This is a genomic window from Rhodococcus koreensis, assembly GCF_017068375.1.
Taxonomy (GTDB): Bacteria; Actinomycetota; Actinomycetes; order Mycobacteriales; family Mycobacteriaceae; genus Rhodococcus_F; species Rhodococcus_F koreensis.
Genome location: NZ_CP070609.1, coordinates 7,916,227 through 7,973,288, shown reverse-complemented (window position 1 = coordinate 7,973,288; position 57,062 = coordinate 7,916,227). Strand labels below are relative to the sequence as shown.

At 67.4% G+C, this 57,062-nt stretch carries 53 protein-coding genes, 7 pseudogenes and 1 other annotated feature (2 of these 61 only partly in view); of the genes and pseudogenes, 23 read left to right on the top strand and 37 right to left on the bottom strand.

Annotation, left to right across the window (positions count from 1 at the left end):
* Together JWS14_RS36205 and JWS14_RS36200 are read right to left on the bottom strand one after the other, a co-directional pair.
* Positions 1-177: the 5' portion of a hypothetical protein gene (locus tag JWS14_RS36205; protein ID WP_206015333.1), read on the bottom strand. Its footprint begins 30 nt before the window's first position; the window shows 177 of its 207 coding nt (coding positions 1-177); its start codon is at positions 175-177; the stop codon falls past the left edge of the window.
* 84 nt (positions 178-261) lie between these two features.
* Complete coding sequence (locus JWS14_RS36200; protein WP_206015332.1) at positions 262-2,475, bottom strand: serine/threonine-protein kinase; 2,214 nt, start codon at positions 2,473-2,475, stop codon at positions 262-264.
* A 265-nt stretch (positions 2,476-2,740) separates the two neighbouring features.
* On the opposite strand from JWS14_RS36200, the pseudogene JWS14_RS36195 reads away from it, so the two are divergent.
* Positions 2,741-3,696 (top strand): annotated as a pseudogene (locus JWS14_RS36195) (IS3 family transposase); the annotation flags it as partial.
* Positions 3,025-3,156 (top strand) — a sequence feature (AL1L pseudoknot). It overlaps the preceding pseudogene by 132 nt.
* 7 nt (positions 3,697-3,703) lie before the next feature.
* On the opposite strand, the gene JWS14_RS36190 reads toward JWS14_RS36195, so the two are convergent.
* Positions 3,704-5,098: an IS30 family transposase gene (locus JWS14_RS36190; protein WP_206015331.1), complete on the bottom strand. Its 1,395-nt coding sequence runs from the start codon at positions 5,096-5,098 to the stop codon at positions 3,704-3,706.
* A 48-nt stretch (positions 5,099-5,146) separates the two neighbouring features.
* Between JWS14_RS36190 and JWS14_RS36185 the strand changes: the two are divergent.
* A pseudogene (locus JWS14_RS36185) lies at positions 5,147-5,455 on the top strand (integrase core domain-containing protein); the annotation flags it as partial.
* 133 nt (positions 5,456-5,588) lie between these two features.
* Positions 5,589-5,864 carry a hypothetical protein gene (locus tag JWS14_RS36180; RefSeq protein WP_206015330.1) on the top strand — a complete coding sequence of 92 codons (276 nt, stop codon included), beginning with the start codon at positions 5,589-5,591 and terminating at the stop codon, positions 5,862-5,864.
* Here JWS14_RS36180 and JWS14_RS36175 read toward each other — a convergent pair.
* Positions 5,768-7,006: an RNA-guided endonuclease InsQ/TnpB family protein gene (locus tag JWS14_RS36175; protein ID WP_206015329.1), complete on the bottom strand. Its 1,239-nt coding sequence runs from the start codon at positions 7,004-7,006 to the stop codon at positions 5,768-5,770. The genes JWS14_RS36180 and JWS14_RS36175 overlap by 97 nt on opposite strands.
* Positions 7,007-7,028: 22 nt before the next feature.
* Between JWS14_RS36175 and tnpA the strand changes: the two are divergent.
* Together tnpA and JWS14_RS36165 are read left to right on the top strand one after the other, a co-directional pair.
* Positions 7,029-7,412, top strand: a pseudogene (gene tnpA, locus JWS14_RS36170) (IS200/IS605 family transposase); the annotation flags it as partial.
* A 9-nt stretch (positions 7,413-7,421) separates the two neighbouring features.
* A pseudogene (locus JWS14_RS36165) lies at positions 7,422-8,621 on the top strand (MCE family protein); the annotation flags it as partial.
* A gap of 43 nt (positions 8,622-8,664) precedes the next feature.
* On the opposite strand, the gene JWS14_RS36160 reads toward JWS14_RS36165, so the two are convergent.
* Positions 8,665-9,288 (bottom strand): maleylpyruvate isomerase family mycothiol-dependent enzyme, encoded by a 624-nt coding sequence (locus tag JWS14_RS36160; RefSeq protein WP_206015328.1) that lies wholly within the window; start codon positions 9,286-9,288, stop codon positions 8,665-8,667.
* A 419-nt stretch (positions 9,289-9,707) separates the two neighbouring features.
* Positions 9,708-10,988 carry an MFS transporter gene (locus tag JWS14_RS36155; protein WP_206015327.1) on the bottom strand — a complete coding sequence of 427 codons (1,281 nt, stop codon included), beginning with the start codon at positions 10,986-10,988 and terminating at the stop codon, positions 9,708-9,710.
* Positions 10,989-10,999: 11 nt separating this feature from the next.
* On the opposite strand from JWS14_RS36155, the gene JWS14_RS36150 reads away from it, so the two are divergent.
* Together JWS14_RS36150 and JWS14_RS36145 are read left to right on the top strand one after the other, a co-directional pair.
* Complete coding sequence (locus tag JWS14_RS36150; RefSeq protein ID WP_206015326.1) at positions 11,000-11,938, top strand: LysR family transcriptional regulator; 939 nt, start codon at positions 11,000-11,002, stop codon at positions 11,936-11,938.
* Complete coding sequence (locus tag JWS14_RS36145) at positions 11,935-12,699, top strand: 2-phosphosulfolactate phosphatase (RefSeq protein WP_206015325.1); 765 nt, start codon at positions 11,935-11,937, stop codon at positions 12,697-12,699. Before JWS14_RS36150 ends, JWS14_RS36145 begins: the two co-directional genes overlap by 4 nt.
* Before the next feature lie 203 nt (positions 12,700-12,902).
* On the opposite strand, the gene JWS14_RS36140 is transcribed toward JWS14_RS36145, so the two are convergent.
* Positions 12,903-13,868, bottom strand: coding sequence for an NAD(P)-dependent alcohol dehydrogenase (locus JWS14_RS36140; protein WP_206015324.1), 966 nt, complete (start codon positions 13,866-13,868; stop codon positions 12,903-12,905).
* A 105-nt stretch (positions 13,869-13,973) separates the two neighbouring features.
* On the opposite strand from JWS14_RS36140, the gene JWS14_RS36135 reads away from it, so the two are divergent.
* On the top strand, positions 13,974-14,414 hold the full coding sequence (locus JWS14_RS36135; RefSeq protein WP_206015323.1) for a nuclear transport factor 2 family protein: 441 nt from the start codon (positions 13,974-13,976) through the stop codon (positions 14,412-14,414).
* 117 nt (positions 14,415-14,531) lie between these two features.
* Here JWS14_RS36135 and JWS14_RS50330 read toward each other — a convergent pair.
* Together JWS14_RS50330 and JWS14_RS36125 are read right to left on the bottom strand one after the other, a co-directional pair.
* Positions 14,532-14,774: pseudogene (locus JWS14_RS50330) on the bottom strand (CPBP family intramembrane glutamic endopeptidase); the annotation flags it as partial.
* 253 nt (positions 14,775-15,027) lie between these two features.
* The gene (locus JWS14_RS36125; RefSeq protein WP_206015322.1) at positions 15,028-15,540 is read right to left on the bottom strand and encodes a DUF6328 family protein; all 513 of its coding nucleotides are present in this window, start codon (positions 15,538-15,540) and stop codon (positions 15,028-15,030) included.
* 180 nt (positions 15,541-15,720) lie between these two features.
* Here JWS14_RS36125 and JWS14_RS36120 point away from each other — a divergent pair, with 180 nt between their 5' ends.
* A complete protein-coding gene (locus tag JWS14_RS36120) occupies positions 15,721-16,044 on the top strand; it encodes an ANTAR domain-containing protein (RefSeq protein ID WP_241031558.1) in 324 nt (107 codons plus the stop codon).
* Positions 16,045-16,158: 114 nt separating this feature from the next.
* Positions 16,159-16,611 (top strand): SixA phosphatase family protein, encoded by a 453-nt coding sequence (locus JWS14_RS36115; protein WP_206015321.1) that lies wholly within the window; start codon positions 16,159-16,161, stop codon positions 16,609-16,611.
* Positions 16,612-16,633: 22 nt separating this feature from the next.
* On the opposite strand, the gene JWS14_RS36110 is transcribed toward JWS14_RS36115, so the two are convergent.
* The 3 genes from JWS14_RS36110 to JWS14_RS36100 form a co-directional block, all read right to left on the bottom strand.
* Positions 16,634-17,974, bottom strand: coding sequence for an alpha/beta fold hydrolase (locus tag JWS14_RS36110; protein ID WP_241031557.1), 1,341 nt, complete (start codon positions 17,972-17,974; stop codon positions 16,634-16,636).
* 378 nt (positions 17,975-18,352) lie between these two features.
* Positions 18,353-18,793 carry a hypothetical protein gene (locus JWS14_RS36105; protein WP_241031556.1) on the bottom strand — a complete coding sequence of 147 codons (441 nt, stop codon included), beginning with the start codon at positions 18,791-18,793 and terminating at the stop codon, positions 18,353-18,355.
* Positions 18,794-18,987: 194 nt separating this feature from the next.
* Positions 18,988-19,224, bottom strand: coding sequence for a hypothetical protein (locus JWS14_RS36100; protein ID WP_206015319.1), 237 nt, complete (start codon positions 19,222-19,224; stop codon positions 18,988-18,990).
* A 216-nt stretch (positions 19,225-19,440) separates the two neighbouring features.
* On the opposite strand from JWS14_RS36100, the gene JWS14_RS36095 reads away from it, so the two are divergent.
* Both JWS14_RS36095 and JWS14_RS36090 read left to right on the top strand, forming a co-directional pair.
* Positions 19,441-19,680, top strand: coding sequence for a three-helix bundle dimerization domain-containing protein (locus JWS14_RS36095; RefSeq protein ID WP_206015318.1), 240 nt, complete (start codon positions 19,441-19,443; stop codon positions 19,678-19,680).
* Between the two features lie 196 nt (positions 19,681-19,876).
* Positions 19,877-21,250 carry a wax ester/triacylglycerol synthase family O-acyltransferase gene (locus JWS14_RS36090; RefSeq protein WP_206016254.1) on the top strand — a complete coding sequence of 458 codons (1,374 nt, stop codon included), beginning with the start codon at positions 19,877-19,879 and terminating at the stop codon, positions 21,248-21,250.
* A 39-nt stretch (positions 21,251-21,289) separates the two neighbouring features.
* Here JWS14_RS36090 and JWS14_RS36085 read toward each other — a convergent pair.
* The 8 genes and pseudogenes from JWS14_RS36085 to JWS14_RS36055 all read right to left on the bottom strand — a co-directional run bounded on the left by JWS14_RS36085 (position 21,290) and on the right by JWS14_RS36055 (position 29,600).
* A pseudogene (locus JWS14_RS36085) lies at positions 21,290-24,435 on the bottom strand (Pls/PosA family non-ribosomal peptide synthetase).
* 43 nt (positions 24,436-24,478) lie between these two features.
* Entirely contained in the window at positions 24,479-24,943 is a 465-nt protein-coding gene (locus JWS14_RS36080; RefSeq protein WP_206015317.1) for a MarR family winged helix-turn-helix transcriptional regulator, read from the bottom strand.
* A 93-nt stretch (positions 24,944-25,036) separates the two neighbouring features.
* The gene (locus JWS14_RS36075; RefSeq protein ID WP_241031555.1) at positions 25,037-26,068 is read right to left on the bottom strand and encodes a glutamate ABC transporter substrate-binding protein; all 1,032 of its coding nucleotides are present in this window, start codon (positions 26,066-26,068) and stop codon (positions 25,037-25,039) included.
* Between the two features lie 20 nt (positions 26,069-26,088).
* Complete coding sequence (locus JWS14_RS36070) at positions 26,089-27,432, bottom strand: hypothetical protein (RefSeq protein WP_206015315.1); 1,344 nt, start codon at positions 27,430-27,432, stop codon at positions 26,089-26,091.
* Positions 27,433-27,459: 27 nt separating this feature from the next.
* Positions 27,460-27,768: a DUF3349 domain-containing protein gene (locus tag JWS14_RS50325; RefSeq protein WP_241031706.1), complete on the bottom strand. Its 309-nt coding sequence runs from the start codon at positions 27,766-27,768 to the stop codon at positions 27,460-27,462.
* Positions 27,769-27,816: 48 nt separating this feature from the next.
* A pseudogene (locus tag JWS14_RS50320) lies at positions 27,817-28,113 on the bottom strand (DUF3349 domain-containing protein); the annotation flags it as partial.
* Positions 28,114-28,133: 20 nt separating this feature from the next.
* Positions 28,134-28,397, bottom strand: coding sequence for a hypothetical protein (locus JWS14_RS36060; protein ID WP_095860727.1), 264 nt, complete (start codon positions 28,395-28,397; stop codon positions 28,134-28,136).
* Between the two features lie 24 nt (positions 28,398-28,421).
* Positions 28,422-29,600 carry an inorganic phosphate transporter gene (locus JWS14_RS36055; RefSeq protein WP_206015314.1) on the bottom strand — a complete coding sequence of 393 codons (1,179 nt, stop codon included), beginning with the start codon at positions 29,598-29,600 and terminating at the stop codon, positions 28,422-28,424.
* 560 nt (positions 29,601-30,160) lie between these two features.
* Between JWS14_RS36055 and JWS14_RS36050 the strand changes: the two genes are divergently transcribed.
* From JWS14_RS36050 to JWS14_RS36030, 5 genes are all read left to right on the top strand, one after another.
* Positions 30,161-31,267 carry an ABC transporter ATP-binding protein gene (locus tag JWS14_RS36050; RefSeq protein WP_206015313.1) on the top strand — a complete coding sequence of 369 codons (1,107 nt, stop codon included), beginning with the start codon at positions 30,161-30,163 and terminating at the stop codon, positions 31,265-31,267.
* Positions 31,268-31,342: 75 nt separating this feature from the next.
* Positions 31,343-32,719 (top strand): ABC transporter substrate-binding protein, encoded by a 1,377-nt coding sequence (locus JWS14_RS36045; RefSeq protein WP_206015312.1) that lies wholly within the window; start codon positions 31,343-31,345, stop codon positions 32,717-32,719.
* Positions 32,716-33,579, top strand: coding sequence for a metallophosphoesterase (locus tag JWS14_RS36040; RefSeq protein ID WP_206015311.1), 864 nt, complete (start codon positions 32,716-32,718; stop codon positions 33,577-33,579). Before JWS14_RS36045 ends, JWS14_RS36040 begins: the two co-directional genes overlap by 4 nt.
* Before the next feature lie 10 nt (positions 33,580-33,589).
* Positions 33,590-34,549, top strand: a complete 960-nt coding sequence (locus JWS14_RS36035) for a carbohydrate ABC transporter permease (protein WP_206015310.1) — start codon at positions 33,590-33,592, stop codon at positions 34,547-34,549.
* Entirely contained in the window at positions 34,539-35,372 is an 834-nt protein-coding gene (locus JWS14_RS36030; protein ID WP_072937887.1) for a carbohydrate ABC transporter permease, read from the top strand. Before JWS14_RS36035 ends, JWS14_RS36030 begins: the two co-directional genes overlap by 11 nt.
* Positions 35,373-35,415: 43 nt before the next feature.
* Here JWS14_RS36030 and JWS14_RS36025 read toward each other — a convergent pair whose 3' ends face one another.
* Positions 35,416-36,348, bottom strand: coding sequence for a LysR family transcriptional regulator (locus tag JWS14_RS36025; protein ID WP_206015309.1), 933 nt, complete (start codon positions 36,346-36,348; stop codon positions 35,416-35,418).
* Positions 36,349-36,525: 177 nt separating this feature from the next.
* Between JWS14_RS36025 and JWS14_RS36020 the strand changes: the two genes are divergently transcribed.
* On the top strand, positions 36,526-36,963 hold the full coding sequence (locus JWS14_RS36020; RefSeq protein WP_072937992.1) for a protein-tyrosine phosphatase family protein: 438 nt from the start codon (positions 36,526-36,528) through the stop codon (positions 36,961-36,963).
* Between the two features lie 82 nt (positions 36,964-37,045).
* Here the strand turns inward: JWS14_RS36020 and JWS14_RS36015 are convergent, their stop codons facing one another.
* From JWS14_RS36015 to JWS14_RS36005, 3 genes are all read right to left on the bottom strand, one after another.
* Positions 37,046-39,319, bottom strand: coding sequence for a polyribonucleotide nucleotidyltransferase (locus tag JWS14_RS36015; RefSeq protein WP_015890378.1), 2,274 nt, complete (start codon positions 39,317-39,319; stop codon positions 37,046-37,048).
* 313 nt (positions 39,320-39,632) lie between these two features.
* A complete protein-coding gene (gene rpsO / locus JWS14_RS36010; protein ID WP_206015308.1) occupies positions 39,633-39,902 on the bottom strand; it encodes a 30S ribosomal protein S15 in 270 nt (89 codons plus the stop codon).
* A gap of 110 nt (positions 39,903-40,012) precedes the next feature.
* Positions 40,013-40,987, bottom strand: coding sequence for a bifunctional riboflavin kinase/FAD synthetase (locus JWS14_RS36005; protein ID WP_025432373.1), 975 nt, complete (start codon positions 40,985-40,987; stop codon positions 40,013-40,015).
* A 176-nt stretch (positions 40,988-41,163) separates the two neighbouring features.
* Here JWS14_RS36005 and JWS14_RS36000 point away from each other — a divergent pair, with 176 nt between their 5' ends.
* Entirely contained in the window at positions 41,164-41,877 is a 714-nt protein-coding gene (locus JWS14_RS36000; protein WP_143051390.1) for a metal-dependent transcriptional regulator, read from the top strand.
* 4 nt (positions 41,878-41,881) lie between these two features.
* Here the strand turns inward: JWS14_RS36000 and truB are convergent, their stop codons facing one another.
* The 11 genes from truB to rimP all read right to left on the bottom strand — a co-directional run bounded on the left by truB (position 41,882) and on the right by rimP (position 52,906).
* On the bottom strand, positions 41,882-42,799 hold the full coding sequence (truB, locus tag JWS14_RS35995) for a tRNA pseudouridine(55) synthase TruB (RefSeq protein WP_095860733.1): 918 nt from the start codon (positions 42,797-42,799) through the stop codon (positions 41,882-41,884).
* A 62-nt stretch (positions 42,800-42,861) separates the two neighbouring features.
* Positions 42,862-43,545, bottom strand: a complete 684-nt coding sequence (npt, locus tag JWS14_RS35990) for a 4'-phosphopantetheinyl transferase Npt (protein ID WP_206015307.1) — start codon at positions 43,543-43,545, stop codon at positions 42,862-42,864.
* Positions 43,542-44,471 carry a metallophosphoesterase family protein gene (locus JWS14_RS35985; protein ID WP_072937882.1) on the bottom strand — a complete coding sequence of 310 codons (930 nt, stop codon included), beginning with the start codon at positions 44,469-44,471 and terminating at the stop codon, positions 43,542-43,544. Before JWS14_RS35985 ends, npt begins: the two co-directional genes overlap by 4 nt.
* 1 nt (position 44,472) lies before the next feature.
* Positions 44,473-45,861, bottom strand: coding sequence for an MATE family efflux transporter (locus JWS14_RS35980; RefSeq protein WP_072937881.1), 1,389 nt, complete (start codon positions 45,859-45,861; stop codon positions 44,473-44,475).
* Positions 45,862-45,873: 12 nt separating this feature from the next.
* On the bottom strand, positions 45,874-46,875 hold the full coding sequence (locus tag JWS14_RS35975; protein WP_072937880.1) for a DHH family phosphoesterase: 1,002 nt from the start codon (positions 46,873-46,875) through the stop codon (positions 45,874-45,876).
* A gap of 11 nt (positions 46,876-46,886) precedes the next feature.
* The gene (gene rbfA / locus JWS14_RS35970; RefSeq protein WP_015890370.1) at positions 46,887-47,375 is read right to left on the bottom strand and encodes a 30S ribosome-binding factor RbfA; all 489 of its coding nucleotides are present in this window, start codon (positions 47,373-47,375) and stop codon (positions 46,887-46,889) included.
* Between the two features lie 113 nt (positions 47,376-47,488).
* The gene (locus JWS14_RS35965) at positions 47,489-47,779 is read right to left on the bottom strand and encodes a DUF503 domain-containing protein (protein ID WP_015890369.1); all 291 of its coding nucleotides are present in this window, start codon (positions 47,777-47,779) and stop codon (positions 47,489-47,491) included.
* Positions 47,780-47,880: 101 nt separating this feature from the next.
* Entirely contained in the window at positions 47,881-50,805 is a 2,925-nt protein-coding gene (infB, locus tag JWS14_RS35960; protein ID WP_072937878.1) for a translation initiation factor IF-2, read from the bottom strand.
* 105 nt (positions 50,806-50,910) lie between these two features.
* The gene (locus JWS14_RS35955) at positions 50,911-51,264 is read right to left on the bottom strand and encodes a YlxR family protein (RefSeq protein ID WP_072937877.1); all 354 of its coding nucleotides are present in this window, start codon (positions 51,262-51,264) and stop codon (positions 50,911-50,913) included.
* Between the two features lie 44 nt (positions 51,265-51,308).
* A complete protein-coding gene (nusA, locus tag JWS14_RS35950; protein WP_206015306.1) occupies positions 51,309-52,340 on the bottom strand; it encodes a transcription termination factor NusA in 1,032 nt (343 codons plus the stop codon).
* A complete protein-coding gene (gene rimP, locus JWS14_RS35945; protein WP_206015305.1) occupies positions 52,337-52,906 on the bottom strand; it encodes a ribosome maturation factor RimP in 570 nt (189 codons plus the stop codon). The genes nusA and rimP overlap by 4 nt, the downstream gene beginning before the upstream one ends.
* Positions 52,907-53,103: 197 nt before the next feature.
* Between rimP and JWS14_RS35940 the strand changes: the two genes are divergently transcribed.
* The 4 genes from JWS14_RS35940 to JWS14_RS35925 all read left to right on the top strand — a co-directional run bounded on the left by JWS14_RS35940 (position 53,104) and on the right by JWS14_RS35925 (position 55,479).
* Complete coding sequence (locus JWS14_RS35940; protein WP_072937990.1) at positions 53,104-53,631, top strand: hypothetical protein; 528 nt, start codon at positions 53,104-53,106, stop codon at positions 53,629-53,631.
* Positions 53,628-54,071, top strand: coding sequence for a ferritin-like domain-containing protein (locus JWS14_RS35935; protein ID WP_095860738.1), 444 nt, complete (start codon positions 53,628-53,630; stop codon positions 54,069-54,071). Before JWS14_RS35940 ends, JWS14_RS35935 begins: the two co-directional genes overlap by 4 nt.
* A gap of 98 nt (positions 54,072-54,169) precedes the next feature.
* Positions 54,170-54,655: a nuclear transport factor 2 family protein gene (locus JWS14_RS35930; protein ID WP_095860739.1), complete on the top strand. Its 486-nt coding sequence runs from the start codon at positions 54,170-54,172 to the stop codon at positions 54,653-54,655.
* Positions 54,652-55,479: an SDR family NAD(P)-dependent oxidoreductase gene (locus tag JWS14_RS35925; RefSeq protein WP_095860740.1), complete on the top strand. Its 828-nt coding sequence runs from the start codon at positions 54,652-54,654 to the stop codon at positions 55,477-55,479. The genes JWS14_RS35930 and JWS14_RS35925 overlap by 4 nt, the downstream gene beginning before the upstream one ends.
* A gap of 10 nt (positions 55,480-55,489) precedes the next feature.
* Here JWS14_RS35925 and JWS14_RS35920 read toward each other — a convergent pair whose 3' ends face one another.
* Together JWS14_RS35920 and JWS14_RS35915 are read right to left on the bottom strand one after the other, a co-directional pair.
* Positions 55,490-56,338, bottom strand: coding sequence for an ABC transporter permease subunit (locus JWS14_RS35920; protein ID WP_206015304.1), 849 nt, complete (start codon positions 56,336-56,338; stop codon positions 55,490-55,492).
* A protein-coding gene (locus JWS14_RS35915; RefSeq protein ID WP_095861054.1) for an ABC transporter ATP-binding protein crosses the window boundary here: on the bottom strand, positions 56,335-57,062 show its 3' portion. 211 nt of this gene lie beyond the right edge of the window; 728 of the gene's 939 nt are visible here — the last part of the coding sequence; its start codon lies beyond the right edge, outside the window; the stop codon is at positions 56,335-56,337. The genes JWS14_RS35920 and JWS14_RS35915 overlap by 4 nt, the downstream gene beginning before the upstream one ends.

The following is a 57,062-nucleotide window of genomic DNA, read 5'->3' as shown; positions in this document are numbered from 1 at the left end:
GGTGAACAGGCGGCGGGCGAGCAGCATGACGGGCAGGCCAAGAGGAATCAGGAGGATCGTCACGCACAGTATCCCGCCGACGAGCCACACGACGGCCGCGACGATCCCCAGCACCGTGCCGACTACGGCCGTGACGATCCCCAGCACCACATCGAGCAGGCCCTTTAACAGACGCATGATGACCTCCTGGCTCCAGTCTGCGCGCATGCGGACCGGATCGCACCCGTCGAAAGTGGCCCGCTTCAGAGATGCTCGGTTGCGTCAGACCACCCGCTCGAGTGCGCGCACGTCTGCATCAAGCTTCCTGTACAACCAGTACACGGCGACGAACGCGAGCCCGGAGGCCGCGCACAATCCCAGGACCGAATCGCGCACCAGTGGCAGCTCCGCGGGTTCGAGGGTGCTGAATCCGGCCAATACACCGACGAGCGGCACAGACGCCGTCACCGCCAGATAGACCGTCGTTCTCCGACGCAGCCCGTCGAGAACGTCGGCGTCGTGCGCCGTCGTGAGGCCGTGTCGCAGATAGATGGGATAGACGCAGCGGACGACATAGAACGTCGACAGAAAGAATGTGTAGGCAACGGAGATGGTGCCTGCCACCAGGACAGTCGTCGCCGCATGAACCAGCAGCCGCGACGGAAGCTCGGTGAACCAGCGAAGAAACATCACCCCCGCCACGGATGCGCAGACGGCGAACACGAAAGTGTTCAGCGCACACAGATCGCCCCAGAACAGAGTTCGCGACCGCACCCGTGCGAGGACAGCCTCGCCGTACCGTCTGCCCCTACGCAGGCCGCGGGGAACCGCGAGCAGGTCGCGGGACATGTAGGCATAGATGAGGACGGCCAGCGGCCAGGCGATGAGGTTGAAGACGACGGTGCTCGTGTAGAGCTTCGAGTACGTGGCATCGGACAGCCGCTCGTTGAGCAGTTCCTGCAGATGCACCGCCAGGTAGATCGTCGCCAGGCCGATGCCGACCAGCGAAGACGACCACAGGATGGGGGTGGGCCATCGCGACAGTCGTGCGCGCCAACTGTTCGGGGGCGGATAGACCAGGTCCCGGGACCGCTTCTCGAGGCACAAGTCGAACTGCTGGGCCAATTCCGAACCGCTCGGGTAGCGGTCGTCGCGGTCGGGCGACAGGCATTTCAGAAGCACGCGGCGCAGGGCCATGGGGCAATCAGGCGGAAGCTCCGACAGAAACTGCGCGTCCACGGGCCTGCGCCGCAGTTCGAGCATGCGAGCCAGCGACGTCTCCGACTCACCGGCTGTCGTTTCGTCCGCGAACGGTCGGCGTCCGGTGAGCAACTCCCACAACATGACAGCGAGCGCGAACATGTCGCTTCTGGTGTCGAGGTCGGCGGCGGTGGCCGGTGAGCCCGGGTGGCAGGCTTCGAGCTGCTCGGGCGACATGTAGGCCAGCGAGCCGCCGAAGTACGCCAGCGGGCTGGTGCCCTTGATGCGTTGGCTGGAGCTGACGTTGAAGTCGGCCAGCTTCGGAATCCCCTCGGCACTCAGCAACACGTTCGCCGGTTTGATGTCCCGATGCAGCACCCCTCGCTCGGAGGCGTGCTGAAGCGCGTCCGCGAGGCGGCAGCCCAGCCAGGCGACGGTCTCCGGCCACGTCAAGGAGGCGATCCGTGTTCGAACAGCGGATTCGGTGGGCCGCACCTCACCCTTGGCGGCAAGGACGCCGTCGACGGCATCGAGCAGCAGTTGCCCACTCCGGTGTTCCGCGGGTGTCGAGCGCAGTAGATGCACCACGTCGAGCAGCGTTCCCCCCGGTAGATACTGCATGTAGAGCAACTTCAGCTCGCCGTCGGCGATCAGTCGCTGGTCGTAGATGCGCACGATGTAGTCGTGATCCAACTGCGCGAGGGTCTGCGGCTCGATGCCGTGGTTGTGGGAAATCTTGACCGCGACGAGCCGCTGCATCGATTGTTGCCGCGCAAGATACACCTGGGCGAAGGCGCCGGACCCGATCCTCATCAGCAGGTCGAAGTCGTCGACGCGGTCGCCGACGTCGATGTTGCCGAGAACAACCTGTGCCCGCGGTCGAGCGATCATCGTGCTGCAGTAGTCATCCGTGAACTCCTCGGACCCGCGGCCGCCCGCCATGGTGGCAGCCTCGACGGCCATCGTCGCCGCATCGGCTTCGGGCGTACTGCGGCGCCGGGCGTGAAATTCCTCGTAGATCAACTCGGCGGGAAACGGTCCGTCCTGCAGTTCCGGGAACTCCGCTCGGTACTCGGTCAGTCGTTTGGGGAAGTCGTAGCGAAGCCAGCGGTATTCGAGGTCGATCTTGATCAGTTCGATCAGTATCGAACGTCGTTCTGCCGGTTCGCGGGGTAGGAATCCGGACAGGTCAGGCGGGGACCCGGACCCCCACGCGTCCGAAAACCGTGCCACGACGGTGGCCAGCGCTGTGCGGGTTCGTTCTGCGGATTCGACCAGGTCGGTCGGCTCGTACATCGGTTACTCGGAGTGCAGCCCCGGGCGATCACACGGCGGCTACGCGCGGTGCGGCGACGGGTCGTTGTTGCCCCACATTGTGTCCTTCCGCCGAATCTCCTCGCTCCAGGGTATCGCTCCGATGCGAGCGCACGGGCGGCAAAGCGGCGGTGACCGCACAGTCGTGGCGGAGCCTGGCCGAGAATTTGTCGGCACCTGCGCCGATGCGGCACTGAACCGTCCTGGACGAGGTGGAGACTCCTGATCTAACAAGGAGAATGCTGGTATGCCTGCACCGAAGAAGTACGACGCCGAGACCCAGGATCGCGCCGTCCGGATGTATCGGGACCGGATCGACGAGCACGGAGGCTCGAAGGTCGCAGCCCGTCGACATGTCGGCGAGCTGCTCGACATCGCGCCGGCCACGCTGAGGAACTGGATCGAGCGGGAGGAGAGCCGCCAGGCCCCCGGCGCATCGTCTTCGGCACCTGACGTGTCGGCCGAGGTCGCCAGACTTCGCCGAGAAGTAGCCGAATTACGCAGAGCCAACGAGATTTTGAAGACCGCGAGCGCGTTTTTCGCGGCGGCGGAGGTCGACCGCCGACTGCGGTGATCGTCGACTACATCGACGCCTACCGTTCCCGTTTCGGGGTCGACCCGATCTGTGCAGTGCTCACCGAGCACGGCATCAGCATCGCCCCGTCCACCTACTACAAGGCCAAGCAGCGCGGACCCATCTCGGACAACGACCTGGGCGAGGCGTACGCCGCCAACGCCGTGCACACGGTGTACGTGGCCAACAAGCGCCTCTACGGTGCCCGCAAGATCTGGTGGGCGATGAAACACGCCGGCCACGACATCGGGCGCGATCAGGTGGCTCGCCTGATGAAGATCTGCGGGATCCGCGGGGTGGTACGCGGCAAACGCCGCACGACCACCACCGAGCGCGACGAGCGGGCGCCACGGCACCCGGATCTGATCAACAGGAAATGGGGCACCCCGCACCGTCCCGATCAGTGGTGGGTCGCGGACTTTACGTACGTCTGGACACTCACCGGATTCGTGTACACGGCGTTCTGTGTCGACGTGTTCTCCCGCCGGATCCTCGGGTGGCAGGTGATGACATCCAAGACCACCGTGTTGGTCACCGGAGTGCTCGAGCAGGCGTTGTTCACCCGCAGGAGAACCGACATCCGTTTCACATCAACGGGTTTGGTGCATCACAGCGATGCGGGGAGCCAGGGCGGATTCAACCGGTCGTCGCAACACCGTGCCGTGAGGACGAGTGTACCTGTTCGGCAAACACTTCCGCTGGAGTTCTCCAACCGTGCACTTTCCGGGGGCGGTTGTTGAGCGCATCGGCGACCGCCTGAAGTTCACGGAAGTTGTATCGGGCCAGATCAGTTCCCTTCGGAAAGTACTGCCGCAGCAGACCATTGGTGTTCTCGTTCGTTCCGCGCTGCCATGGACTGTACGGATCGCAAAAGTAGACTCGGATACCCGTTGATGCCGTGAGCTCGGCATGACGCGCGAGTTCCTTTCCGCGGTCCCATGTCACGGATCTGCGGAGGTGCTCGGGCAACGGTGTCAGCGTCGCGGCCAGAGCATCACGAACGGACTCGGAACCATATCCGGACAGCGCCGGCCCGTTCTTCACCCTCGCCGCAGCCCCATAACCCGGTCGGCGCGGCAGGTGCAGTAACATCGTGAATCTGCTGGTGCGCTCGACCAGTGTGCCGATCGCGGAGCGGGTCAGACCGATGATGAGGTCGCCCTCCCAATGCCCCGGCGTCTTCCGGCTCTCGACCTCCTCCGGACGGGCGTTGATGGTCACGTCCTCGGTGATGAATCCGGTGCGCTGCTTCCGTGCTCGGGCACGAGGCTTACGTAGCGCCCGACCGGTGCGCAAGCACGCGACGAGCTCCCGTTCCAAGCCACCACGCCCTTCGATGTAGAGCGATTGGTAGATCGCCTCAGGTGAAATGCGCATCGACGGGTCATCCGGATAGTCGATCGGCAGGCGATTGGAAATCTGCTCCGGACTCCATGCCGTCGCCCACCGACGATCACCGCGCCGAGGCTTGTTGCGGCCGATCCATGCCGCATCTGGGCCTGCCACCACGGTCCCATCGTCGTCACGAATCACACCGGACAGTTTGTCCTGCACATACTCTCGTAACCGGTCGTGTTCTGCGAGCTTCGCCGGTTTTGGGCGCCGGGCGGCGAGGTCAGCCTTCCACTGCGCGGTCGACGCCCGGTATGTGAGCTTCCCATTACGGGTGGCGGCGTTCCGCCGCAACTCTCGGGAGATCGTCGACGGGGACCGTCCGATGTGAACGGCGACGTCGCGCATACTCATACCCTTAGCCCGTAGCAGCGCGATATCCTCGCGCTCGGCGAACGACAGGTATCTCCCCGAGACCGGGGTCAACTCGATCGGTGGCATCCCACCAGCCTGGCGGAACCACCGTGTCCCTACCGGCCCCGACACGCCGCACGCGGTCGCTGCGTCGTCGCTCGTGAGGCCTTCGGCGATCCGCGCCCAGAATGCCCGCTCGAGATCTCGGCGCACCGGAGGCCGTCCCGGTGACCGCATCACCGCACGCCCCGTCAACGCTGCCGCCCACCCGGGTGGTCGTCCCATTCCCACACCTCCATGATCGAGGTGTTGCTTCCACCGGTTGAGCCTGGTCAGTATACGTCTCTGGCCTTCACCAAGGCATTGGTCGAATCCGGGATCGCCGGATCCATCGGAAGTGTCGGGGACGCCCTCGACAACGCGCTGATGGAATCAACGATCGGCCTCTACAAAACCGAGCTGATCGACCGTGACGCGTCGTGGAGCGGTCGGGCCGAGGTGGAGCGGGAAACCGCCGAGTGGGTTCGCTGGTTCAATGCGGACCGGTTGCACTCGGCGATCGACTATCTCTCGCCGACCTGGTACGAGACCCGCTATCGTGAACAGCGTCCCCCGGCTACCTCAACCCCCGAGGTGGCCTGAACGAAGTCTCCACTCGATCCAGGGCGATTCAGCACCAACCCCACCCGGCGCGAGGCAGGATGGACCGGGAGGTTGGTCGCATGCCGACGCGGTCTCGGCGGCTACCACCGACCGCGATCATGAGGGTGGTCGAATGAACGACACGGCGTCTGTCGTGGGCCGACGGGTACTGGGGCTGGCGTTCTTCCTCGTTCTCGCGCTGTTCCTGGCAGTCTCCTTCGCACTGTTCGACAAGTCGTTCACCACGGTCGTCGAGATCGACCTCGTCACCGACAGCACCGGAAGCGCATTGGCACCCGACGCGGACATCAACTACCCGGTCCTGAAGGACGCGGGTTTGCTGCTCACGTTCTCACTGGCTGTGAGAGGGGTGGCTGCTTTAGGCACGGTTGATTGGGCGGCCCGGTAGTTGGTGTGTCCGAGTGCGGCAATGTTGGCGGCGGCGTTATGGTCGGCGTGACCGGTCCATCCGCAGCCGCGGCACCGGAAGAGTGCTTGACTGTGCCTGTTCGCGGTGTCGCAGTGCCCGCAGAGGTGGCAAGTCTTGCTGGTATTGCGAGGGTTGATCACCTGCACCGGCACTCCTGCGGCGTGCGCCTTATAGGTGATCTGGTCGCGCAGTTGCGCGTATGCCCAGGAGTGCAATTGTTGCCGTTGTCTGCGTGCGAGCCGTACCCGGTCCCGGATTCCCGACAGGTCTTCTACCGCGATTCCTTGACCGGTGCGTTGTGCCTGGGCAACAATCGTTTTCGAGAGTTGGTGATTGATGTCGGTGGCGTACCGAGTCTCCTTCCTCCGCCGTTTCTTCAGTTTCCGTTTCGCGGACCTGGTCCCCACCTTCTGCAGCGCGGACCGGATGGTTCCGTTCTTTTTCCGGCGGGCGGTGACCGCACCACCGGACCACCGGACGTCGAGTTCGGCCGGGTCGTCTGCGGTGGTCACAGCCAGGTTCACGATCCCCAAGTCCACGCCCAGCCACCCGGTGGGGTCGTCGGCGGGGACCAGCTGCTGCGGTGCGTCGGTGTCGACGGTTGCGTGCAGGTAGAAACATCCGTCGCGGAAAATCAGATCCGACTCGCCTGTGCGGTCGGCGAGCATTGTCAGCTGCCACGGCGCGCACACGAATCCGACGTTGCGCATCCGGCCCGCGGTCGTCCAGATCGACACCGTCGATCGATCGATCTGCCACGACAAGCACCGATCGTCGAACGGTTGGCCCGCGTCCTGACGGAACACGATCGCCTTACCTGCAACCTTCGCATACCGTGTCGATCCTGGCGTGCCGTAATTCCCGTTGAGCAGGTTCGCTGTCCGGGTCGCGTACGCATCCGCGACTTTCTTGATGACCCGGATCGCCGGTTGCGCCGACAACCCGCACGCTTTGAGCTGGGCATAGACCTGCTTTTGCAGCGCGAACGGGCGTCGATCAGCGGCGGTGTGCGCGAGCTGCGCAACCATGTTCGCCCCCGCATTGCACAACTCGAGTGTCGATTTCAGCGCCACATACTGCTCCGGGGTGGGAGCCAGCTTGACGACGACGATCCGCTTCACACCCTGCGCCTTTCCGTTCACCGACCCGATGCTGACCCGATGCGGGTAGATCATGGCAGAGGTGTGTGACAAGTTCGGCGCAACGTTGACCGAGTTCACCGGAGAAACCGACCACGTCCACCTATTGATCCACTACCCACCTACCGTGCAACTCTCCACCCTGGTCAATAGCCTCAAGGGCGTCTCCGCTCGATACCTGCGCCAAGAGTTCCCCGACCACATTCAGAAATACCTGTGGGGCAATCACTTCTGGTCACCGTCCTACTTCGCCGCCTCCGCAGGCGGAGCCCCACTCGCCATCGTCGCCGAGTACATCACCAACCAAAAACGACCCGAACCCACCCCAAGAAAGCGACCCCGCTACGCGCGATCGCACAGTACAGAATCAGCTTCCTCCCGGCCCTGAAGGGCCAGGCTTCCTCTGATTTATCCGGTGAAGGTCCGTGGCCTCATCGTCGGCGAGGTGCGCTCGGCGACCTCTGAGGAGGGCGAGGTCACACTCGCTCTCGCGATCCAGCCGGACAAGGCACCGCTGATCCCGTCCAACGCGACGGCGCGTCTGCTGCCCAAGACGCTGTTCGGTGAACGCTATGTGTCGCTGATCGTTCCGGAGGGCGACACGGCTCCGCCGATCCAAGCCGGTGACACGCTGCGTCAGGACAAGAGCGGCAACGCCGTCGAGGTCGGCGAGGTTCTGGACGGCCTGCTGCCGCTCCTACAAGCGATTCCGCCGCAGGACCTGGCGAACACGCTCGGCGCGCTGTCCCAGGGACTGGGCGGCCGCGGCGCCGAACTCGGCCTGACGCTCGACCGGCTCGAGGAGATCTTCGGTGGGCTGAACACCGAACTTCCCGCCATCGAGGAGGATCTGCGCGGTCTGGCGGACTTCTCGCAGACGTATTCCGAGGCGGCGCCCGATCTGGTCAACGCCCTCGACAATCTGCGGACCCCCGGAAACACTCTGGTGGAGAAGCAAGGTGAGATCTCCACCCTGCTCGTGACACTCACCGGAACGAGTGCGTCCACCGCGGACCTCGTGCAGGCGAACGCCCGGAGCATCGTGACGATCGCCGCCGATTCGCGGGAAGCGCTGCAGCTCCTCGGCCGCTACTCACCGAGCTTCGGCTGCACCCTGGCGGCCTTCGTGAGGGCGGCGACGATCGCCCTCGAGTTGCTCGCGCTCGACGATCCGTATCCCGGCGGCCGAGGCACTGTGCAGTTCGTCAACCCGAAGGGCCGCTACGTGCCCAACCAGGACGAGCCGCGCCTGCTCGACAACCGCGGACCGGCTTGCTACGACAACGTCACCGCACCGGGTGCGAACTTCCCTCAATACCCCGGCGGATCGTTCAACGACGGCTCCTACCAGGTGCCGTCGCGGAACCCCGGACCGTCGACCATCGGGTACTTCCCCGCGCCCGCCGGCGTCCCCGACCAGGTCCCCGGGTACGGAGCTCAGGTCACGCCCGCGAGCTACGCGGGCTCGAAGATGGAACAGGACACCCTCGACGTCGTCTACGGCCAGGCCGGGGGCATGGCACCGGAGGACGTGCCGAGCTGGACGACACTCGTCGGCGCGCCGACCATGAGGGGAACCGAGGTGACCTTCGAATGACGACGTACCGGGGCCGCTGACGCCGCATCCCTGCAGGACGATCTCAGATCGCCATCGCCAGCGTGCCGACTCCCGGTCCGTCGAGGTCGTCCAGCGCCACCCTCCTGCCGGAGACGGCCAGAAGAAGGGACAGGGCGGTGCCGCTCACCTCCGGACCGTCGCCGATCGATACGTCGGCGTCCGTGGCCGTCAGCCGGACACGGGCAACCAGTTCCTTGGCGCCGCCGAACGACGCCGGGGTGCGCGTCTGCAGGCGGAGCGATCTGAGGACGGCGTCCGCCGGGTAGGAGCGGGTGAGGCCCAGCGGTCGACGGATGTCCTCACCGTGGACGACCTCCTCGACGAGCCGGCTGTCGAGGGGCGCCGGGGGCGTCGACGTGCGCGACGCCACCCGGCGAAGCCGCTCCAACGTCTCCTGCGGCGAGGCCCCGCGTTCGCGTTCCACGCCGCGAGCGTTCTGGCGGTCGAAGTCGAACCGCGCCCGGGCGAGCCCGATCACGAAACCGAGTCGCGTCGTCCGAGCGGTGTCGACCAGGTGAGCGACCACGTCGTGGACGGTCCACTCCCCGCAGAGCGACGGCTCGTCCCACCGCTCGTCGTCGAAGTTCCCGAGATCGTCGATCAGCGCGGCACGCTCCGCGTGCACCATCGACCAGACATCTTCCACGTTTCTCTCCTTCGGTCGGCCACATCGTCTGACGAGTAGGACTCCCGGATCCGCAGAAAATCATCGGTCCAGTCGCAAAGATCGCGACTGGACCGCCGATAGGTCGAATTCTCCGAACAGACGCGCTATCCACCTGCCGATCGACATACGAGAAATCGGTTGGCCGACCGACGTTCACGTGTCCGGTCAGGACCGGAAATCGTCACAGACTTCGGTACGGCCGTCGAATGTACGCGCGCACAGAGGGTTCGGTTCCGCTCCCCCGAACAGTGCGACCGCCAAACCCAAGAAACCGATGCCGCCGGACAGCACGGCACCGAGTAGGAATACGTCAGTCATCAAGCGCCCTCCCCCTTGTCTCTTGTCCCCCATTACAACAGGTCTGCCCGCGGACAGTAGCCCCGGCCCACCGCAGAGATTCACCGCGGCGGGTTCGTCTTCGGGAGAACGGCGAGTACGAGGGCCAGCATCGTCAGGACGAGGACCAGCACGGCCACGCCGGCCCAGTGTCCGCTCGCCCAGGCGATACCTCCGACCCAGCCGAACAGGCTGGATCCGGCGTAGTAGGAGACGTTGTACAGTGCCGTCGCCTGTGCACGGCCCGTTGTCGCGTGTGCGCCGACCATGCCGGACGCGACGGCGTGGCCGACGAACAGTCCGGCGGTCACCGCGGCCAGACCGACGAGGATCAGAGTCAGCGACGCGTCGAGGCTGAGCACCGTCCCACCTGCCATGAACGTGCAGGCCAGCACGAGCACGGTTCGGTGGCCGAGCCTGCCGACAAGCCAGCCCGCGGCGCGGGAGCCCGCAGTACCCGCCAGATATGCGAGAAAGATGAGCGACACCACCGTCGGCGCCAGATGGTAGGGGGCCGCCTCGAGGCGGAACGGAAGGTAGTTGAAGACCGCCACCATGCCGCCGACGAGCAGCGCACCGATGCCGAACAGTGCCAGCAGCCGGACATCCCGCAGGTGAACGGCGAGACTGCCACCGGACGGGACGGTGGAGCGCTGCCCCTGCCCGGCTGGTAACAGCACGATCAAGACGGCCATCAGAATGGCCAGGCCCACTCCGAGAATCACGAGCGCGGGACGCCACCCGAGGTGATCCGCCACCGGGACGACCAGAAGCCGGCCACCCAACCCACCCAAAGATGTTGCGGCAACGTAGGAACCGGCCAGCACGGCCGTCCGCGCCGGGGCCGCGACCTCGTGCAGCAGCGTCATCGCCAGTGCGGGTAGTCCTCCGAGTGCCACACCCTGGACGAATCGTCCCGCCACCAGGGCCTCGAACGTGGGTAGCCAGGGGACGGCCACGGCGAGCAGCCCGGCGATTGCCGCCGCATACCGCATCGCGGTGGGGCGTCCGACTCGATCCGAGAACCGGGTCCACGGCAGCACCGACAACGCCAGCCCGAGGGTGGCCGCCGAGACCAGGAGCGACGCCTGTGCGGCACTGACGGCCGCGTCGTGCCCGATTTGCGTGAGGAGTCCTTGCGGCGCATACATCAGCGCGAAGGTCGCAAGGCCCGCACACCACAGGGCCGCCGAGAGCCGGCGGTCCCGATTCGACTCCTTCGGTACATCTCCAGAGGCGGCCGGCTCGTCGGTGTCCTTCTCGGTGAAATGCGTGGCGGACATGCAGTCGACGGTATGGCGACACAACCGATGAATCCAATGCACTTTCGGCACGCGGCTCATACAGTTGAGTCATGAATAGCGAGGCGGTCAAGGCCCTGCTGCCGCACCTTCCCGTCCTCGTCGCCCTCGGCGAGGTCGAACACGTGACCGTTGCCGCCGCGATGCTCGGAATGCCCCAGCCCACGGTCAGCCGGATAGTCCGCCGGCTGGAGAAGCAACTCGGCACACCACTCCTGGAACCGGACGGGCGTGGCGTCCGGTTGACGGATGCAGGCCGGACACTGGTGCCGTACGCGCAACGCGCACTCGAGGCGGTGGTGGACGGCCTCGACGCCGTCCGGTCCCAGGACCGAAGGACGCGAGCAACCGTTCGCATCGCCTTTCAGACGTCGCTCGGCGAGCACCTCGTGCCCGAGTTGATTCGGATCGTCCGCGCGGAGGATCCGGCGATCCGGTTCGTCCTCAGCCAGGGCGCGCGGCGCACGTGCCTGAACACCCTCGTCAACGGGGAGGCCGATATCGCCCTCGCCTCTCGTCTCAACCCTCCGCCGGACGGACTGACGGTCACGCCGCTGTTCGAACAGCCACTCGTCGTCCTGGTGCCCGCCGAGCACCCGCAGGCCGCCTCGACATCGACGACGATCCGCGACCTCGCATCCGAACCGATCATCACGCTCAAGCCGGGCTACGGCCTCCGCGGATCCGTCGACGACCTGTTCGCGCGAGCCGGCGCCCTCCCCACGATCGCGTTCGAAGGCGAGGACCTGCGGACCGTGTCCGGCCTGGTGGCATCCGGCTTGGGCGTCGGCATCATGCCTGCCGCCGACACTCCCCCACCCGGCTGCGCGCAGATACTCCTCGACGATCCCCGGGCGACCCGAGACATCGGTGCAGCGCTGCTGCCCGGCGCCCCGCGAGCCGCGGTCACCACGGTGCTCACCGCCCTCGTCGCGCTCACCTCGACGGGGAACCGTCACGACGAGCAACCGAATCCGAGGGAGTCGCCGTGAATCGCGAACGTCTCCAACTGGAGTACGGACTGCGGTTCGACTGGGGCCTGCCCGGGGCGAAAGCCGTCGGGGCCGCCGCCGACGTCGCGGTCGTGGTGGACGTCCTCTCGTTCACCACCACTCTGACCGTGGCGGTCGATGCCGGCATCGACGTGCTGCCGTACCGATGGAACGACGATTCCGCCGAGCGCTACGCCAGTGAGTCGGACGCGGTTCTCGCCGTCAGGCGCAGCCGCGTGGCGCACGGTCAGATCAGCTTGTCGCCGAACACGATTCGACGCACCACCGCGCCGCGCCGCCTGGTCCTCCCCTCACCGAACGGATCGAGCATCTGCTTCGAACTCGGCGCCGGATCCGGGGTGTGCGTCGGAGCCTCGCTACGGAATGCGACCGCGGTCGCCGGCTGGATCGCCCGGCACTACACGCCGAGGTCGGTGGTGTCGGTGATCGCCGCCGGTGAGAAGTGGCCGGGCGGCGAACTCCGGCCGGCGATCGAAGACCTGTGGGGTGCCGGCGCCGTGATGTGCGCACTGACCGCGACGGGCTGGGACGCCGAGGTCTCGCCGGAAGCCCTGATGGCCATCACCGCCTGGCGCGCCGTCGCGGACACCCTCCCGCAGTCCCTCGCGGAGTCTGCGTCAGGACGAGAATTGCGCGCATCGGGATACCCTGAAGACGTCGCCATCGCCGCCGAAGTCGACCGGAGCACCGCCGTCCCCGTCCTCGAGAGCCGGGTCTTCCGAGGACGCGCAGTCGGTTGACCGCCGGAGCGACTGCCTCGTCTCGGCTGGGATCGAATCCGTCTCGGTAAACAGCGGTTGTATTAGTGATGACCAGACGGGAATGGGCAACATTCCGCGTTCCGCCGAAGAAAGAGTGACGAAGCGGTGCCGCCTCGATCGGGAGGCTGACGGCCGAGGTCGACCACTGGGGTACGACGAGACACTCGTCCTGACCGGACACGTCAACCGTTGACGGTGACCGTGACGTTGCCGACCTTGTGGCCCAGGTCGACGTATCGGTGCGCGTCGACGATCCGATCCAGCGGGAAATTGCGGTCGACGACTATGCGGAATCCGTCGGATTCGATCAGTTCCTTCACATAGGCAAGTGCTCCCTGCTTCTGAACGGACATCCCCGGCCGAACGGTGCGCCCGCCGCGCAGCGCAGTCCACGCACCGAGCGGCCAATTGATCAGGCCGGTCGTGGGGACGTAACAGCCGCGCGGGGTGAGCGCCCGTCGGCATCGCGCGAAGGAGGTCGCGGTGACGGTGTCGAATATGACGTCGTAGGTCTCGTAGTGGGCGGTGAAGTCTTCCGTGTGGTAGTCGATGACGTGGTCGGCGCCCAGGTCGGTGACCAGATCGGCATTACGGGAGCTGCACACCGCGGTGACCTCGGCGCCGAGGTGTTTGGCAAGTTGCACCGCGGCGGTACCGATGCTCCCGGAGGCGCCGTTGACCAAAACGTGTCTGCCGCTGCGGACGTGCGCCTTGTCGCGAAGGAAGTACAGCGCCGTCGAGGGTCCGTCGACTGCGGCGGCCGCCTCCTCGAAGCCGATACCGGCGGGCTTCCGTTCGAGCGACGCGGACTCGGGCAAGCAGACGTATTCGGCGCACGCACCCAGATGGAATCCGGCGAATCCGAAAACCTGGTCGCCGGCAGCGAATCGGCGCACGTCCGCGCCCGCCGCTTCGATCTCTCCGGCAAACTCGAGCCCGGGAATCCGCCGATTCCTCCGCGGCCGAGAGACGCCGAGGACGAGACGTCCCCAGCGGGGCGACCCCCTGCGCATGAGGGTCTCGGCCCTCGTCACCGTCGTCGCGTGCACTCGCACCAGCACCTCGTCCGGCTTCGGTGTGGGTCGCGCAACCTCACGGACACTGAGGACTTCCGGCGGCCCGAACTCGGAGTACGTGACTGCCTTCACCGGTAGCTCCTCCTCCCGCGTGCACTCCGAGATCGTCGCCGCGATTGATCCCATCATCGCTCAATCTGACGCCGAACGGACGGGATGTGGAAGTAGGGTGACATTGTGAAGGCGCCCATTGCCGACCTTGCGGACTTCGCCGCGCTCGAACCGTTCTTTCGAATCATCGAACAAGGTGTGGACGGACTGGTCGAGCCCGGTCACTTCTTCGACCTCCTCGCAGAAGACATCACCGTCGACTACGTGATCACCGTTCCCGGGTACCCCCGGCATGTCGAGGGCCGTTCCGCGGTCGCCGAGCTTTACCGCCCCTACGGCACCACCATCGTTCTCGACCGCTGCTTCGACCTGGCCGTCCACCACGACCAGACCACAGGAATTGTGGTGCTCGAGTACGCGTCCGAGGGCCACGTGGTGGGAACGGGACAGCGATACTCCAACCGGTACATCTCCGTGCTCACACTCCGTGACGGCGAGATCTCGCACTGGCGGGACTACCTCGACCCGATCGCCGTGTTCGACGCCGTGGGTTGGCCACCACGCTGACGGTCCACCCGCGAGCGGGGCGACCGATACGGCCGGGCAAAGCTGGGCGCCCGCCGCTCCGTGATAAAAGTATTGGCCGAGACCAACCGTGAAGACGAGCATGCCGTACAACGCGTGTTCGACAGAGACCGTGAACAGCGATCGAGTGCGACGATATCTCGAAGCGAAAATCCACCCGCCGACGATCGTCATCGCAACCGATATCCAGCTGCCGAACGCAATGTGTACAAAGCCGAATGCCACGGCACTCACAGCGACCATCCGAGCACCCTCGCCGAAAACCGTTGCGTACCTGCGGAACACGAACCCACGGAAGATCAGCTCCTGGGGATACACACTGAGCAAGGGGTACAACACCATCACGAGCGCCCAGATCAGCGGGTCCTCGCGAGGAAATGCGAACAGTAGACCAGGGCGCAGGAGCGCCACCGTGACGCTGAGGCACACCGCGGCGAGACACCAGAGCGCCGCGATCGATCGCGCCTGAGACCGAAGGGTTCCCGGACGCCACAGCGACGCCCGACCAAAGCCGGACGACCGAAGTAGATCTCGGTCCACGTCGTACTTGTGTTCCCGCTCGCGCTGTGTCGACACCATGAGTTCGGTCTGCACCTCACCGCTCGGCGTCGTCGATGGAGCGGCGGTGCGACAGCGCCGGCAGAATCCAGAATCCGAAGAACATCAACAGCGCCACCGCGGCCGCGATGATCCCGGCGGCCATGTCGACCACGAAGCTGAAGATCAGCAGAACCACGCCGACGAGGGCGACACCCAGGACGGCGATGCCGCCGATCGCAAGTCGTTGTCCGGTCGCCACGAGGGTGGGCAAGGCATGCTGACGGAACAGCAGTCGGTGAATGCCGACCGGCGCGACCAACATCATCGTCGCGGTGACCGAGAGGGCGACGGTCACGAGGTAGATCACCTCCTGCGCATCCGACACTTCCTCGAACCGCTGTTGGAACGGCAGGGTCAGCAAGAAGCCGGTCAAGAGTTGGACACCTGTCTGCACGACGCGCAGTTCCTGCAGCAGGTTGCTCCAATTGCGGTCGAGTCGCTGGACCTCGGTTTCGTCGCGGACCCGGCGGTTCCATGCGGCGTCGCGCCGACCCTCTGTGCTGTCCATGTCCAGTTGGTACCCGATTTCCGGGCCGATGGAACCCGCAGATAGGCATGGTCAATTCCGACATACGCAGGTTTACAGCCCCACCTGGGGCGGAAACGCCGGCATGCGCAGGCGGGCAAAGTCGAGTCGCAGGCCCGATCCGCGGTCGTACACTGAAGGCACATCGCGGAGATGATGCCCATGACGACTGTGCCCGAATCCAACTCGATCACCGAACGTGATGGGGTCGGCGTCGATCATGCGATGGATGGACGGCAAACGCTGTCGGTGGCGGAAGGCATCGTGATCGCACTACGCCGTTGCAGCCAAACCGATGCCTTCGAAGAATTGCTCCGCGTCGCGCACCGTCATCACCTCAGTGTGCTGACCGTCGCCCATGCTCTGGTAGATCTCGCGATGGACGCATGTCCCCCTCTGGGATCCCCCGAACGGCACGCTGACGCCACCGCATCACTGGCCGAGTGGGAGTCACGCCTCGCGTATCGGCCAGGGTCCTCTCGGTAATGCCGGACGCCCTCTCGCACCCCCGTTCCGTGCTGCGCGAATCTGCACGATCCGTTCGGCCCCGACGCCTATGCTGACCCGCACACGCACGCTCTCGTCGAGGGAGGCCCTGGGATGTTCGTCCTGCTTCGGCACGCCCATGCGATAGGAAAGCAGAACTGGGGCGGGCCCGACGCCGACCGGCCCCTCAGCGCCCTGGGACGTGACCAGGCCACCGGCCTCGTCGGCACACTCGCCGGAGTCGAGCTGCGCATCCTGTACTGCAGCCCGACGACCCGCTGCCTCGACACCCTCGCCCCCTTGGCCGCTGCCCACCGCCTGCCCATCCACGAACATCCGCTGCTCGCCCCGGATGCGGCTCCCGACGACCTGTGTGCCGCGCTGGACACCAGCGAACTCGCCGGCACCCTGTGGTGCACCCACGGCGAAGTCCTCACCGGGCTGGCCGCATGCACGCGCGATGACGGAACACGCATGTACCCCATCGGGCAGACTGCGAAGGGCGGAGCCTGGCTGCTGAATGCACATGCCCCACTGCGCTATATCGACCCCGTGCCACCGCAGTAGAGCCAGGTCGTGGTTTCGGAACTCAGGCGATGCGCCCAGTGTTCGAGCGGGTCGACTCACGTCGGCCACGGGCTCCGGCAGAGTGGGGGGATCGTCTCGCGCCGCGTCGTGCGCTCATCGGTTGTCGCTGCCTGACCGCACCCCGCTGGGCTGTGGTGGCGAGCTGCTCGCGGATCAGACGGAGCGTGATCTCGGGCCGCTCGAACTGGGGTACGTGCCCGCAGGCGTGCAGCGTCACCGACCGGGCGGTGGGAACGGCGCTCGTGACGTGCCGGGCGAATCGGGCCGGAACGAGTGTGTCGCGGTCGCCCCACAGGAATAGCGCGGGCACCTCGAGGCCCGCGATCCGGTCCCAGAGGCCTGTCTCCCCGAACGGCTCGTCGAGATACAGGCCGAGCAGCGCCGACCACAGCGCCCGGCGGCGGGAGGCATGCCGCAACGACAGCTCCCATTCGTCAGCTGCGGCCTCGTACCAGTGCCGCGGCACCACGCCCGGATCCGCCAGCAGGGCCCGCAGCCCGGCACGGGCCCCCGCGTGGAGGAGCCGCGGCGGCACGGCGAGGGGAAGCCGCGCCACATCCAGCGGAAGCAACCGGGCCAGTGAGGTCAGTCGGCGCCGGCGACGAAAGGCCATCGCCGGACACACCAGCACCAACCCGGTAACAGCATCCGGGTCGCGCAGCGCGAGTTCGAGAGCGACGCGGCCGCCGAGAGAATGTCCGATCAGCGCGGCGCCGCGGGCGTCGACCGCATCGAGGAAGGCCCGCAACCAGCGATGCAACTGTTCGGGGGTGTAACGCCAGGCCGGGGCCGCCGAGGATCCGAACCCAGGAAGATCGGGGCAGATCACCCGATGGTCCGATGCCAGGTCTGCCAGCACCGGCAGCATGGAGGAGTTGCTGGCGCCGAGACCGTGCAGCAGCACCACCGGCCGTTTGTCCGGGTCACCCGCTTCGAGGTATCCCGTGTGCACCCCGTAGGCGCTGGTCTCGCGGGCACGTGCCCGTGTCGGCAATTCGACGTCGGGCGCGAAGGTACCGCCGATCGCGAGGACCGTTGTCATGCTGCCGCGGATCTCGAGTGCTCCGGACAGGAAAGCGTCGGCCACGCTGATGCGGCCGGCGAGCAGGTCGCCGAGAGTGGCCGCGTCGGTGCGGACGGTGCTTGTCGGGTGCGCAACCCCGCCGCGTCGGTACGTGACGGTGCCTTCGTCGATGCGGACGGTCCATTTGCCGTGGTCGGTGATGTCGAGGTTCATCGTGACCCGCCGGTGGCCGAGCGCGCTGCGGGTGACATCGCGTGGCAGATGCTTGGCGAGACAGATTTCCGGATCACAGCACACGGGTGAGCGTGCCATGGTCATGACCACTCCTTACCGCTCCGATACCCACCGGTCCAGGTCGGATCGCTGAGGATGCACTCCCTCGTGAGGAGTGCATCGGTGCGTTGCTCCTCAGGAACGATGTTTGCCGTTCCGTCCTAGGTTCAACACCGGCGAGGCACCGACTAATCCGCCGAATCCCGTATTTCGGTTCCGGGGCCTGCCGGCTGCAGCACCCGCGACATGCGTCCGACCGCGAACACGATTGCCACGACCGCCAGATACGCGGCCCAGATCAGAAGGAACGGACGCAGCCATCCCTCGTCGACCGTTTCCCCCCGGTCCCCACCCACCACAATGCGGGCATCACCCTCCGTCGCCGCCGCGGTGCGGGCTCCACACCCAACTCCACCGGTCCGGTCACAGCCGCTGCACCCCGATCACCGTTCCCTCGGCATCGAACACGACCAGTGCCCGCGACCACGGTGACTCGACCACCACTGTCGGCCACAGCCCCTCGGTCCTGTTCACCGAAATGCCGGCTACTGCTCCCCCATCGAATCCAGTGTGCGCGAGGGCATCATCCACGAGCTCCTCGACACGACCCAGCGCGGGAACGTCGCCGAGCCGGAACGCCCGCGCATCGAGATCCTCCACAGCGGAGACCATCACCGGACTGGCGTCGCTCAACCACTCGGCGTCAAAGGTGTACCGGTCGAGCTGATCCGGCTTCGCAGGGTTCCGGACCGTCACATCCAGCGTCTCGACCGGCGCCACATCGACACTCGTCACCTCCACGTCTGTAACGCCGTACCGGGTGGCAAGCTCCGCCAACCCGTCACGGACGAGTGCGCCCGTCATACCCCCGCCACGTGTCCGCATCGCAGCATCGAAATCCGCTCGATCAACAGCGCCGACACAACTTGTGACACTCAACGCCACGCACAGCGCCGTCACCGGCAACACTGACGAACGCAACGGTGACGCCGCCGATTTCATCGCGTGAGACTATCCGACGCCACCTTCGCAGCGTCACGCCTGATGCGGGGCGGCGATCATCCTCGGGCGGGTCCAGGGCCGTCCAGCTCGGGGTACCGGGCGGTCAGACGGGCCAACAACTGACACGCCTCGCCGCGTTGCCCGCGCAGACTTGTGCCTTCGGAGTCTTCGGCACCGGTGTATCGCGGGGTGGACTCGATGCGGGCGGTGAGCGCCGCGATCTCCTCGTTCAGCAGGTCGCGAAACACCTGCGCCTGCGCGGCATCAGGGTCGACGTGCTCGGTCGGTGTCATCCGGTTCTCCTGCTCGGTGAGGCCGGATCCAAACCGGCGGTGCCGCGGTGCGTGACAAGACTGCGCCGCTGCAATCCACCGGCACATCGTTGTCGAGCCCGCCGACCGGCGTCAACCCGCCCCTCGTCCCGGACACGGCCGGCGACGTCTGTGCTCCCCAGGTGAACCTGGGGAAACCCCTTCCTCACAGCGGCCGACGGGACGACAATTTCTGGTATGGACGTCACCGAGCGGCAGCACATCGACGTGGTGCGCGCACACCTGATCCAGCGATATCAATACCTCGACCCCGGCCGGGTCGAGAATGCGGTCGAGACCGCCCATCATCGATTCGACAGCTGCCGGATCCGGGACTTCGTGCCCCTGCTCGTCGAACGCGCCGCGGTGAAGGCACTCGACAAATCCCTGACAATCGCGCCGTCCAGCGCGTACCCGAGAGTGCACGAGTCGCCCTAGTCGTCACGCTGCCCCGACGGCGAGAACCCGCGCGAATCCCACATTCCGCGGACCTGCGTGCCTGCGTGGAATCAGTGCCGTCCGGTGTCTGTGGTCTCGACGGAAACCACGATCCTCGTAGACGCGGTGTGCTCTGCTGGGACCACACAAGGCCGGGAGGTGGGACGTGCGAGCTGGGATCGGCGGGCTGGCGCCGATGAGCCCGACCGAGGCGATGTTCTTGCTGTTCGAATCCCCGTCGCACCCGATGCACGTGGCCACACTGACCCTGTTCGATCCCCCGAAAGACACCGCATCCGGTGCCCACGCCGCCGACATGGTCGCGCGCCTGCACGCGAACACCGAGGCCTCCGAGCTATTCCGCAAATGGCCCATCCGACCCCTGCACGGGTATCCGTGGTGGCGGTCGGAAAGAGTCGTCGATCTCGGCTACCACGTGCGGCACAGCGCCGTTCCCGGCGACGGCACCATGGCCGAGCTGCTGCGGCTGGTCTCGCAGATGCACTCGATCCCGCTCGATCCGCAGCACCCCATGTGGGAGATGCACGTCATCGAGGGCCTGACCGACGGGCGCACCGCCGTGTACACGAAATTTCACCTGTCCTTGACCGACGGCGCTTCCGGGATGCGGCTGCTGCACCGTACGCTCTCGGTCGATCCGGACAGCCGGGACTGCCCAGCGCCTTGGAGCCCGTCCGTCGCGGCCCCTGCTCCACATCAGTCACTGGACCCACGCGGAGTGCTGTGGTCCGGCCTGGTCATCACGCGGGAGATGGCCGCCGCCGTCCCTACTCTGGTCCGCGCCGGCTACCACGGCCTGACCGAGGAAACCCTCACGCTGCCCCTGCAGTCCCCGCTGACGACCTTCAACGCCCCAACCGGCCGCGCCCGTAAAGTCGCCGCCCGATCCTGGCCCCTGAAACGGCTGCGCCGGCTCGCCGCCCGCACCGGCGCACCGTTGGACGTAGTGGTGTTGACGATGTGCGCGGGAGCGCTGCGCACGTATCTCCTCGACCAATACGCCCTTCCCGACGCGCCTTTGACCGCGATGCTCCCCGTCCCGCTCGACCTCGGCGAGGGCCCCACCATCAGGCCGGGCGGCGACCGTGGGATCGGGGCAATGGTGGTGTCCCTGGCCACCGACGAAGGCGACCCACTCGCCCGCCTGAACCGGATCGCCGACTCCGTAGCGCACACCAGTGGAGTTGTCGCCGCCCTGAGCCGTACCCAATTTCAACTGATCAGCGCCCTGACATTGAGTCCGATCATGCTCGACCCGGTCCGCCGGGTCCTCGACGACATCCCGCCGCCGTTCAACGTGATGATCTCCTACACCCCGGGACCGACCCGACCGCGGTATTGGAACGGTGCCCATCTCGACGCCGTCTACCCGATCCCGACCCTCGCGCGGGGCCAGGCGCTGAGCATCACATTGACCAGTCGATCCGGGCAGTTGCACGTCGCGGTGGTCGGCGACCGCACCGCGGTCCCCCACCTGCATCGGATCATCGGCCACCTCGACGCCGCACTGACCGACCTCGACACCGCGGTCGGTGCGGCCTCCCCATGACGCCGACGGCGCGTCACGCGATTGGTCCCCCACGCACGGTCATCGGCGGTGTTCGGGCTCCGGTGCGATGGGGTTGCCCTGCCAGCGGGTCGAGTCGGGCACTCGATCCCCGCGCATCACGAGAGATGCCGGTCCGACGGTGGCGCCGCGACTGATGGTCGATGCAGGCAATGCCACACTGTGAGGGCCGAGCGTGGCGCCGGCGCCGAGGGTGACGGTGTCCATGCTCATGATCCGGTCGTGGAACAGGTGGGTCTGCACGACGCAGCCGCGGCTCACGGTCGCACCGTCACCGAGGGTGACCAGGTCCGCCTCGGGGAGCCAGTACGTCTCGCACCAGACGCCGCGCCCAATGGACGCGCCCATCGCCCGCAGCCACAGGTTGAGCACTGCGGTCCCGGACGCTGCGCGGGCGAACCACGGCGCGGCCACCGTCTCGACGAATGCGTCGGATACCTCGTTACGCCACACGAACGAACTCCACAGTGGGTGCTCGACGATGCCGATGCGGCCGACAACGACCCACTTGGCCGCGGCCGCTATGCCGCCGGCAACGGCGCCGGCGACGAGGAGCACGAGCCCGGACATCACTGCTGCCCACGTGAATCCGATGCTGCCTGCGAGCGCCTCGAGGGCGGCCAGCACACCGAGCCCGATCCCGAAGGTGATGATCATCGGGATCAGCCGGCAGGTTTCGAATATCGCCCGGGCGACCCGCAGACGGGTCGGCGGATCGAACGTGCGCGAGGCCGCGGCCTCGGTGGCCGAGCGGCGCAGCCGGACCGGCGGGCTTCCCAGCCAGGACGAACCGGTTTTGCCCTTCTTTTCCGGGGTTGCCGAGAGCACCGCGACCAGACCGTTCTTCGGCACGGTACGCCCGGGGCCGGTCATGCCGGAGTTGCCGAGAAATGCGCGCTTACCGATCTTGGCGGGCTCGATACGCAGCCAACCGCCGCCGAGTTCGTAGCCCCCGACCATGGTGTCGTCGGCGAGGAACGCGCCGTCCGCGACCGTGGTGAATCGCGGAAGAACCAGTGCCGTAGAGATTTCGGTGTTCTTACCGACCCTGGCGCCGAGCAGCCGCAACCAGAGCGGGGTCAACAGGCTGGCGTACAACGGGAACAGGAAGGTGCGGGCGGAGTCCATCAGCCGTTCGGTGGACCATGCCTGCCACCCGATCCGGCTGCGCACCGGGTGATAGCCCTCGCGGAGGCCGAGGCCGAGCAGGCGCACCGAGACAACCGTCATCCCCGCGAACAGGGGAAGGTGAGGATGGTCGCGACCGGCAGCATCGTCAGGGCCCTCGTCACGGCTACGCCGAGGTCGCCGGCGCCGCGGATCGACCACCCGAGCAGAACGAGACCGCCGGCGAGGGCGAGCAGGGGCATCGCCGCGACCGCGAGGGAGGTGAGTCCGTAGACGGGTACCCATTTGGAGGCACGTGGCGGCCGGTCCTCCGGCCAGGGGTGTACCGCCTTGCCGACCTTGACCGCGGGCGAGCCCGCCCACCGCTGACCCGCCGTGACTTTTCCGGTGACCGCGGACCCCGGCGCCACCTCCGAGTGCGCCCCGATGCGGGCTCCGGGAAACAGGGTCGAGCGGGCACCGACCGACGCCCCGGCTCCGATGACGATCGATCCGACATGGATGACGTCGCCGTCGATCCAGTACCCGGACAGATCCGTCTCGGGTTCGATCGAGCAGCCCTCGCCGAGTTCGATCATTCCGGTGACGGGCGGCAGGGTGTGCAGGTCCACCCGCCGCCCGATTTTCGCGCCGAGTGCGCGCGCGAAATACACCATCCAGGTGGCGCCGGACAGGTTCGCCGCCCCACTCGCCTCGACCAGCCGCTCGGCCACCCAGATACGGAGATGTACGGAACCGCCGCGCCGATAGGTTCCCGGTGCGATCTTCCGCAGAAGCAACCGGGAACCGGTCGCGGCGATCGCCATCCGGCCGACCGGGGTGATGAAGACGAGGAACATCACCAGTACGGACCACCACGACAGCGCGGGCGCCCACGGTGCGGGCGAAGCCCAGGCCAGAATATTGTTCGCGACCGCCAACCAGGTGATCCATTGCAGGCCGGTCAGGGTGGTCAGCGGGACGGTCGCCGCGATCTGCGCCCATTGGGTAGCCCGCGGCGTCGGGACGACGGTGCGGGGTTCGACGGCAGCGGTCGGTGCGAGATGCGCACCGGGCCGGTACCGGTCATGCTGTGCGGCGCAGGCGACCACGGTGGCCTCGGTGGGGCCGTAGGTGTTCCATACCTCGCGACCGTCGACCGCGAGCCGCCGGGCTAGCTCGGGCGGGCAGGCCTCGCCGCCGAAGATCAGTAGCCGGACGGAGTCGAGCGCCTCCGCAGGCCACAGCGCGGCCAGCGTCGGGACCGTGGAGACGACGGTGATCGATCGGGCGATCAGCCACGGTCCCAGATCCATACCGGTGCGCACCAGCGAGCGGGGCGCCGGGACCAGGCAGGCGCCGTGCCGCCACGCCAACCACATTTCTTCGCAGGATGCGTCGAACGCCACCGACAGGCCGGCCAGCACCCGGTCTCCGGGTCCGAGGGGGGCGTCGCGTACGAACAGCCTCGCCTCGGCGTCCACGAAGGCGGCGGCGTTCCGGTGCGTGACGGCCACCCCTTTCGGCTTTCCGGTCGACCCGGAGGTGAAGATGATCCACGCATCGTCGGACGGCCCCGGGACCCGGACGTCGACCGCGCTACTCCCCGAGGTTTCGATGCCGTCGGCGGTGAGAACCGCCCGGACCGCGGACTCGCCGAACACGAGTACGGCCCGCTCGGGCGGGTCGTCCGCATCGACCGGGACGTAGGCGGCGCCGGCGGCGAGAACGGACAGGATCGCCAGGTACAGCTCCCGCGAACCCGACGGCATCCGGATGCCGACCCGGTCACCCGGCCGGACACCACCGGCAGCCAACTGGCGGGCGCCCTCGGTGATTCGGTCGACCAGTTCGGTGTAACTCAGCGCGACCTCGCCGTCGTCGATCGCGGGAGCGTCGGGATGGTGCTCGGCAGTGTCGGTGAGGATATCGATCAGGGTCCGCGGGACGGGTGCGAGATCACCGGCGGTGAACGGGTCGAGACGCGTGGGGGCAGACAATGTGCGGGCTCCTTTTTGGAACGACCCCGGACAGCGCGAAGGAATCCGCGGGGCCGGCATGAGAACGGTGCAACGGACACCGTGGAAACCGGGGCTGTGCCGGCTAAGTGGGTGGGGCGGCGTATTTCTTCGGCAGGCCCAGCGCCTTCAGGACGAGGCGTTGGAGGCTTCGGCGTTCCTTCGCCGACAGGTTGCCGTAGAGCTGATCGGATGCCTTCTCGACCAACTCGTCGCTGCGCTCCCGGACCTGCCGGCCTGCCGACGTCAACGACAGCACGTGCTTGCGCCTGTCCTTGGCGTTCTTGGTGCGGGCCACGAACCCGCGCTTCTCGAGGTCGTCGAGCAGTCGCACCATGTCGCTGCGATCGACGCCCAGCACGTCGGCGAGCTGCTTCTGGGACAGCTCACCAGGCTCCTCGAGGCAGCAGAGAATCCAGTGCGTACGCAGATTCAGCCCCTCGGCCGCCAGCACACCCTCGAGGTCCTCGCGCCCCACCCGATGCAGCTGCGCCACCACGAACGTGGGGTTTCGCAGCAGGCGCTCCGGGGGCGTCGTGGATGAAGACATGAACCCCACCGTAGCAGTAATGGGGATTTGAGATGATAGATAATCCCCACTAATTGTGAACTTGCTCTGCTGGTCGGATCGACCGGCGGATCCTCAATCCCGATAGGTCGGCGTAGGCGGGCCGGCGACCGGACCGAGGACGGTCAACCACCGGTCGTGGAGCCTCATCCACGTTCCGTCCACGCGCAGCCGGTCGAGGGTGCCGTTCACCAAGCGCACCAGATCGGTGTTGGTCTTGTTGATGCCGATGCCGTACGGCTGCGTTTCCAGCGATGGTCCGACGATCTCGAGGGTCGGATCCTGAGCGGCCAGACCCGCGAGGATGGCGTCGTCCGTGCTGACGGCATCCGCCTGACGCTGCTGGAGAACCATCAGACAGTCGGCCCAATCGGGAACCGCGACGATCGTGGCCTGCGGCTGGACCCGCCGGATCGTCGCGAGCGACGTGGTGTCCGTGGCGGCGCACACCCGCCTGCCTGCCAGGTCCGCAGACCCCGCGATCCCCGACCCCTCCGTCACCAGCACACGCTGGTACGCCTCGAGATAGACGGTGGAGAACGCCACCCGCTCGGCGCGCTGACACGTGATCGTCATGGTTTGCGCGACGATGTCGACCTGGTTCTTCTCGAGCGCGTCGAGGCGGCCGACCGGGGTGAGGAGTCGGAACTCGACCTTCGCCGGGTCGCCGAGGAGATCGCGGGCGACCTCTCGCGCCATGTCCACATCGAATCCCTCGAGGGTATCGGTGGTCGGGTCACGAAAACTGAACAAGTTGGTGTCCTGATCGACGCCGACGATCAGCCGGTCCCGCGCCACGATGTCGGCGACCAGCCTCCCCGGTGGCACCGCACCCGCCGGAACGGGGGGTCCCGGACGCAGGCTCGCCGACGCCCCGCACGTCGACGGCGGAACGGGCGCCGGAGGGACGAGACCCGACGGCGGGATGATCTGCGTTCCGTTCGGCAGCGACAGTTCCGAATAGTTGCCTGCGACGGCGGGGGTGTCGGGCGCGGGTGTCCCACAACCGGCGAGCACCGCGGCGGCGGTGACGAGCACGCCGACGAGGCCACGAACACGAGGTCTTCGGCGCCCGTGTGCATGCTCGACGCGGGGATTCGTCAGCATCCACTCACCTCGCCGGGACATCAGTGGTACTCGTTCAGTCTGGGCCAGATGCCTCCGCCGACCGAGAACCCGGCGAGCACGCCGAGCACGACCGCACCGACGCCCAACAGCGACGTCGAGCGATACGCCTCGGCCGTGGCCTCACGTTCCTCGTTCCTCAATTCGTTGATCGCGGACTGCAACGCGTCGTCGAGCGCGAGAAACCGGGCAGTCGGTGCGAGTGCCCCCGGATCGACCGCCATGGCGGCGGCCGCCGGGTAATCCCCGTTCACGAGTTTCTGTTGCAGCGATTCGTGGGTGCTCCGCCAGCCCTCGAGCGCCGCGGCGGCGTCGGCGATCGCGGCGTTCCCGGCCTCGCCGGATGCGTTCCGGTGTTGTTCGAGTATCTCGGACAGCACCGTCGAATGCCGCGAGAAGTCGACCTCGGATTGGGGGTCCGAACCGCGTTGCAACACTCCGAGCATCTCGTCCGCCCGGGCCTGTTGCGCCAGAATCCGGGCCGTAGCGATCGCGCTGAGTGGTTGCGCCCCATCAGTCCTCGCGCGCTCACCCGCTGACGTCGATATCCCGAACGCTGCCACCGACCACGTCAGGAGGCTCGCCATGAGGAGTGTGGCCACGATCAGGCCGGGGTTGAACAGCCGCCGGCTCTTGCTGGTCAGGTACACATGCGCGAGCACGAGCGCGCCGAGAGCGGAGGTCGTGACAGCGAACGCGGCCACCGGCAGTCGGGTTGTCCGCATCTGTGTGGCGGCCACCGACTTCCACTGCTCGGTGCAGAGGCGGTGCGCCAGCGGCAGGATAGTGCTCTGCATCATCGACGACGCATTGCGCAGATACGTGATTCCGATCGGGTTTCCCGAGCGATCGTTGGCGCGGGCGGTGGAGACCAGACTGGTGTATTCGGCGAAACGCCGCGACACTTCCGACAGCAGGCCCAAAGCTTCCGTGTCTGCCGGATCGACGCCGTTCGAGGCGGTCACCAACGCGTTGGAGGCATCACCGACAGCCTGGTTGTAATCCTCACGTACCGCCACCGGTTCGACCCCGCCGAAGATGAAGGACGTTGTCGCGGCGGCGTCTGCGATCGACAGCGAGCTGTAGAGGCTCTGTGCCGCGTCGGCGAGAGGCTCCGAGTGGGTCCGCAAGGCGTTGATTTCCTGTTGACGCGCCCCGTTGATCGCCGAGGTGACCGTTCCTGCAGCGAGGGCGGCAGCGACGAGTACCAGGGCGATCACCGACAGGCGCCCGGGGGTCGATGCGACGAAGCCCCGCCAGGAGGGCCGGCGCCATTCGGGCTCGATGAGCAGCGACTCGTCCAGCGCGTGCGGGTCGTCGGCTACGGTGTCTCCACGCAGGAACACCAGTCCTCCTCGCTGATCAGCGCCCGGTCAGTGCGACTCGTCGATCGCCGCCTCGTCCGGGATGGCCCAGCCACCGGCCACGAGGTGGGCGTGAACCCGGTCGACATCGGCGTCGAGGGGCTTCTCGTCGGTGACCTCGGCAATCATCACCTGGATGTCCGGCTTGCCGATCGGGAGATCGCCCTGCTCGACCAGTGTTGCGGTGATCTCGCGGACCTCCTCGTCGGACAGCCGCCGGCGCAGCAGGGCTATGAGGGGGATGTAGTCCGTCTCGGGCACACCCAGTGGATAGCCGGCGCGCAGCCATTCGATGATGTTGGTCAACAGGGGCGGCAGTACCTTCACGAGTGGAGGTTTCTCCTCGATCGGCGCAGCCAGCGGCCAGCCTCCCGCGGCGAGGCGAGATGCCACCCGCTTGACGTCGTCGTCGCCGGGATGCTCATGGGCCAGGCGGGCGATGGCCTCTTCGATCTCCGCGCGGTCGATCTTGCCGTCCTCGAGGGCATGCCCGTCCGGGGCCGACAGCTCGTCGACGATCTCACTCACCTCGGTCTCGGTGAGCCTGCGGTGCAGGACGGCGAACAGCGCGATGTAGTCCTCGCGGGGCACCCCGTGTGGGTAGCCCTCTCGCACCCAGCGCAGGACCTTCGCCGGAACTGAAGTGATCGGTTGTCGTGGCACTGCACGCGTCCTTTCCGGGTTCAGAAAACGGTGATCCCGAAATCGTGGGCGAGGAAGTCCTTCATGATGAAAAGTATTCCGGCGACGATCGCGACGAGGACCACCGCGAAACACGCCAGACCGGCGATCAGAGCGGCCGGTGTCCGTGTGGCACCGTTACCGTTCGCGGATGTCGTGACGCCCAGTGTCAGGAACCGGATGCCGAGCGCGAAGATGGCGGGCAGCCCGGCGCCGAAGAGCAGGCCGATGAGAACGACCTGCCAGAGCGAGTCCACGGTGTCCATGAACAGATCCACGTTGCCTGCCTCTCAGATCTGAGCCGAATGCGAGCTGGGCGCCTTCTCGGACGGCGGGGTCAGACCGCCGTCCCACTCCTCGTTGACGTTCGAGGTGTCGATCGGGTTCCGCCGCGAGCGCAGATACAGGGCTCCTGCTGCTGCCAGGAGCAGCGCGAACACCACGAGAACACCTGGCAGCCCACCGATCGCGTCGGCGATTACCCAGCACACCGCTCCGACCACAGCGGCCGAGGGAAGGGTGAACAGCCACGCGACCGCCATGCGTCCGGCGACGCCCCACCGGACCTCCGCCCCGGACTTGCCGATTCCCGTTCCGAGGATGGATCCGGTCGCCGTCTGCGTGGTCGACAGCGGCAGGCCGAAGTGACTGGAGGTGAGGATGATGGCGGCCGAGGAGGACTCGGCGGCCATACCCTGGGGCGACGTGATCTCGACGAGACCTTTGCCGAGCGTCCGGATGATCCGCCAACCGCCCAGGTAGGTTCCCAGCGCGATCGCGAGGGCGCAGCAGAATTTCACCCAGAACGGCATCGCGGTGTCGGCCGTGATGGTGCCGTGCGCCACCAGCGCCAGAAAGATGATGCCCATGGTCTTCTGAGCATCGTTGGTGCCGTGGGCGAGTGAGACCAGGGACGCCGACCCGATCTGCCCCCAGCGGAATCCTTCCTCCTTGGCATTTTCCTCGACGCCGGCGGTGATGCGGTAGATCAGCCAGGTGCCGATGGCAGCGACCAGAGCTGCGACGACGGGTGCGAGGACGGCGGGGATGACGATCTTGCTCATCACGCCCGACCACTCGACACCGCTCATCCCCAGGGCCGCGATGGTCGCGCCGATCAGCCCGCCGAAGAGGGCGTGCGACGAACTCGACGGAATGCCGAGCAGCCAGGTCACGAGGTTCCACAAGATGCCACCGACGAGGCCCGCGAAGACGATGATCAGCAACGCCTGCCCGCCGGTGTCGGTGAGGTTGACGATTCCCTTGGCAACGGTCGCCGCCACCTCGACCGACAGGAACGCGCCGACCAGGTTGAGAATCGCGGACAGTGTCACCGCGACACGGGGTTTGAACGCCCCGGTAGCGATCGAGGTGGCCATGGCGTTGGCGGTGTCGTGGAAGCCGTTGGTGAAATCGAAACCGAGGGCGGTGACGACGACGATGAGAAGAACGAGAAATTCTGCGTTCACTGTTCCAGTCTCGTCGGGGCGTACCCGGCACACCAGACTCCACCTGGGTGTTCATGGTGTGTTCAACTCCGGGTAATCACAATGAGACCGATACACGGGCGCACCCACTTCACGATCCGTTCAGGCGAGGCGATCCGATTTCCCTCGCCCTCGCGGCGGCGTCGGAGATGTGTGTGCAGCGCGACCGGGGTGATGCTGGTGTCGAGACAGACGACGAACGTTACGCAGATTCCGACGAGGAGGATGGCTGGCGCAGGCCGGTGTCTGAATGCGAAGTCACGAAGCCAGCGTAGGATTGCTGAGCGAAAGCCACTACTCTGCATTGGTTTTCACTGCGCCCGATAGAACTTGGCTATCGCCCGGGTGGCGCAGGTATGAGACGTTTTCTATCGCGCGGGCCCACTCCCCCTATCGTCGCTGCGTGACCCCGCCCGGCGCGGTACCGGGAGGGGAATTCGAGGTGCGGTGTTCACCGCACCGTCACCCCCGGCTGCTGTGGTGTCTTCCGGAGAACACGGAACAACCGAGGAGTGCGGGTGGCGCGGATAAGACTCGAAGGCGTGTCGAAACAGTTCGGCGCTGCGCAGGTCGTGCGAGATATCGACCTCGACATCGCCGACGGAGAGTTGATGGTTCTCCTGGGACCGAGCGGGTGCGGGAAGTCGACGCTGCTACGTCTGATCGCCGGCCTCGAGAGTCCGTCCGCGGGACGCATCCTTCTGGGCGAGAACGACATCACCGGAACACCGCCCCGCCGACGGGACGTTGCGATGGTCTTTCAGAGCTACGCCCTGTACCCGCACCTGACCGTCGCGAAGAACATCGGCTTCCCTCTCCGTGCCCGCCGGCGGTCGAAGGACGAGATCCGCGAACGAATCAGCACCGTGGCGTCGGCGCTCGGTCTGCACGATCACCTGGATCGGCGTCCCGCCCAGCTTTCCGGCGGACAACGTCAACGGGTGGCGCTGGCCCGGGCTATGGTCCGCGACCCAGGGGCCTTCCTCATGGACGAGCCGCTGTCGAATCTCGATGCCGCGTTGCGCAGCGCGACCCGCACCGAGCTCATCGACCTGCACCACCGCCTGGGGTCGACGTTCCTCTACGTCACCCACGACCAGGTCGAGGCGATGACGATGGCGACGCGCATCGCGCTGCTGAACAACGGCAGGGTCGAGCAGGTCGGTACACCGACCGAGCTGTACGACACTCCCCGATCGACGTTCGTCGCCGCCTTCCTCGGCGCGCCGCCGATGAACCTGTTCGACGCGACAATGATCTATCGGGCAGGGGAACTCCACCTCGTCACCGACGGCGTCGACGCACCCCTGGGGCTGTCCGCCGGCACGGCGACCGGACCGCAGAAGGTGACCGCGGGCATCCGGCCGGAACGCATTCGGCTGAACGGCACCGATGCCCAACTCCGCGGTGTCGTCACCGCATCGGAAAACCTGGGCAGCGAAGAGATCCTGCACGTCACAGTGGGCGGCACCGTCATCCGCGTCCGCTCTCCGCGCCCCGTTCCCGCCCGGATCGGCGACACCGCCGCACTCAGTGTCGACCCGGCCGACATTCAACTCTTCGATTCCGTGACCGGCCGCCGACTGGTCTGGCACGGTCCCCACGAGCACGAGGCATCGCCTCACAGTGCCTCGCTGTCGGTGGCATGAACAGCCTCGCTGTCGTGGCATGAGCACCGGCGCGTTCACGAGACCCTCCCACAACGAACAAACAGGAGAACCACAGTGAAGAAGACCCTGCCCGGGCTGGGCGTGCTGGTGACCAGCGCGTTGGTCCTGACCGCCTGCGGCGGACTCGGCACCACCACCACCGATTCCGCGGCGAGCAGCACCGATCCGGTGCCGGAACTCGCTCCGGACCAGAAGGTGTCGATCGTGTTCGAAAGCTACAACTACGGTATGGCGGGCGCGTGGACCGACACCTTCAATGCCCTCATCGACGAGTTCACCAAGCAGAATCCGAACATCCACGTCACGGCGCAGAAGCCGCAGGGCAACAGTCCGAACCCGGCCACCGACACGATCTCGAGCATCCAGAGCCAGACCGTGGCCGGAACGCCCCCGGACGTCGCGCAGCTCGGGTTCAGTGACCTGGACTTCACGATCCACCAGCTGGGCGCCCACTCGCTCGACGACCTCGTCGGCAAAGCCTCCGTGCAGAAGAACTTCGACGGTGCGAAATACCCGTATGCCCCCACCGCGCGCACCCTGGGTGACTGGGAGGGCTCCACCTACGGCGTGCCCTTCGTCTTCTCGACGCCCGTGTTCTATTACAACGCAACACTGTTCGAGCAGGCCGGTCTCGACCCGGCGGCACCACCGAAGACGTGGGACGAGGTCGCGGCCGCAGCGTCCACGATCACGACGAAGACCGGTAAGGGCGGCGTATACCTCGACTGCCTGACCAAGACGGCGAAGGACTGGTGCTTCCAGAGTCTCGTCCGGTCCAACGGCGGACGGGTCATCGCGGAGGACCGGTCGTCGCTCACCTTCGCGGACGACCCGGCCGTTCAGGTCGCGGACATGGCTCAGAACCTGGTGCAGTCGGGCTCGACACCCAAGCTCAGCCAGCAGCAGGGCTACGAGGCCTTCGCCCGCGGGGATGTCGGCATGATCCTCGAGACCAGCGCGATCCAGGGCACCTTCGTCAAGGGCGCCAAGGACAAGTGGGACCTGCGCGCCACCACGATGCCCACCTTCGCCGGCACGACCCCTGTTCCCACCAACTCCGGCGCCTCCCTCTTCACATTTGCATCCGACCCTGCCAAGCAGCGCGCGTCCTGGGAACTGATCAAGTTCCTCACCAGCGAGGAGGCCTACACCAAGATCGCGCAGGGAATCGGATACCTCCCCCTGCGCACCGGACTCGTCGACGATCCCGCCGGGCTGAAAGAGTGGTCGCAGAAGAACCCGCTGCTCGCACCGAACATCGCCCAACTCGGCTCGATGGAGCCGTGGATCTCGATGCCCGGCAACAACTACCTGCAGATCCGGGACGGCATGATGGACGCCGTCGAGGCGGTCGTGTACCAGGACGCCGACCCGAAATCCACCCTCGAAGCCGCCCAGAAGCAGGCCGCCGCGCTTCTGCCCAGCGAATGACTCCCGCACACGTCACGGTCATTCACCTGACGGACACCCACATCCGCGCCGCCGGCGACCTCGTCCACGACACGATCGACACCCTCGACAACCTCACCCGCGCACTCGACCGGATAGTCGGATCCCGCCAGCGGGTCGACGCGATCGTGCTGTCGGGCGATCTCAGCGACAACGGGGCACCGGAGGCCTACCGGCGATTGCGCACGGTTGTCGAGCCCGCGGCCGCCGAACTCGGTGCGCACATCATCTACGCGATGGGCAATCACGACGACCGCACTGCCTTCCACACCGAACTGCTCGGGCTCGACTCCGGCGGTCGTGATCTCGAGGCACCGCACGACGCGGTCCACGACATCCACGGTCTCCGGGTGATCGTCCTCGACAGCACCACCCCCGGTCGACACGCGGGCTGGCTGACGAACGAGCAGCTGACCTGGCTGGACGAGGAACTGTCCCGGCCCAGTGAGCGCGGAACGCTCCTCGTACTCCACCACCCACCGATTCCGTCGCCGGTCGCTACGGTCGACTACCTTCGCCTCCAGGGTCCGGACCGGCTCGAGGCGGTTCTGGCCGGATCCGATGTGCGGATGATCCTCTGCGGGCATTCCCACCTGACGAGTTCAGGGGCGGTGGCGGGGATCCCGGTGTGGGTCGGTCCGGCGCTGTCCTACCGGGTGGATCCGATCGCGGCGGCGGGCAGCCACCGAGGTGTCGCCGGCCACGGTTTCAGCAGGATCGATGTCCTCGATACAACGGTGGTCGCCACCGCGATCGAGGCGACCCCGGCCGAGGTGGTCTACGACATACCCGAGCAGGACATGCTCGCCCGGTTGCACGCACTCGCGCTGCAGGAGGGGTGAGGGAAACATCGTGTTCGTCGCCGTACCGGATCTTGCCGACGCGACAACGCCCGTCCGGGAACCGGTGACGGTGCCTGCCACCCGTACCCACCCTCTGCGGAGGGTGGTGCGGGTGGCAGAGCCGTACCTGTTCCTGACACCGGCTGTCGCGCTGCTGATCGTGTGGACGTACCGCCCGCTCGCTCAGGCGGCCCAACTCTCGACCTACTCCTGGAACCTGCTTCCGACCACGCCCATGGTTTCCGTCGGCGCCGACAACTACCGCCGGCTGCTCGAGCTGCCCGCGGTCGGTGACTCCGTGTGGCGGACGGTCGTCCTCATTGTCGGTCTGCTGCCGTTCACGCTCGTGCTACCGGTAGTCGTCGGATTCGCCACACGCGGTGTACACGGACGGGCCCGGGCGGTCTACCAGAGCCTGATCTTCGCGCCCTTTCTCGTCGCCCCGGTCGCGAGCGCGGCCGTGTGGCAGTGGCTCCTCGACCCGGGCGCCGGGATCGTGAACCGGGTGCTGGGCTCGGACACCAACTGGATCCACGAACCTGCCTCGGCGCCGTGGGTGATCGTCGCCGTCACCGGATGGCATTTCCTGGGTTTTGCCGTGCTCGTGGTGTCCGCCGGAATGGCCGGCATCAGCGGGGACTACGCCGAGGCCGCGCAGGTCGACGGTGCGACACGGCGCCAGATCGACTGGTGGATCACGCTGCCGCTGCTGTCGCCCACGCTGGTGTTCCTCGGACTCATGACGGTGCTGCTGAGCGCCCAGTGGACGTTCCCACTCATCGACACCCTCACCCAGGGCGGACCGTCACAGGCGACGACGAACATCTACTACCTGTTGTGGGACTACGGGTTCCACAGCTTCGACGCGGGCCTGAGTGCCGCTGCGGGCATCATGCTGTTCGTCGGATTCGGTCTCGTTGCCGGTGTGCTCGTGTGGATCTCGGAAAGGATCTCGTTCCATGACGACTAGCGAGGCAGTCGTACCCGAACCGTTGTGGCGGCGGGCGCGGGGACATGCCGTCCTCTTCGCCATCACCTTCGTGTGCGCATTTCCCATCTACTGGTTGCTCGCAACGTCACTGCGGCGCCCCGACGACGTCGGCTCCCTCTCCCCCGTACCGTGGCCGTTGTCACTGGGCAACTATGTGGACGCGACCGAGAAGGTCGACGTGATCCGCCTGCTCGCCAACACGTTCGCAGTCGCGGCGGTCTCGGCGGCGGGTCAGCTCCTCGTCGCGCTGCTCGCCTCGTACGCGTTCGCGATGTATTCGTTCCGCTTCCAACGCCTGCTCTACCTCGCATTCGTCGGAACCTGGCTGGTGCCGTTCCAGGTCACGATGCTTCCCAACTACGTGCTGCTGTACCAGCTGGGACTCGTCAACAACCTCGCGGGAGTGATCGTGCCGACCCTGTGTTCCGCGCTGGGGGTCCTGATGCTCCGCCAGCACATGGCCGGCTTCCCGAAGGAACTGGTCGCGGCGGCAAAGCTGGACGGCCGATCCTCGTGGTCCATTCTCTGGACCGTCGTGGTACCGAATCTGCGTCCCGCGCTGGCGGCCTTGGCGATCCTGCTGTTCATCAATGCCTGGAACGAGTACTTCTGGCCCGCGGTGGTCCTGCAGCGCAGCAATTCCGTCGTTCAGCTGGGGCTGCGGAGTTTCATGGGAACCGAGGGCAACGACTGGGGGCCGATGATGGCCGTCGCCGGGCTGGCGTGCCTGCCGGTGTTCGCGCTCTATGTCGTCCTGCAGCGGCACATCGTCAACGCCTTCGTTCGATCCGGGCTGAAATAGGACTCGAAAGACTGCGGATACCCAGCCGGAGACACAGCCGAAATCACATAGCGACCAGGCCACGATCGCTGCGTTTCAATTCGTCGAAATCGTCGATGCAGTCGAGGAATGAGAACACGGCAGGGTTCGCCTCGGCCGTTCGCCATACCGCATACAGGTCGATCGTCGGGATCGGATCGAACAATTTCACCGCCACCGAATTCGCGCCCATCGCACCGAGTCCTCCCGAACTGGCGCGCGGCAGCGACGCGAATCCGACCAACGGCTTGACCGACACCATGTGCGCGGTCGCGCCCGGATCATCGGCGGTCTGAGCGACGTCGAGCGAGATCCGGCTGTCCGACGCCGCACCGAAGATCGAGTCGTACATGGCCGGACACTGATCGCGCGAGAAGATCACACACGCCTGATTCGCCAACTCGGCGAACGGGACCGCGGCGCGTCCAGCCCAGATATGCCCCTTGCCCACGACCGCGACGAGCGGAATCTTCCGCAGGACCAGCCGGTACCGGAAGTCCGCCGTCCTCGGATGCCCGTACACGAGAGCAACGTCGAGCGTGCCGTCCGCGAGGCCCGCAAGCTGCGGTCCGGTTCGCTTCTCCCACAACGAGACCACGACATCCGGATGCACGGCACTCATCTTGGCGAGCGCGGACGGCAGCACGTGCCGGCTCGCCGGCATGTTGTATCCGATGTTCAGGGTTCCCGAGCGCCCTTCCGCGGTGGCCTTTGCAATCTGCGCGGCCTTCTCCATCTGGAAGACGATCAACCGGGCCTGAGCCTCGAATTCCTGGCCCGCAGAGGTCAACTTGACCTCGTGCGAACTCCGCGCGACGAGTCGCACACCCAGAGACTTCTCGAGCTTCTGCAGTTGCGCACTGAGGGACGGCTGGGTGAGATGCAGCCGTGACGCCGCCCGTCCGAAATGTAGTTCCTCGGCGATGGTGATGAATGAGACTAGATGTCTGAACTCCATTGGTCACTCCTCGACGCCATGCGCCGCCTCGATGTCCGGTAGCTCGTGCTGCAAGGCTAGCGAGGAGGCGTAACCGCGGGTGAACTGCGAAAACACGGTGAGAGCCGCAAACGTGATGCATGCATGAACGAGGCCGGGCGCGTCATGAGGACAGATTCCCCGCATAGAGTGACGACCATGATCGACACCTGGGATGCCGACGCTCCCGGAATCCTCCGCCTGCCGTCCGGGCGCCTCGTCCGCGGCCGGGGGTTGCGACGACCGCTCCCCGACGGCCCCCTGCCCGATTTCGCCGTGTACCTGCTGGGGCGCACACCGCCGCCGGTGCAGTGGGACTCACGGTGGGTCCGGTGGCCCGACTTCGCACTGCCCCGGGACCGCCGCGACACTGTGGATGCGCTGGGCGAGGTGTGGCGCCGCGCCGCGTCCGAGCGAGTGGAGGTGGCATGCGGGGGCGGCCGCGGCAGGACGGGCACCGCCCTCGCCTGCATCGCCGTGCTCGACGGGGTGCCTGCGAAGGATGCCGTCGCGTTCGTCCGGCAGCACTATCACCGTCACGCGGTCGAGACGCCGTGGCAGCGGCGGTATGTCGGACGGTTCACCACCGCATCCTGACACGACCCACCGGCACGACCGAGAACGCCGACGGCCCCGCACAGATTCGTGCGGGGCCGCCGGCGTGGTGACCGGGAGAAGACTACTTCTCGGCAGCCGCCTCTTCGCTCTGCTCGGCCGGAGCCGCAGCGCCGTCTTCCTCGACGGGGATCAGCGAGATCTTGCCGCGGTTGTCGATGTCGGCGATCTCGACACGCAACTTCGAGCCGACGCTCACGACGTCCTCGACCTTGGCGATGCGCTTGCCGCTGCCCAGCTTCGAGATGTGCACCAGCCCGTCGCGGCCGGGGAGGAGCGACACGAACGCACCGAAGGCGGTGGTCTTGACGACCGTACCCAGGAAGCGCTCGCCGACCTTCGGCAGCTGCGGGTTGGCGATGGCGTTGATCATGTCGATCGCGGCCTGCGCGGACGGGCCGTCCGTCGCACCGACGAACACGGTGCCGTCATCTTCGATGGAGATGTTGGCGCCGGTCTGCTCGGTGATGGAGTTGATCATCTTGCCCTTGGGGCCGATGACCTCACCGATCTTGTCGACGGGGACCTTGATGGCCGTGACGCGCGGGGCGAACGGGCTCATCTCGTCCGGGGTGTCGATGGCCTCGGCCATGACCTCGAGGATCGTGGCCCGCGCGTCCTTTGCCTGCGACAGCGCGCCGGCGAGGACCTTCGACGGGATGCCGTCGAGCTTCGTGTCGAGCTGCAGAGCCGTGACGAAGTCCTTCGTGCCCGCGACCTTGAAGTCCATGTCGCCGAACGCGTCCTCGGCACCGAGGATGTCGGTGAGCGCGACGTAACGGGTCTCACCGTCGACCTGGTCGGAGACGAGGCCCATGGCGATACCGGCGACCGGAGCCTTCAACGGCACACCAGCGTTGAGCAGTGCGAGCGTCGACGCACACACGGAGCCCATCGAGGTGGAGCCGTTGGAGCTGAGGGCCTCCGAGACCTGACGGATGGCGTACGGGAATTCCTCGACGCTGGGCAGCACGGGCATGAGAGCCCGCTCCGCCAGCGCGCCGTGACCGATCTCGCGGCGCTTCGGCGAACCGACGCGTCCCGTCTCACCGGTGGAGTACGGCGGGAAGTTGTAGTGGTGCATGTACCGCTTGGTCGTCTCGGGTCCGAGCGAATCGACCTGCTGCGCCATCTTCACCATGTCGAGGGTGGTGACACCCAGGATCTGGGTCTCGCCGCGCTCGAACAGAGCGGAGCCGTGGGCACGCGGAACGATGGCGACCTCGGCCGACAGCGAACGGATGTCCGTGATGCCGCGGCCGTCGATGCGGAACTGGTCGCGCAGGATGCGCTGACGGACCAGCTTCTTCGTCAGCGAGCGGAATGCCGCGCCGAGTTCCTTCTCGCGTCCCTCGAAGTTCGGGGCGACCTGCTCGAGGACCTCGACCTTGACCTCGTCGGTCTTGTCGTCGCGCTCCTGCTTGCCGGCGATGGTCAGCGCCGCGCTGAGCTTCTCCGCTGCGGCGGCCTCGACGGCGGCGAACACGTCGTCCTGGTACGCCGGGAAGACGGGGAAGTCACCGGTGGGCTTGGCCGCCTTGACCGCGAGCTGCTGCTGTGCGGTGCACAGGCGAGCGATGAACGGCTTGGCGGCTTCGAGGCCCTCGGCCACGATCGTCTCGGTGGGAGCCTGTGCGCCACCGTCGATCAGGGAGATCACGTTGTCGGTGGCCTCGGCCTCGACCATCATGATCGCGACGTCGGCGTCGTCACCGCTGCCGGAGACGATGCGACCGGCGACGACCATGTCGAAGACGGCGTTCTCGAGCTGCTCGACGGTGGGGAATGCGACCCACTGGCCGGCCTTGTTCTCGTCCGACGTGATGAGTGCGACACGCACGCCACCGACGGGGCCGGAGAACGGCAGTCCGGCGATCTGGGTGGAGGCCGACGCGGCGTTGATCGCGACCACGTCGTACAGGTCCTGCGGGTTCAGGCTCATCACCGTGACCACGACCTGGATCTCGTTGCGCAGGCCGTCGACGAACGACGGACGCAGCGGCCGGTCGATCAGGCGGCAGGTCAGGATCGCGTCCGTGGAGGGGCGGCCCTCACGACGGAAGAACGAGCCGGGGATGCGGCCCGCGGCGTACATGCGCTCCTCGACGTCCACCGTGAGGGGGAAGAAGTCGAAGTGCTCCTTGGGGTGCTTGCTGGCGCTCGTCGCGGACAGCAGCATCGTCTCGTCGTCCAGGTAGGCGACGACGGCGCCGGCGGCCTGCTGCGCGAGGCGACCGGTCTCGAAACGAATGGTGCGGGTTCCGAAGGACCCGTTGTCGATCACGGCGGTGGATTCGAACACGCCCTCATCGACTTCTACTGCGGAATTCTCTGTCATCTCTTCTTTTCACTTCCCTCTCGTCTTCGCCGTACCCGCGGGGGCGTTCTCACCCTCCTGGCGAGAACTGCGCACCTGAGGGACATCCCCCTCTCGAGTTCTCGGGATGTCACTGTGCGGAGGCGGCCGTCGATCGAAGTCCGCCGGACCGTGTCCGGAAGACCACTACCGAAGACCGACACCACATTCTCGGGTGCATACGGTAGTGCTGCCCTCGGCAGCTAACACCGATAGCCAGCGAGGCCCAGTCTAAGCAAGGCCCCGCCGGCTACCGGAGTGATTTGCGATCGAAATGACCGCGATGTTGCGAAACTCAGCGACGCAGGCCGAGACGCTCGATCAGCGAGCGGTAACGCTCGATGTCGACCTTCTGGACGTACTTGAGCAGACGACGACGGCGTCCGACCAGCAGCAGGAGGCCGCGGCGGGAGTGGTGGTCGTGCTTGTGCATCTTGAGGTGTTCGGTGAGATCGACGATGCGCTTGGTGAGCATGGCCACCTGCGCCTCCGGCGAACCGGTGTCGGTCTCGTGCAGGCCGTACTCGCTCAGAACCTGCTTCTTCTCTGCGGTGGTCAATGCCACTGGTTCACTCCTGGTGATGACGTTCGCGTGCAAGGATCGAAACTCGGCGCGGCCACCGCGAACCGCAGCGCACGCCAGCGGCCTACTTTACCAGCTGAAATGCGGGTGCTTTACCGCACGTCCTCCGATGCCGCGAGGATCGCGCGCGCACGCTCGGCGTCTTTGCCCATCGCGACGATCAGGTCGTCGACGGAATCGAACTTCTCCATCCCGCGGAGTCGCTCGACGAGGTCGACGGCCACGTGCTGGCCGTACAGGTCGGCTTCCCGGTCGAGGACGAAGGCCTCCACGGTGCGCGTCCGCCCGGAGAACGTCGGATTGGTACCCACCGACACGGCAGCCATGTACCGCTCACCGGAGGTGACGGTGCCCAGGTCGACTCCGTGCCCGAGCACGGTGAACCAGGCGGCGTACACGCCGTCCGCGGGAATCGCGGCATACATCGGCGGCGCGACGTTCGCGGTCGGGTAGCCGAGCTGGCGTCCGCGACCGTCGCCGTGGACGACGACGCCCTCGACACGGTGCGGGCGGCCAAGGGCCTCCGTCGCGGCGGCCATGTCGCCGGCGTCCACACAGGAGCGGATGTAGGTGGACGAGAACGTGACCGCATGCTCTGCGAGCAACGTCACACCGTCGACCGCGAAACCGAACCGGTCGCCGATCTGCCGCAGCAGGTCGACGTTGCCCGCGGCCTTCTTGCCGAACGTGAAGTTCTCACCGACGACGACGTCCGCCACGTGCAGGCGCTCCACGAGGATCTCGTGGGCGTACCGCTCCGGCGTCAGCTTCATGAATTCGGCGGTGAACGGCATGACGCAGAACACGTCGATGCCCAGCTCCTCCGCGAGCTCCGCCCTGCGGGCCAGCGTCGTGAGCTGGGCGGGATGACTGCCCGGACGAACCACTTCCATCGGATGAGGATCGAAAGTCATGAGCACGCTGGGTATTCCACGCGTGCGGGCAGCCGCCACCGCTCGACTGATCAATTGGGCGTGACCTCGGTGCACGCCATCGAATACGCCGATCGTGAGAACACAACGACCCCAGTCGGCAGGAACCTCGTCGAGACCACGCCATCTCAGCACGAGTGGCAGCCTACGGTGCCGCGCGCCGATGTTCATCTTCGGACCGGCTGTCCGGCGGTCCGGCGTGGCCGGGAAACGTCACGACCTCGCGGTTCGCGGTCGACGGTGACGTCCCCCGGGGACAGATCAGGTGTGTCGATGTGTCTCGCCGGTAAGACTTGCCTAAGCTCGTTGGCGTGGCCGTGAACAAGAATGACCAGAGCGTGACCGAGGACTCGACCTCCGAGACCGGGGCGCTCTCGGCAGTGGCGCAGGACTACCTGAAGGTCATCTGGACCGTTCAGGAGTGGTCGCAGGAGCGGGTCTCCACGAAACTGCTCTCCGAGAAGATCGGGGTGTCCGCGTCCACCGTGTCGGAGGCCATCCGGAAACTGTCCGATCAGGGCCTCGTCGACCACGCCCGCTACGGGTCGATCGCCCTGACCGAGGCGGGGCGCGTGGCGGCCGTCGGAATGGTCCGCAGGCACCGCCTCATCGAGACGTACCTGGTGCACGAACTCGGCTATGGCTGGGACGAGGTACACGACGAGGCGGAGGTGCTCGAGCACGCCGTCTCGGACCTGATGATCTCCCGGATGGACGCCAAGCTCGGCCATCCCGAACGCGATCCGCACGGCGATCCGATCCCCGCGGTCGACGGGTCGGTGCCCACTCCCCCGGCACGTCAGCTCAGCGACTTCGTCAACGGCGAGAGCGGCCGCATCGCCCGCATCTCGGACTCCGACCCGGCCATGCTGCGGTACTTCGACTCGGTGGGTGTGGCACTGGACGTGACGGTGACGGTGCTGGAGCGACGCGACTACGCCGGCACCGTGTCGGTCCGGATCGGCGTCCAGGAGGACACCGTCGAGCTCGGAAACCCCGCAGCCCAGGCCATCTGGCTGGTGTGAGCCGCTACCTCAGGGTCGCGGGACGGACCACCATCACCGAACTCGCCCGCTTTCCCCGCTCCTGGAGCAGCGCGATCGTGTGCCCACTCGGATCGATCGCGGCGTAGACGCCCTTGATTCCGATCGGCTCGAGCCAGCGACCCTGACTGATCGCTTCGGCCTCGTCCGCGTCGATCTGCCGGTGCGGGAACGCGGTCTGCGCGGCGGCGTCGATGTCGAGACTGACGCCCGGCTCCTCGGCCAACTGTTCCAGCGTGCGCGCGTGCTCGAGGGTGAACGGTCCCACCCGGGTCCGTCGCAGCGACGTGAGATGCCCGCCGACACCGATCAACGCGATCCCCAGATCACGGGCGAGCGCCCGCACATAGGTTCCGGACGAACATTCCACCTCGACGTCGAGGTCGACGAACGTGCCCTCGGTGCGCCTCGCGATCACCTCGAACCGGGACACCGTGACCGACCGGGGCGCGAGTTCGAACTCCTCACCCGCGCGGATCAGCGCGTGCGCCCGCCGGCCGTCCACCTTGATGGCGCTGACGCTCGACGGGACCTGCTGGATGTCCCCGGTGAGGGTGCGCACCTGCGCCGCGATCTCCTCGTCCCTCACGCCGGACGCATCGGCCGACGCGACGACGTCACCCTCGGCGTCGTCGGTGGTGGTGGCCTGCCCCAACCGAATCGTGGCCGTGTACGCCTTGGTCGTCAGCGCGAGGAGCCCCAGCAGCTTCGTCGCCCGCTCCACACCGAGCACCAGCACCCCGGTGGCCATCGGGTCCAGAGTGCCCGCGTGGCCGACCTTCCGGGTGCCGAGTAGCTTGCGACACCGGGCCACCACGTCGTGGCTGGTGACGCCCGCGTCCTTGTCGACGATGAGCAGTCCGGCGCCGACGAGACCGGAAGAGGGCTTTTCACGTGCAGACACGAGGCCCGATTCTGCCAGCCGCCGTCACGGCGTCGAAATCAGTGCACCGCACAGTCCCGAAATCAGTGCACCGCAATGGCAGTGATGATGAGTCCGTCGGACACCATCCACCGTCCGTCGAACGACGCCAGCGGTGGTCCGTCGACGGTCTCCCCGGAGATGAGGAGATCCGAATGGAACGTGCCGGTGCCGTCGCCGGACGCCTCGAACGTGATGTGCGCGTCCTCGAACCCGAGCCACCGGGCGGTGAGCGGGAACCACGCCTTGTACGTGGCTTCCTTGGCGCAGAACAGCAGCCTGTCCCGGTGCACCGGACCGCCGGTCGCCGATCGCCACTGCCCGGAGTCCGCCGCACCCGACAGCCAGTCGCGTTCGGCGGGCAGGCTCACCGCGTCCAGCACCCCGTCGGGCAGCGCGTCGTGCGGTTCGGCGTCGATGCCGACGGACCGCACCTGCATCGCGTAGCCGAGCGCCGCGCCGCGGTAACCGTCGCAGTGGGTGAGGCTTCCGACCACGCCGCGCGGCCACACCGGGGAACCCTTGTCGCCCCGCAGAACAGGGGCCTGGTCCACACCCAGCTTCGTCATCGCGAGGCGGGCGCAGTAGCGTGCGGTGGTGAATTCGCGTCGCCGCTTCTCCACCGCCCGCCCGATCAGCGCCTCCTCCTGCGGGTACGGACGCAGCCCCGCCGGGTCCTCGAACAGTTCGGAGGACACCACGCCGGCCGGCAGAATTCTCTCGATCACAGGGCCCCCCTCGCCCGCATCTTCTCCACTTCGGCTTCCTGTTCGGGAGTGACCTTGAAGTGGCCGCCCCACTTGTTCAGCGTGCCCGGCGGATACTCCGGCACCGGGAGGATCTGCCGCAGCAGGTTGTCCGGGAGTCCCCGCCGCTGCCACTCCCGCGGGTAGCCCAGCGATACCTCCTCGAACCGCACCCCGTCGTAGTAGGTGGTGCGCGGAATGTGCAGATGCCCGTACACGGCGCAGACGGCGTTGTACCGGGTGTGCCAGTCCGCGGTCAGTTCGGTGCCGCACCACAGCGAGAACTCCGGGTACCACAGCACCTGCGTGGGCTGACGCACCAGCGGGAAGTGGTTGATCAGAACGGTGCGGGTGCCGGCGGGGAGGGCGTCCAGCCGGGCCTTCGTCGTCTCGACGCGGTTGCGGCACCAGGCGTCCCGGGTTCCGTACGGTTCGCTCGACAGCAGGAACTCGTCCGTGGCCACCACGTTCTTCTCCCGCGCGATCGCGAGGCCTTCCTCCTTGGTGGTGGCGCCGTCGGGCAGGAACGTGTAGTCGTACAGCAGGAACATCGGGACCAGCGTGACCGGGCCGTCCTCCCCCTCCCACACCGGGAACGGGTCCTCGGGGGTGATGACCCCGATCTCGCGGCACATGGTGACGAGGTAGTCGTAGCGGGCGGCGCCGTGGATCTGCACCGGGTCCTTCGCCGTCGTCCACAGTTCGTGGTTGCCGGGAACCCAGATGACCTGCGCGAAACGACTCCGCAGAAGTTTCAGCGCCCACCGGATGTCGTCGGTCTTCTCCGACACGTCCCCGGCGACGATCAGCCAGTCCTCGGGCGAGTCCGGGTAGATGTCCTCGGTGATCGGGCGGTTTCCCCGGTGCCCCACATGGGTGTCGCTCACCGCCATCAGTTTGGGTGCCACGTCAACCACCTTTCCGATCGTGCTCCGCCGCCGGATCGCTGTCCGATCCGTGCCGTGCCTGCAGGTCGGCCCCGACCACTGCCCAGCGGCCCGATCCGACCCGCCACACGACCGCAAGCATCCGAAGAATTAAGAACACCGTGAGTCCCGTCCAGATTCCCGCCAGGCCCCAGTCGTTCAGCATCGACAGCCAGATCAGTGGCAGGAACCCGGCCAGCGCGCAGGCCAGCGTGGCGTTCCGGAGGAAGGCGACGTCCCCGGCCCCGAGCAGCACTCCGTCGAGCGCGAACACGACGCCGGCCACCGGCATGATCGCGACGAAGAACCACCACGCCACCGCCATCTCGTCGAGCACGGCCCGGTCGGAGGTGAACAGTTCGGGGATCACGCCGTGACCGAGGGCGAAGATCAGGGCGAGTCCGGCCGCGAAGATCGTGGACCACCGGGTGATGCGCCACGACAGTCGCGTGGCGCCTGCAGCGTGCCCGGCACCGAGTGCGGCACCGACGAGCGCCTGCGCGGCGATCGCCAGGGAGTCGAGGGTGAGGGCCACGAGGTTCCACAGCTGCAGTACCACCTGGTGGGCGGCGACCGCGGCGGCGCCGAACCGGGACGCGACGGCGGCGGCCGAGAGGAAGCACGCCTGGAACGCCAGACTACGCAGGATCAGGTCGCGGCCGAGAACCATCTGGGCGCGCATGACGTGCCACCGCGGGCGCAACGGCACCCGCTCCACCACCAGCGCCCCGACGAACAGACTCGCGGACACGGCCTGCCCGGTCACGTTCGCGACCGCCGAACCCTCGAGTTCCAGCCGCGGCGCGCCCCACAATCCGTACACCAGCACCGGGCAGGCCACAGCCGACACGACCAGACCGGCGATCACGAAACGCAGGGGCCGCACCGTGTTCTGCACACCCCGCATCCAGCCGTTGCCCGCCATCGCGATGAGGATCAGCGGGGCGCCGAACACCGCGATCCGCAACCAGCTCCCGGCGGCCGCCGCGATGTCGGAGCCACCCGCTATCGCCGACGTGACCGGGCGTCCGAACAGCTGGACCAGCGCGATCACCAGCGCGCCGATGCCCAGTGCCAGCCAGGTGGCCTGGACACCCTCCCGGACCGCGCCGCGCTCGTCGCCGGCCCCGTGCATGCGGGACGCGCGCGCCGTCGTGCCATAGGACAGGAACGTCAGCTGGGTGCTGACCTGGGCGAGAATGAGGCCACCGACGGCAAGACCCGCGAGCGCCAGCGCACCCAGACGGCCGACGACAGCGATGTCGAAGAGCAGATAGATCGGTTCGGCCGCGAGCACACCGAGCGCCGGCAACGCCAGCCCGAACACCGTCCGGGCGGTCGCGTCGCCCGTGACTTCCGAAACCTCAGCCAACGATTTCGGACCTCAGCCGAGCGATTCGACGAGCGAGTTCACGATCTCGTCCGCAGAGTTCACGGCCGTGTAGCCGGCGGCGAACCGGTGACCGCCGCCGCCGAGGTACCCGGCGACGACCGAGACGTCCACGTCGGATTTCGACCGCAGCGACACCGACCACGTGCCGTCCACCGCCTCCTTGAGGACGGCCGCGACCTCCGCCTCGGACGTCGTCCGGACGATGTCGATGACGCTCTCGATCTCTTCCGAGCGCAGATCCCCGACGTAGGCCTGCCGGATGACGGCGTAGACGAGTCCCCGCCCGCCCGCCGCCTCCGGGACGAGCGTCGCCGATCCGAGCACCGACGACAGCATCGGCAGCCAGCCGAACGGGTGGGTGTCGAGCAGGCGACGGGCGATGCGGGCCCCGTCGATGCCGGTGGCGAGGAGCCGCTCCGCGAGGGTGTGGGTGCCGGGCTGCACCCAGCGGAACGAACCGGTGTCGGTCACGAGACCCGCGTACAGGCAGTGCGCGAGGTCTGCGTCGATGTCCACACCCCACACGTCGAACATCTGCGCCACGACAGCGGTCGTCGACTCCGCCGACTCGTCGATCAGGTTCATGCGACCGAACCGGGTGTTGGACCGGTGGTGATCGATGACGAGGGTCTCCCCCGCGTTCGCGAGCCGGCCGGCGAGCTTCCCGAGACGTCCGGCGCTCCCGCAGTCGACGGTCACGAGCAGATCGACGTTGCGGCGCACCTGGTCCGCGGGCACCAGCAGGTGGGTGCCCGGCAGTTCCCGCATCGACTCCGGCAGTTCATCGGGCGCGCCGAACGCGACCTGCACCGGAATCCCTTTGCGCTCGAGCACCAATGCCAGGGCGAGTCCACTGCCGATCGTGTCGGCATCGGGTTGGACGTGACACAGAATCGTCACCGACGTCGCGTTCTCGAGAACGGCGACCGCTTGCGGCAGAAACACCTCGTGACGATCGAGATCAGACAGGGACGTCTCCTGAGTGTGGGTCATGTCGGTTCGTGTCAGTCCGCCTGGCGGGACCGGGACGGCTCGTCGACTTCGGCGTCGTCCGCGTCCTCGACTCGGGGTTCCTTGTACGGGTCGGGGTCGCCGGCCGGGGACGCACCGGCCGCGACCCGCGCGACCTCGTCGTCGGCGGCGCGAGCGCGGGCGAGGAGTTCCTCCATGTGCCGCGCCGTGTCGGGGACCGTGTCCGCGACGAACGTCAGCGTGGGCGTGAACCGGACTCCGGTGCCTGCGCCCACCTTCGAGCGCAGAACACCCTTCGCCTTCTCCAGTCCCGCAGCCGCGGACACGAGGTCCGGTTCGGACTCGAGGTCGGCGCCCATCACGGTGTAGTAGACAGTGGCGTCGTGAAGGTCGGCCGTCACCTTGGTATCGGTGATCGTGACGAACGCCAGGCGAGGGTCCTTGATTTCGTGGTCGATCGCCGTCGCGACGATCGTGCCGATGCGCTTGGCGAGTTTGCGTGCCCGGGCGGGATCCACCATGACAATCAGACTCCTCTCCCTGGCCGCTGGATAAGTTGTGAAGTTGCGGTGTAGCTGTAGTTCATTCTGCACGCCGGGCCGCGCATGCGGCGGGGCGGGCAAGGCGCTCCGAATCAGTCCTCGGGGCCGAAAATCCTCCGCCGGACCGCAAGGAGTTGCAGTTCCGGCATCCCGGCGACGTGCCGTTCGCACGTGTCGAGCACCTCGTGTACGTGATCGACCGCCGAACTCGCCATCGTGACGCCGAGCATCGACCGGCGGTACCGATCCTGTTCCCCGGTCTCCGCCGCCGAGACGCCGTAACGTCGCAGCTCCGCCAGAACCGGTTTGACCATTGCACGTTTCTCTTTCAGAGATCGCACGTCACCGAGCAAGATGTCGAGCTCGAGCGCACCGACGTACAAACTTTCCTCCTTCGGGGAGACGTGCGCTCCCCCGGCCGATCGACTCGGCCGGAGAAGCGCACGCCGGATGACGCTGCTGCGTCACCCCAAACGGATGGCGACTAGTCGCGCGGCTTTTCCCGAAGCTCGTAGGCCTCGATGACGTCACCGACCTTGATGTCGGAGTAGGTGAGCGTCAAACCGCACTCGTAACCCTCGCGTACCTCGACAGCGTCCTCCTTCTCCCGCTTCAGCGAGGAGATGGTGACGGTCTCGGCGACAACCGTGTTGTCACGCAGCAGCCGGGCCTTCGCATTGCGACGGATGGTACCCGAGGTGACGAGGCAACCGGCAATGTTGCCGACCTTGGACGAACGGAACATCGCGCGGATCTCCGCCTTGCCCAGCTCGACCTCTTCGTAGATCGGCTTGAGCATGCCCTTGAGAGCCTTCTCGACCTCGTCGATGGCCTGGTAGATCACCGAGTAGTACCGGATGTCGACGCCCTCGCGGTTCGCCAACTCGGTCGCCTTGCCCTCGGCGCGCACGTTGAACCCGATGATGATCGCGTTCGACGCAGCGGCCAGGTTGACGTTGGTCTCGGTGACGCCACCGACACCGCGGTCGATGACCCGCAACTGCACCTCGTCGTCGATCTCGATGCCGTGCAGCGCCTCTTCCAAGGCCTCCACGGTTCCCGAGTTGTCGCCCTTGAGGATGAGGTTGAGCTGCGACGTCTCCTTGAGAGCCGAATCCAGGTCCTCGAGGCTGATGCGCTTGCGACTCTTCGCGGCCAGAGCGTTGCGCTTCCGCGCATTGCGCCGGTCGGCGATCTGACGGGCGATGCGGTCCTCGTCGACCACGAGCAGGTTGTCGCCTGCACCGGGGACCGACGTGAAGCCGACCACCTGGACGGGACGCGAGGGCAGGGCCTCGAGCACGTCGTCGCCGTGCTCGTCGACCATGCGGCGCACACGTCCGTATGCGTCGCCGGCCACGATCGAGTCGCCGACCCGCAGCGTTCCGCGCTGGATGAGCACGGTCGCGACGGGGCCGCGTCCACGGTCGAGGTGCGCCTCGATGGCGACACCCTGAGCGTCCATGTCCGGGTTGGCCCGCAGGTCCAGGGCGGCGTCCGCCGTCAACAGCACTGCTTCGAGCAGCGCGTCGATGTTGGTGCCCTGCTTCGCCGAGATGTCGACGAACATGGTGTCTCCGCCGTATTCCTCGGTGACCAGTCCGTACTCGGTGAGCTGCTGCCGGATCTTGTCCGGGTTCGCGCCTTCCTTGTCGATCTTGTTCACCGCGACCACGATCGGCACGTCGGCCGCCTGGGCGTGGTTGATCGCTTCCACCGTCTGCGGCATGACGCCGTCGTCGGCGGCGACGACCAGGATCGCGAGGTCGGTGGCCTTGGCACCACGGGCACGCATGGCCGTGAAGGCCTCGTGACCGGGGGTGTCGATGAACGTCACGAGACGCTCGTTGCCGTCGAGCTCGGTCAGCACCTGGTAGGCACCGATGTGCTGCGTGATGCCGCCGGCCTCGCCCTCACGGACGTTGGCCTTGCGGATCGTGTCGAGCAGTCGGGTCTTACCGTGGTCGACGTGGCCCATGACGGTGACCACCGGCGGCCGGGACTCGAGGTCCTCTTCGCCGCCCTCGTCCTCGCCGTAGGTGAGGTCGAAGCTGTCGAGCAGCTCGCGGTCCTCGTCCTCCGGGCTGACAACCTGGACGACGTAGTTCATCTCGCCGCCGAGCAGTTCCAGCGTCTCGTCGTTGACCGACTGGGTCGCCGTCACCATCTCGCCGAGGTTGAACAGTGCCTGCACCAACGCTGCGGGGTTCGCGTCGATCTTCTCCGCGAAGTCCGACAGGGAAGCACCGCGGGCGAGGCGAATGGTCTCGCCGTTGCCACGGGGCAACCGCACGCCGCCGACGGCGGGCGCCTGCATGGAATCGTATTCCTGGCGCTTCTGCCGCTTCGACTTGCGACCACGACGCGGGGCGCCACCGGGACGACCGAAGGCACCTGCTGCCGCACCGCGCTGACCGGGGCGTCCACCGCCACCGGGACGACCGCGGAAACCACCTGCGGGTGCTCCGCCACCGGGCGCGCCTGCGCCGGCACCGGGGGCTCCGCCGCCGCGGTATCCACCGCCGCCGCCACCGGGACGACCGCCGGGGGCTCCGCCGGGACGGCCGGGACGACCGCCGGGAGCGGGACGTGCCGAACGAGCGGGCATCGCGCCCGGGTTGGGGCGAGGAGGCATCGAGCCGGGGCTGGGACGAGGTCCACCCTGACCCGGTGCCGGACGGGGACCGCCCTGGCCGGGAGCCGGACGGGGTCCACCCTGACCGGGAGCCGGACGAGGACCGCCCTGACCCGGTGCCGGACGAGGTCCACCCTGGCCGGGAGCCGGACGGGGTGCACCCGGACGCGGCGCGCCGGGAGCGGGACGGGGTGCCGGACGCTCGGCCGGAGCCGAGGAGTACGGGTTGTTACCGACGCGCGGGGGCTTCGGGCCGGGACGGGGTCCGCCGGGCTTGGCGCCCGTGGACGGAGCCGCGGGAGCACTGGCCGCCGCCGGGGCGGCCGGGGCTGCGGGTGCGGCCGGAGCCGGGGCAGCCGGGGTGGGGCGACCGGGCTTGGGAGCATTGCTCGCCGGTGCAGCCGGGGTGACTGCGCTCGCTGCGGGTGCGGCCGGTGCCGGGGCCTGAGCCTCGGGAGTGGGCGCGGGTGCTGCTGCAGCGGGTGCGGCCGGAGCCGGGGCTGCCGGCTTGGGGCCGGGACGGGGTCCGCCCGGCTTGGCCGAGGTCACGGGGGCGCTCGGCGCGGGCGCGCCGGGCTTGGCAGCCGGACGGGCTGCGGAATCGGCCGACTTCGCCGACGGGAAGGACTCCCGCAGACGCCTGGCGACGGGCGCCTCCACTGTGGAGGACGCCGACTTCACGAACTCGCCCTGCTCCTTGAGCGTTGCGAGTAGTTCTTTACTTGTGACACCGAGTTCTTTAGCCAACTCGTGCACGCGGGCCTTGCCTGCCACTGCTCTCCTCACTGATGAGGTCGAGCAGGAGGCTCCCCTGAGAGGGGCCCGCACGACCTCGGGTTATCTCCGATGGACGATCATCGCTGGTGCTTCACGGTGTGCTCATGAGTGCTTGTGCCTGTTCTGTTCGAGAGGTACTGCTCTGGGTGGGTGCCCTGCGCGTACCCAGTGGTCGACTTCTGACGTGTCGACACTTCCGGACACTCGCAGCGCTCTGCCGAATGCTCGGCGTCGTTCCGCGAGACTCAGGCAAACCTCGACGGGGTGCAGCCACGCACCTCGACCGGGAAGCCTGCGCCTCGGGTCCGGGGCGAGAACATGACCTTGCGGCCCGCTCTCACTAACCACAACCCTGAGCAGATCGACAGCCAGCGCGCGCTCCCTACATCCTATGCATGTTCGGACCGGTGAACCGGTAGGAACGCGCGCGGAATCGGGATGCTCATGCTGAACCATTGACCACTCTACCGCCGACTTGCCCCGATCTCCGCATTCCCGGCTCAACGACTGGTCGCGGCGGGTCCGCCTGCCGACTCGGGAGCGGGTGCGGCGTCACTGCGGATATCGATTCGCCACCCGGTCAAGCGCGCAGCAAGACGGGCATTTTGCCCTTCCTTGCCGATGGCGAGGGACAGCTGGAAGTCGGGGACGACGACACGCGCGGCCCGGGCCTCCGGATCCACGACAGTGACGGAGACCACTTTCGACGGTGACAGCGCGTTGCCGACGAACCGGGCCGGGTCGTCGTCGAAGTCGATGATGTCGATCTTCTCGCCGGCGAGCTCACTCATCACGTTGCGCACCCGCTGACCCATCGGCCCGATGCATGCGCCCTTCGCATTCAGCCCCTGCACCCGCGACTGGACGGCGATCTTCGACCGGTGGCCTGCCTCCCGGGCGACGGCGATGATCTCGACCGAGCCGTCCGCGATTTCCGGAACCTCGAGCGCGAACAGTTTGCGCACGAGGTTCGGGTGGGTGCGCGACAACGTGATCTGCGGCCCGCGCTGCCCGCGGGCGACACCGACGACGTAACACTTGAGCCGCTCGCCGTGTTCGTAATTCTCCCCGGGCACCTGCTCGGCGGGCGGGATCAGGCCCTCGGCGCCGCTGGCCTCGCTCCCGATCCGCACCACGACCATGCCGCGCGAGTTCGCCCTCGTGTCGCGCTGGATCACGCCGCCGACGATCTCACCCTCATGGGTGGAGTACTCGCCGAAGCTCCGCTCGTGCTCGGCGTCGCGCAGCCGCTGGAGAATGACCTGGCGCGCGGTGGTCGCCGCGATCCGGCCGAAACCTTCCGGGGTGTCGTCCCATTCCTCGCCGACCATGTTGCCGTCGGAGTCGACGTCGTGCGCCATCACCCGCACGATGCCGCTCTTGGTGTCGACGTCGATCCGGGCGTGCTGCCGATGCCCCTCGGTGTGCCGGTAGGCGGTGAGCAGCGCCGTCTGGATGGTCGAGATGACGGTCTCGATCGAGATGCCCTTGTCGGCTTCGATGGCGCGTAGCGCCGCAATGTCGATATTCACTTGTCCAGCCCCTCTACTACTTCATCTTCCGACGCGTCTGCGTCCGCAGGTGCCACGCGACCCTCGGGTATTCCGCCGGCGAGTTCCAGCTCCCTCGGGTCGGGTTTCGAGAATTCCACCTGCACAACAGCTTTCTGAATGTCCGGGAGCGCGATGCGCCGAACGTCCGGACCGGTGCGCGAGCCGATCACCACCGCGACCGAGTCGCCGTCGAGGGCCCCGATCCGGCCCACGACGGTCTCGTGCGCGAGGTCGATCCGGGCCTTGCGGCCGCGGGCCCGCTGCCAGTGCCGCTCGTGCGTGAGCGGCCGGTCGATGCCGGGAGACGTGACCTCGAGCGTGTACGGGGACTCCCCGAAATCGGACACCGAGTCGAACACCTCGGAGATCTCGTGGCTGAGGTTCGCGACCGCGTCGAGTTCGAGCCCGGCGTCGCTGTCCACCATGATCCGGACTGCGCTGTGCCTGCCCGCGAGGGTGACCGCAACGTCCTCCAAGTCGTAGCCCTGGCGTTGGACCAGATCGGAGATGAGCTCCGTCACCCTCTCCTTGGATGGAACCGGCATCGGGGAAGCTCCTCGTTTCAGTTGTCGCTCGTCGTGTGTCGTGGTCTGCAGGTCACCGTGCCGCACAGGGCAGCACCTCGAACCCGTCGGGACGGGTTCGAGCATCTAAGAGTAACGCCGATTCGAGGCGCCCGTGACCAGCCCCGGTGCTCGATTCCCGGGATCGCGGCCCGACCTGGCACCATGGACCGGTGCTCATGCCCACCGTCTCCCGGCCCCCGACATCCGGTCCGGCCGTGTCCCGGCGCACCGCTCTCCGGTTCGCAGCAGCCTCCGCGTTCGGCGTCGCGAGCGTCCCCGTGCTGGCGGGATGCGCAGACGGCGAGGACGCCGACACCGAGGTCGATTCACTGGTCGCGCAGTCGCGTCTGGCGCGTCGCGACGCCGCGGGCGCGGCGGCGACCATCGCACTACTGCCCGACCGCGGCGCGGCACTCGAACTCGTCCGCGCCCAGCGCACCGCGCACGCCGACGCGTTGGACGCCGAAATCGCCAGGGCCGCGGGAACTTACCCGGACGGCACCGCGCCGACCACATCCGCTCCCCCGTCGGCGACACCGACCGCACCCGCGCCTCCGCCCGGTCTCGAGCAATTGCGGGCCGACCTGGCCGAGTCGCAGCGCAGTGCAGCCGACTCGGCACGCGCGCTGACCGCGTACCGCGCGGGACTGTGTGCGTCGATCAGCGCCGCGTGCGGAACGTACCTGGCGGTGGTGCTGCCGTGACGACACCCACCGAAGCCGAGAGCAGGAGCCTCGGCGACGCGCTGGCCGCCGAACATTCCGCGGTGTTCGCCTACGGGGTGGTCGCCGCCTTCTCGAATCCCACGCGGGCGGCGCAGGTGGCCACCGCCGCCGCGGCCCACCGGGCCCGCCGGGACGAACTCCTGGACACGCTGACCGCGGCGGGTCTGACGGCCCCGGCCGCCGAAGCGGGCTACACGCTGCCGTTCCCGGTCACCGACCCGATCACCGCCGCGCAACTCGCGGCCCAGGTCGAGGCGGACACCGCGGTCGCGTGGCGGGCGGTCGTCGAACACGGCGAGACGGCGGACACCCGGACGCTCGGCGTGACCGCGCTGACCGACGCCGCCGTCCGGGAGGCCACCTGGCGGGTGGCACTCGGAACCGATCCGGTGGTCGACCCGTTTCCCGGCCAACCCTGACACGGAGGTTCCCGCCCACCGGGATTGTGCCCCCACCCGGCGCGCTCCCGGCTTAGCGTCTCTCCCGACACACTGAACGGCAACGGGAGGACGGCGGCGTGGACGAACGCTCGGTGGAGCAGCGTGTGGCGGACCTGGAGCGGGTGACCGCGATCAAGGCCCTCAAGTACCGCTACTGGCGAGCGTGCGACGGCAAGGATCCGGACGCGTTCCGTGCCTGCTTCGTCGCGTCCGGGGCGTCCGTCGACTTCGGCCCCCTCGGCCGGTTCGACGACGCCGACCGGCTCACGGACGTCTTCCGCAGGATCGCGCTCCACGAGGTGGACGGCAAGCACGTGATCCTGGACATGCACCACGGCTTCCATCCGGATATCGTGCTGCGCGGCGACACCGAGGCGACCGGTACGTGGACGCTGCAGTTCCGCCAGGTCGATCTGCTGAAGCGGACGGAAACCGTGTCCGCCGGCGAGTACGACGACGCCTACCGCTTCGAGGACGGCGAATGGCGAATGTCGCGATGCCACTTCACCACTCGATGGTCGATCACCCGCCCGCTCACCGAGGACACGGTGGTCGTCCAGTGAGCGCCGGGGTAGCACTGGTCACCGGGGGAAGCCGCGGCGTCGGCAAGGGCGTCGCGACCGCGCTGGGGGCCGCCGGGTGGACTGTCTACGTCACCGGACGCGGCCCGGTGACCGCGGACAGCCCGCTGTCGGCGTCCGCGCGGGCGGTCACCGACGCCGGGGGCACCGGCATCGCGGTGGCGTGCGATCACCGCGTCGACGAGGAGGTGCACGCCCTGTTCGCCCGGATCTCGGACGAGCAGTCAGGCCGACTCGACCTGCTGGTCAACAACGTGTGGGCCGCCCCCGCGGGATTCGGCGGGTTCAGCACACCGTTCTGGGAACGGCCCCTCGGCGACTGGGACTCGCTGATCGGCGTCGGACTGCGCGCCCATTACGTCGCGTCCGTGGAGGCAGCGCGGTTGATGGTGCCCCGGCGGTCCGGGTTGATCGCGAACATCTCGTCGTTCGGGACCCGGGGACATCTCCACTCGGTGCTCTACGGCATGTCCAAGGCCGGGTTGGACAAGATGGCCAGCGACATGGCGGCGGAGCTGGCTCCGCACGACGTCCGTGCGGTCTCGCTGTGGCCGGGCATCGTGCGCACGGAGATGATCGTCGCCAGCGGGATGGAGACCATTGCCGGCTTTCCCGTGGCGGACGCCGAGTCTCCCGAGTTCGTCGGCGAGGTGATCTGCGCCCTCACCGCGGACCCCACCCTGCCGGACCGCAGCGGCCACACCTTCGTGACGGCGGAGCTGGCCGTCGAATACGGCATCACCGACACGCAGGGCCGCACCCCGCCGTCGCACCGGGAACCGTTCGGCGGCGGTCCCCTGTTCTGAGCCGTGGCCGTCAGTTCACGTCACGGCGGCGGACGAGCCAGATCGTGCCTGCCGCGAACGCGGCGACGTAGGCGGCCAGGACGAGCACCGACGTGCTGCCGTCGAGGATGTTCAGGACTCCCGGGGTGGTGTCGCCGCCGAAGTCGCGCAGTGAGCCTGCCAGCGAGCCCGCGGCGGTGCCGGGGAGGAAGTCCGTCACCACCGACACGGTGTCGAGGACGGCGGCGACTCCGCGGAGCAGGTTTTCGACCACCAGCACCCACACGAGGCCGAGACCGACGGACAACGCGGGCCCCCGCGCGAGGGCGCCGACGAGGACACCCGCCGCGGTCCACATGGCGAGGATGAGCATCCCGGAGGCGAGCGCCTTCAGCATCGCCGAGGCGGCAGGCAGATTCGCCGGTTCCGATTCGACCGCGGCGATGACGGTGGCCACCCCGACGTCGACGGCCGCCACGGTGAGGACGAGTCCGATCACCACGGTCAGCAGCGCGAGGAGGGTTCCGGCGAGCGCGGCCGATCGCGAAGGGCCCTGGGTGAACACGGTCTTCCACGTCCCCCACCCATAGCCGCTGCCGATGGTGAGCGCGCCGAGGATGAGCATCAGCGCACCCCCGAACATGGCCATGCCCTGGGTGAACACCTGGGGCACCGCCGAGGGCAGCATCTGCGCGAGCAGCACGTCCGGGGGCGCCGACGACGCCATGTCGGTGGTGCCGCCGGTCTTGAACGTGATGTAGTTGAACAGATAGACGAAGACCAGGTTCAGCACGATCCACGCGGCGAGCAGCACCCACATCGACGGCCACTGCCGCAGTCGGAGAAGCTCTGCTCGCGTGCCGGCGATCACTGCATTCATGACATTCTCCTCGGTTCGTTGCTCGCCGTGCGGTCGCCGGGATTGCTGTCGGACGTCATCGCGAAGAAGACGTCCTCGAGCGATCGCTCCCGCCGGGACAACTCGTACAGGTCGATTCCCGCGTCGACGAGAACACGGGCCACCTTCGGGGCCAGTTCGGGCGACACGGCGACGGCGAGCGCGTCACCCACTGTGTCGACGACGTCGCGCCCCAGCAGTTCCGCGAGCACCGCCGCGGCCCGTTCCCGCGGATCGGCGCGTACCAGCAGGCTGGTGCCGCCGCGCAGTTCGGCGACGGTGGACTGCGCGATCAGCTCGCCGCGTGAGATCACGCCGACGCGATCGCAGATCTCCTGCACCTCGCTGAGCATGTGGCTGGACAGCATCACGGAATGCCCGGAATCGGCGAGTTCGACTATCAGTTCCCGCATCTCGGCCATCCCCGCCGGGTCGAGACCGTTGGTGGGTTCGTCGAGGATCAGCAGATCGGGTTCGCCGAGGAGTGCGGCCGCGACACCGAGTCGCTGCTTCATCCCGAGCGAGTAGGTGCGGAACCGGTCGTGTCCGCGATCGCGCAGGCCCACCCGGTGCAGCGCGGATTCCACCGCATCGTCCGGCAGCCGGCGGTATCTGCTCAGCACCCGCAGGTTGTCGCGCCCGGACAGGTATGGGAAGAAGCCGGGGCCTTCGATCAGCACACCGGTGCGCGCCGCCACCGCGCTGT

What these genes read in the sequence shown, in the direction of transcription:
- JWS14_RS36200 (WP_206015332.1), bottom strand. Translation starts at nt 2,475, where the DNA reads ATGTACGAGCCGACCGACCTGGTCGAATCCGCAGAACGAACCCGCACA.
- JWS14_RS36190 (WP_206015331.1), bottom strand. Translation starts at nt 5,098, where the DNA reads ATGGGACGACCACCCGGGTGGGCGGCAGCGTTGACGGGGCGTGCGGTG.
- JWS14_RS36180 (WP_206015330.1), top strand. Translation starts at nt 5,589, where the DNA reads ATGAACGACACGGCGTCTGTCGTGGGCCGACGGGTACTGGGGCTGGCG.
- JWS14_RS36155 (WP_206015327.1), bottom strand. Translation starts at nt 10,988, where the DNA reads ATGAGCCGCGTGCCGAAAGTGCATTGGATTCATCGGTTGTGTCGCCAT.
- JWS14_RS36150 (WP_206015326.1), top strand. Translation starts at nt 11,000, where the DNA reads ATGAATAGCGAGGCGGTCAAGGCCCTGCTGCCGCACCTTCCCGTCCTC.
- JWS14_RS36125 (WP_206015322.1), bottom strand. Translation starts at nt 15,540, where the DNA reads ATGGACAGCACAGAGGGTCGGCGCGACGCCGCATGGAACCGCCGGGTC.
- JWS14_RS36120 (WP_241031558.1), top strand. Translation starts at nt 15,721, where the DNA reads ATGACGACTGTGCCCGAATCCAACTCGATCACCGAACGTGATGGGGTC.
- JWS14_RS36115 (WP_206015321.1), top strand. Translation starts at nt 16,159, where the DNA reads ATGTTCGTCCTGCTTCGGCACGCCCATGCGATAGGAAAGCAGAACTGG.
- JWS14_RS36110 (WP_241031557.1), bottom strand. Translation starts at nt 17,974, where the DNA reads ATGACCATGGCACGCTCACCCGTGTGCTGTGATCCGGAAATCTGTCTC.
- JWS14_RS36105 (WP_241031556.1), bottom strand. Translation starts at nt 18,793, where the DNA reads ATGACGGGCGCACTCGTCCGTGACGGGTTGGCGGAGCTTGCCACCCGG.
- JWS14_RS36100 (WP_206015319.1), bottom strand. Translation starts at nt 19,224, where the DNA reads ATGACACCGACCGAGCACGTCGACCCTGATGCCGCGCAGGCGCAGGTG.
- JWS14_RS36095 (WP_206015318.1), top strand. Translation starts at nt 19,441, where the DNA reads ATGGACGTCACCGAGCGGCAGCACATCGACGTGGTGCGCGCACACCTG.
- JWS14_RS36090 (WP_206016254.1), top strand. Translation starts at nt 19,877, where the DNA reads ATGAGCCCGACCGAGGCGATGTTCTTGCTGTTCGAATCCCCGTCGCAC.
- JWS14_RS36080 (WP_206015317.1), bottom strand. Translation starts at nt 24,943, where the DNA reads ATGTCTTCATCCACGACGCCCCCGGAGCGCCTGCTGCGAAACCCCACG.
- JWS14_RS36075 (WP_241031555.1), bottom strand. Translation starts at nt 26,068, where the DNA reads ATGCTGACGAATCCCCGCGTCGAGCATGCACACGGGCGCCGAAGACCT.
- JWS14_RS36060 (WP_095860727.1), bottom strand. Translation starts at nt 28,397, where the DNA reads ATGGACACCGTGGACTCGCTCTGGCAGGTCGTTCTCATCGGCCTGCTC.
- JWS14_RS36040 (WP_206015311.1), top strand. Translation starts at nt 32,716, where the DNA reads ATGACTCCCGCACACGTCACGGTCATTCACCTGACGGACACCCACATC.
- JWS14_RS36030 (WP_072937887.1), top strand. Translation starts at nt 34,539, where the DNA reads ATGACGACTAGCGAGGCAGTCGTACCCGAACCGTTGTGGCGGCGGGCG.
- JWS14_RS36025 (WP_206015309.1), bottom strand. Translation starts at nt 36,348, where the DNA reads ATGGAGTTCAGACATCTAGTCTCATTCATCACCATCGCCGAGGAACTA.
- JWS14_RS36020 (WP_072937992.1), top strand. Translation starts at nt 36,526, where the DNA reads ATGATCGACACCTGGGATGCCGACGCTCCCGGAATCCTCCGCCTGCCG.
- JWS14_RS36015 (WP_015890378.1), bottom strand. Translation starts at nt 39,319, where the DNA reads ATGACAGAGAATTCCGCAGTAGAAGTCGATGAGGGCGTGTTCGAATCC.
- JWS14_RS35975 (WP_072937880.1), bottom strand. Translation starts at nt 46,875, where the DNA reads ATGACCCACACTCAGGAGACGTCCCTGTCTGATCTCGATCGTCACGAG.
- rbfA (WP_015890370.1), bottom strand. Translation starts at nt 47,375, where the DNA reads ATGGTGGATCCCGCCCGGGCACGCAAACTCGCCAAGCGCATCGGCACG.
- JWS14_RS35955 (WP_072937877.1), bottom strand. Translation starts at nt 51,264, where the DNA reads ATGGTTCAGCATGAGCATCCCGATTCCGCGCGCGTTCCTACCGGTTCA.
- rimP (WP_206015305.1), bottom strand. Translation starts at nt 52,906, where the DNA reads ATGCCGGTTCCATCCAAGGAGAGGGTGACGGAGCTCATCTCCGATCTG.
- JWS14_RS35940 (WP_072937990.1), top strand. Translation starts at nt 53,104, where the DNA reads ATGCCCACCGTCTCCCGGCCCCCGACATCCGGTCCGGCCGTGTCCCGG.
- JWS14_RS35920 (WP_206015304.1), bottom strand. Translation starts at nt 56,338, where the DNA reads ATGAATGCAGTGATCGCCGGCACGCGAGCAGAGCTTCTCCGACTGCGG.